Origin of the sequence: Treponema vincentii (assembly GCF_018336815.1) — a bacterium.
GTDB lineage: Bacteria > Spirochaetota > Spirochaetia > Treponematales > Treponemataceae > Treponema.
Genome location: NZ_CP050497.1, coordinates 461,092 through 518,762, shown reverse-complemented (window position 1 = coordinate 518,762; position 57,671 = coordinate 461,092). Strand labels below are relative to the sequence as shown.

Here is a 57,671-nt window from a genome sequence, read left to right as displayed (position 1 = left end):
AGGTACAGCCTCTTTTTCAGGGACGGTCTCCTCACGCATATCGTCTAATGCATCGGCAGGCTGTTTCCCGTTTTTAAACAAGGGCTTAAACTCGATGTGCTCGGCTACTACTTTAATCTTGCTGTAGTGTTTGCCATCGGTACCTACCCAGCGGTCTTGCTTTAAACGTCCGACAACCCGTACTCCGCGGCCTTTTGTGCAATTCTCCCCGCAGAGTTCCGCTAAGCGTGCCCACGTTTCAACATCAAAAAACGAAGTTTCCTGTGTTGTTTGATCTTCCTGCTTAAAAAAGCGGTTCGAAGCGATAGAGAATACACAGAGCGGCGTCCCTTTAGGCGTTGCCTTTACCACGGGATCGCGAACCACATTTCCCTCAATGATCAACGAATTCAAATTGTGCATAATAGCCTCCTAAAATAAGAGAACCGAATTCCCGCTCGCTGCGGTTCCGGTCTCTTTTGATCTTGTAGTACCTGTTATATAAAGCATTCATTTAAAAATGGCTGGAAATTTACGGTATTTTTGCAAAAAAATTTATAATTTTTTTTACATGCGCTGTTATGGGCTATTAAATAGAAAAATCGATACGGTTTGAGCGATAGTCTTGACATTCGGCGTTATTCTAGGCTAATATATAAGCCGATTATGGAGCGGTGGCCGAGTGGTTTAAGGCGGCGGTCTTGAAAACCGTTGTGCTGCGAGGTACCGGGGGTTCGAATCCCCCCTGCTCCGTAAAATAAAGGGCGGCACGTTCCTTTATATGTGCGTATATAAAACCGATAACTTAGACAGGCAATAACTTTGGAGCGGTGCGAGAGTGGCCGAATCGGGCTCCCTGCTAAGGAGTTGTACCCATCCGGGTACCGGGGGTTCGAATCCCCCCTGCTCCGTAAGATAAAACCGGGTATTGTTGTGCATTAAGCGGTAAGAATGCATTAATGGACAAAGCATATCGGGGATATTTGAGATTATAGCTCAGTTGGATCAGAGCGTCAGATTGCGGATCTGAAGGTCGGCGGTTCGAGTCCGCCTAGTCTCATCGGTTATTTATTTTTGAGATTATAGCTCAGTTGGATTAGAGCGTCAGATTGCGGATCTGAAGGTCGGCGGTTCGAGCCCGCCTAGTCTCATCGGTTATTTATTTTTGAGATTATAGCTCAGTTGGATTAGAGCGTCAGATTGCGGATCTGAAGGTCGGCGGTTCGAGCCCGCCTAGTCTCATGCTACTGGAGAGATGCGAGAGCGGTCGAATCGGGCGGTCTCGAAAACCGTTGTACCGCAAGGTACCGGGGGTTCGAATCCCCCTCTCTCCGTTTTTAACGGAGCAACGCAGCCAAGCATCTTCTTTATGCACTTTCCGAAACACCCTGAAAATTTCAATACTTTCAGGTGCTTTCAACACTTTGGAGAGATGTCCGAGTGGTCGAAGGTACACGATTGGAAGTCGTGTGTGCCCGAAAGGGTACCGAGGGTTCGAATCCCTCTCTCTCCGTACCGGGACCTATGCAAAGAAGGTTTTTCAAACCCCGTCAGATCCGGAAGGAAGCAGCGGTAGATTAATTCTTCTTGTGCCGTAGTGCTCCCGGTTTTTTTATGTCCGCTCTAAGTTTCCTCTCTCGGTAGATACAAATCGCACAATCAGGTGGTTGGGCAAGCATTTGAATTGCAGTCAGAACTGCCAAGGATGGCAGTGGTGCTAAACGGAAACCGGTTTTTAAAAAACCGGCAACCAAGGAATTGACACGGATGGCAATTCCTTGGCGTTACTCTGCTTGAACAGCCACCTGATTTTACGGGAAGATATAAACAAGCGTCTGATGCGTTTACCTTCCTTCCCGTAGCTTGTACATTTAGACCGATAACAGTATGATAGCGGCTGCTTCATAACACTTTTAATGATAGGAGTAATAATGAACGAACATAAATTATTTACCTCGGAATCGGTCGGAGAAGGCCATCCCGATAAACTTTGTGATCAAATTTCTGATGCAGTGTTGGATGCCTGTTTGCGCGACGACCCTAAAAGTCATGTTGCATGCGAAACGTTTGCTTCAACCGCGCTCATTCTTATCGGTGGAGAAATTACCACCAGTACCTTTGTTGATATACAGCAAACAGCCCGCAATATTGCACGGGAAATCGGCTATACCGATTCTGCATTCGGACTTGACTGCAATTCTATGGCTGTTTTAAGCATGATTCACGCTCAGTCCCCCGACATTGCACAGGGGGTCAACGGTACCGGCCTCAGCGAGTATCAGAACCAAATGGGCGCAGGGGACCAGGGGATGATGTTCGGCTATGCGTGTAAAGAAACGCCGGAATTGATGCCTGCCCCTATCATGTATGCGCATAAGCTGCTGCGCAAGGCTTCGCAGCTGCGTAAGTCAAAAGAGATCGATTGGCTGCGTCCCGATGCAAAGAGTCAGGTAACGGTAGAATATGAAGGCGATAAACCCGTGCGTATCGATACGGTCGTTATTTCTCATCAGCACGACCCTGCAATTTCTTATGCTTCACTAAAAGAAGCGATTATCGAAAATATCGTCAAACCCGTCCTTGAACCGACCGGTTTACTAGATGCAAAAACTAAATTCTTTATTAACCCTACCGGACGCTTTGTTATCGGTGGTCCGTTCGGCGACACCGGTTTAACGGGGCGGAAGATTATTGTAGATACCTATGGTGGTATGGGTAGGCACGGCGGGGGCGCCTTTTCCGGTAAAGACCCGACCAAGGTAGACCGCTCAGCTGCATATATGGCGCGCTATGTTGCAAAGAATATCGTTGCTGCCGATCTTGCCGAACGGTGCGAATTGCAGCTCGCTTACGCTATCGGTGTACCGTTCCCCGTGTCGATTCGGGTAGATTCATTCGGTACTGCAAAAGTGTCGGAAGGTGCAATCGAACAAGCCGTTCAGCAGGTATTCGACCTCAGTCCTGCCGGTATCATTAAAACACTCGATTTGTGCAAACCCATATATCAAGCGACTGCCGCCTACGGACACTTCGGCCGCCCTGAATTCAACTGGGAAAAAACCGATAAAGTTGACGCTTTAAAAGCTGCTATAAAATAGTAACAACATGCATATCCTGCTGCGGGGCGTTCTTGCTTTTGTTTTCACTTCTTTAATGTGTACTGCTTGCAGCGATACCCTGTCGTCGGTATCGCTTGCCTTGCCGACGGATATGCAGAAAGCTGCAACCTCACCGGTTGCTTCCGAGCAGCTTATCCGCGTTGTACCGCTCAAGGCGTTAAATAAAAATGCCCGTACCGGTATAATACGCAACCCTGAAAAATCCGATGTTATGTATTTCGCCTTTGAAAAAAGCCCCGAAATGCTCGGTTTAACCGGTTCCGGCTTGTATGCGCTTGAGCTGGAGTTTGAACCGCCCCTGCCCGCCGCAAAATTGAGCGGCACAGCGCCTATAAACACAAGCGCTATTCAACCGGATTCTGCCGAATTTGCCGTAGGTTTACTGTATGCAAGCGATTTTTCCGCCTCTGGAAAATTGAAAGGAACCGTCATGCCGCAACATCCCGTTACGGCGCAGATACTGCCGCACGGAACCTTTACCGTCAGCATCGGCTTTGCAGGTACAGCAATAGGAACAGCGAATATTAGGGGATTTATGGTTTCAGCACAATCGGCTTTGAAACTGAAAAGCGCGGCAATCGTCCCCGTTCGGTATGGCTGGTTAAAGAAAAGCAGTACCGGATTATGGTATGGCGCCACCGCTGACGGGGACAATATCCCGACTGAATTATGTACCGGTACGGGCATCCCCTTGCGCACGGAGTTGCCGAAACCGTCAGCCGTTATACATACCGAAAATACCGTTATAGAGGCGGGATATGCCGGAAAAGGCGGTAGGGACTCTATCGTTATCCATTTTGGCGAGGACTTACCGGCTACACCCGCGGCGGAACAAAAACAACCGCGCCTTTCGTTCCAATGCAGCGGCAAACGCATATCCGTATACCGTGCACCGAATATATCTCACTTTACGCTTGACGGCTGCCTCTTTCCCGATGCTGTTTTTAGCATTGAACAAACTGATGAACAACCCCGCGCGGAAAGGTTATCCAATACGGATATGCTTCCTGACACGAGTGGACAGGCAGATATGGATGAAGTCGATAATGAGGCAGACACGACACCGACAGTCTGCGGCATTACCGCCGAATATTACACACCGGCACTGCTCACCCCCATCACAGCCGATCCGGGGCTTATTTTGCATTGGCCGCAGGCACAATGGCGGCAACCGTCTTACGAACTGTTTGCATGGGAACAGTTTCCTTCGGTACTGATTTTCGACTTTACCGACTATGCAGTGCAGGATGCCTATCTTAAACGACTCTCGTTCTTTGCGGAAAAAAAAGGCTTTACGGGGAAACTCCTCTCCGATGAAATGAGTCATTCTCTTCACGGGTTTAATGCCCACGACTATCGGGCCGAAACGCTTGCAGCCTTTTTTCAAAAAGCCGAAGAGGAAACTTTCCCGTTAAATACATCGGAGCTGCATTTACGTAAAATTCTATTCCATAACGGCATTATTGTCCGCACGGAAACCGGCATTGAAGCAGGAAGCGGCGCAATCGTATCCATAAGCCGCCAATCTCCGGCTTATCTCCGCTACCGCTTCATTACCCACGAATGCCTGCATGGTATTTATTTTACGAAAGAAAGCTTCCGTGATACGGTAACGGAAGTTTTCCGGCAGACAGATCCGCGCGCTGTGCTTTTTTTGCGCCGTTATTTTGAAATATATCCGTCGCTGCAATATAACACTGATGATGACTACTTGCTTCAAAACGAATTTATGGCTTACATCCTCCAGCAAGGCAGTGATTCTCTTCAACAATATTTTATACAGCTTTCATGGTTCCATTTAATGAATGCGGCTGAACCGGTACTTTGCAGATACATCCGCAAAACCAAGGCAGCAGGTTTTATGCAGGCTGCTGCGCAAATGGACTCTTTTCTATATACAACATGGGGAATAAAAGGCGGGAGAATTCATTTAGTCAATATAGAATCTTTATAAAAAATAAAATATCAATGAAACGTTTTATACCTTTCATTGTTTATCTGTTTACTTTCATTCCTCTGAGGAGGGTACCATGAACTTTGAAGCGATCCTTAATCAATGGGAAATACAAACTCAGCATCCTTACGGGAAAAAAAGGATGCAAAGCGATGCAAAAAATCCGATAGCCATAGCATATACGGCTGAAAATACCCAAACTTTAAATCCGATGGATTATTGGTTGCGGCGCTACGGTGTCTATGATAAAGATTCTAATGGTTCTGAAGATAGTACTCAGACTGATACTCTTGCCGAAAAACGGCGGTTACGGGCAATGCGCCCGCAAGCAGAAATCGACTTACACGGCATGACACTTGAAGAAGCCTACAGTGCACTGGTTACTTTTTTCGAAGATTCCGTTCGCAGAGAGTATCAAAAAATTCTCATCATCCACGGGAAAGGGAATCATTCTCAAAATGGACCTGTATTAGCGCGGTTCGTACAAAAGTTTTTGGAAACAAATATCCATGCCGGTGAAACGGGACACCCCAAAGGACGCGACGGAGGGACAGGGTCGACGTGGGTAATACTAAAGTATTAACAGGATAAACGCATCAGGGCATTTATTTAACAACCCCGCGGAAAAAATTGATACTGTTCAACCAGAGTTGAACCTCTTCGCGGTTCAAATGGTCTCACAGTCTCAATTTTTCAGCGGTTTTTATCTACTATACCTGATGCGGTTGCCCGTCTGCCCCCAAAAAATGTGCGAAATTTTAAGCAAAATTTCGCACAGAAGGAAGGCAACCGCTGGAAATATTTTTAATGCGTTTGCCTTGAGTAGGCTTATTGCCATAATAGTTAAAAAGAATTACAATCAGCAATTATTATGGATACCCAGTCGGATATTGTAGCTAGGGAAAAGGACAATCCCCTCGCTCGGCATGCTTTAGTAATGCAGATAGCGCTCTATGCCGGAGAGCTTCTTATTCGGAACGGAGCAGAGATGTACCGCGCCGAGGAAACGATTGTGCGGATAAGCGAAGCGGGAGGCATCCACGATATTACTCCGTTTGTTACGCCCACCGTACTGTTTATTGCAAACGGTGACGGCGAAAACGTACTCTATACAAAAAATATAAAAAAACGGAGCAACAATATTGCTAAAATTACATTAGTGAGTGATTTTTCCCGTAATTTTGTGGAAGGTCGTATTGATATATCCGAAGCAATGGATTGCTTACGCAAAATAGATCAATACAAAGGTTATCCATACAGGTTTGTTCTCTTTGCTGCCGGTATCGGATGCGGTCTTTTTGCGGTCTTAGTAGGCGGAAAATTCGGAGATTTTGTCGCAGCATTTTTTGCCTCATATATTGCCGTTTTTATCAGCGATAAAATAATGGCTCGTTCCCGTACCGTTTTTACCGGTAATTTTGTTGCAAGTATGTTTGTGGGAATTATTTCCATTATATCCTTTGAAATTAAATTAGTTGATAATCTTGACAATATCATCGTCGGCGCCGCACTTGCCCTTGTTCCCGGCGTTGCATTTACCGCAGGAATTAGAGACTTTATTTCAGGCGATTTACTCTCCGGAATCGCACGTATCGGAGAGGCGGTTCTTGTTGCAATTGCCATTGCGTTCGGTGTCGGTAGTATTTTAATGCTCTACTCGATTCTAGGAGGACTGTGATGCCGATTTATGCCCATACCATACTCTCCTTTATCAGCTGTCTCGGTTTTGGCGTTCTTTTTAATGTCCAAAAGCGTACATTGTTGCTTGCTGCGGTAAACGGCGCAATCGGTTGGACAATATTATTAGTTCTTGATATCCCGCAAGTCAGCTATATTTTTGCAAATTTGCTTTCTGCGATAGTGGTCGGTCTCCTTGCGGAACTTTTTGCCGTTATTCAAAAAAACTCCTGCAACCTCTTTTATTGTTGTCGGTATTATCCCTTTAGTACCCGGTTTCCGCGTTTACCGCTCAATGCTTTTTTTTGTGCGGGGCGATCTGGACAAGGGGCTTGCGGAGGGTGTCCATTCGTGCTTTATGGCAGTCGCGATAGCAGTTGGCATCATTCTTTCCACTTCTGTTGTTCGCATGATTCGGCGGCCTATCAAAAACTATATAAGGAAGAAAATATAGTAGAAAAACCTCTAAAAACCTTGAGTGTTCGAGAGATGCCCTAGTCTAAATAGTGCAGTACTAAAAAGCCGATTAAACGCAGTACGTGTTTAATCGGCTTTTTGCTTTTGACGGTTACAAGCTTTTTACTTTATCGCTTCCGCAAGGTTATCTGTCTTTAAAAGGCGAATATTGTTTGCCGTATCTTGTACGAGCAAGCCTTTTTCCGTAACGCTTATTGCCGTGTACGGAAGAACGGTTACCGTCGATTTTGCTTGCATTTCGAGATTATCGTTGAAGCGTGCAAGGTAATACTTCCCCGATTGCTCAATGACCGCATAGTAGCTGCCATCAACCTGTATTAAAAGACTCTGCTCTGCAACGGGAACGGTAGCCTGCTTGGTCATTTCAAGCGTGCGGGGGTTAATGCCAATCAGTGTAATCATCTGATTTCCGGATTTTGAACCGGCAATCGCGATAAGCGAATCTGCTCCTTCGATAAGAACACGTCCACGCACGGTATTGAGCGACGAGGTTTTCAGCGGTTTTTCCGTTTTAAGGTCGAGCAATACCACTTCCGAAAGCATCGAGCCGGAGTCAACTACTTTCAACACCGTGCAGGGTAATGCGGAAGCAAAGGCCGCTTCATCCTGAGCCTTTCGTTCAGCTCGTTTTTCTTCAATGATTTTCCGAGTATCTGCGGCAACATCCTTCCGATCGCTTTGTGCTTCCTGCTCTTTTGTATCGGCAAACTGCTTTTCAGAAGAAGCTTCCCGTTCTTTATCTTGGGCTTGCTTTAAGGCTTCATCAGAAGCTTTCTGTTTTGTGTCCGCTTCTTTCTGTTTTGCCGTTGCTTCCTGACCAGCTTTTTTGGCTGCATTTGCTTTTTCGGCGGCAGCTTTATCTTTATTGCTTGCTTCTTGTTTATTCTTTGCGGCTTCCTGCTGTTTTTTTGCGGCTTCTTCAGCAGCTTTGCGGTCATTCGGATTTTTTTGAGCCTGCTTTCGGGCTGCTGCAGCATCTTTTTCGGATTGGGCTGCTTGCTTCTTTGCCGCCTCCGCTTCTTTTCGAGCTTTTTCCGCATCTTGCTTTGATTGAGCCGCAGCTGTTTTTGATTTATCGGCTTCTTTTTGTGCCGCCGCAGCTTCATTCCGTTTTGCATCGGCATCTTTCCGAGCTGCAGAGGCATCCTTCTGTGCAACATCTGCACGATCGCGGGCTGTGCTGCTTTCACGTTCTTTCAAGTCGATCATGTCTTTGCGGGTGGCAATATCTTTATCATCCTTCTCGCGCATCTTGTTAACAACGTTTTTATCGGAGAGCGACTTCGTGTCGATTGCGCTTAACGTACCGCTGTATTTCTGATCGGAAAGCGGAATAACAATCTGTGTTTTTCCCGGCCATTCGTCGTAGCGCAGTGCAAGACCGGCTTTATCAGCAGTTAAATTCTTGACAACAATCGTTTTGTACTTACTTTTGAACATATTCATGTCGCCACGATACACAGCGTTATAGATCGTTACAAAATGAGCAAGGGTCTTTGCATCTTTTTCGGAGTATCCATACGCCTTTCGTAAATAACCTGCGATAATAACTCGTAAATTGTTGATATGATCAACTTTCGCTCCGCTTCCGATAATCATGATATCGGCATCGAGACCGGTTTTTACCGACGGATCAACTGCATGGATAACGGCGTAGCGATTCATCTCGCCGGCGCGTCCGCGTTGAGCTGCTCCGCCAAGAGATTCTCCGATTTCGGAGATTGCCCGCAGCGTATCGATTTCGGCGTGAGGCCCTGTGTAGTTGATAAATTCAATCGGCGTATTTTCGGCCTGCTTCAGTTCACTTTGATCAACCTCTATCGAAAACGCCATACTCATAAAGGCAAATGTACAGAGGCATACAAGCGCTATTCTTTTCATTGAACAACCCCTTTCTATGAAGATGATACAGAGAAATCTCAAAACCTTAGGGCGTAGCCCGAGGGAAGAGTGCTTCTCAGTAAAACAAAGTTCAATCCTATTCTACTATAGTTTTTATTTTTTGTCTTGCATACTGCTTAATATTTTCGGGAAAGGCGCCTGCCGTGATGCTAAACAGTGCTTTAACGGCTGAACCTGCGATTTGTTTATCCCCATATTTCGCAATTTCGGTAAGGGCGTCGCAGGCGGCGTAGGCAGGTTCATAGGCGCGCACTCCGCAGTGTTGCAGCAGCAGTTGAATTGCTTCGATTGAGCTTCCATCAGGGTCGGCAGCAATAAAGCCCAATGCGCGGATGATTGCAACGGCTAAAGTAGGGTCGGAAGTTTTTGACGCCTCGTCGAGTAGAATGGTTCGGTATTCCAACGATTCCAATAGACCGAGCAGTTCCGCAGCCCGTGCCCGTTCATAAACCGTAAAATTATAGGGGAAATACGCTGCCCGCTGATTATTTGCTAAAATAGTTTGCAGGGTGAGTGCGTAGGCTGCTTCATTCGTGCCGATAGTCCCTTTTGTAATAGCTTCATCGATGCTTGCTAACAGTGTTCCCGTATCTCCGTAGGGAACAAAGAAGGGCAGCGTTTGCGTTTTTTCTTGTGTTTTCAAAATGTGATACTGCGGTGGCGCTTCCCGTTGGGGAGAACTTTGCATAATCTTTGTGTCCAGTCGCCAACTGTTGATAACCCAATCATCGACAGCAATAAGGATACCATTCGGCATAATAACCGGCAGAAAAGCTGAGGTGATGATCTTTTGTTCCCGCTTTACGGTTCCCTCGCCGCTGATAATTGCCGCTATACCCTTGCAGGCGATGTAATATTCACCGTCCGTTTTGCTGTAATATAACGGAAGTGTAATGCGGCTGTTCAATTTTGCTGTCCAAGTAATGTTATTAGAGGTAATATTCCGTGCCGAAACGGTACCATCGGCATATATGCATACCAGTTCGTTGCCGGAGTTTTGCATAAAAAGCGGCGCTGTTTCCTGTGTTTGCCAGACTGCAAATCCGTCAGTTTCTCTTTGCGGTACATGTGGGGACGTTTCTTTCTCTTCTGCTGCGGCGCTGCGGTAATAGGTGAGGATGCCGTCACCGGTGCTCATAATATACCCGCCGGGAGCGGAGGCGAGCGTGGCAATTTCTTTTTTTAAGGTTCTTGTATTTGACACCTGTCCGGTAAGCGAAACGGTTAAAAAGTCTTTGTTTGTCAGCGTCAGCAACAATGATGCCGCTCCCGTTTCGCACAGTTGCCGTGCCGGTGAAGCGGATAATGTGAGCTGCCACTTGAGCTTCCCTTTTATGGAAAAACAGTAAAGATTGGATTTTGTAAGTATGCATATTCTGCCGTCAGTGGTGCTGTAGGGAGCAAACAACGCTGGCTCCGGCAGTTGCACCGACCACAAATAAATCCCCTGTCCGGAAACAGCTTGCAGTATCCTCGACGCATCTGCAATAATCAATATTCCCGAATTTGATACGGTTAAAAACGGTTTTATTGTTCGCTCAATATTCCGCCGCCATACAAAGGAGCCGGTGTAATCAATACAGTTAAGCGCCTGATCCGAGCTTAATGTATAAAGATATTCTCCGTGTACAACCGGATCACAGAGCGTTTCACCCGCCATAACCGCCGACCATTGTGCTTGTTCTATTTGCGCAGTCTGTGCGGTGAGAACCATTGTTGGAATCAGCAAAAACATATATGAAAAGAATGCGGTAAATAAGACGGCTAAAAAGCGTTTTGTTTTTTTCATCGTATAAAAATTCCTAAAAGTTCACAGTGATGGGTCTGTGGATAAAAGTCGAACAACCGGTATTCGATAAATCGATACCCCAATGCGATGAGTTTTTTTGCATCACGGACAAAGGTTGCAGGATTGCATGAAACATAATGAATGAGCGGTATTTTGGCTTGCCCCAGATAAGTAAGCGCCTTTTCAGGGATGCCCTGTCGCGGCGGATCGATGATAGCGGCATCATAGACAAGTTGTGCAGCGGGGATGTCTGACCAATCGGTATCGGAAACAGTATGGAAAAAACAGCGGCAAGGGTTGTTCTTTTCTGCAATAATCCGGTCGAGGTTTTTCTGTGCCGTCCGCAGCGCCCGTTCGTTGTGTTCCACCAAGTGAAGTTCGGCTGCTTTGTCCGTTAAAAAAGCGGAAAAGGTGCCGACGCCGGCATAAAAATCGAGTACCCGCTTACATGGGGGGATATCCGATACCGGTTTAATCAGTTTTTCCAACATTGTAATATTCGACTGAAAAAAGCCGAATACGCTAAAGTCCAGAGCTGTACCTTTTACTTGTGCCGAAGCGTCGGGATGAACGGGACTGTATATGTCATCTTGTGCGAAAACATGGTAACGATCTTGAGCGATTTTTGTACTGCGGGGGAAAAGCTTTTGCAATCCATCCTGCTGCAAAACGGTACGCAACGCAGGTACTGCAATAGGGCAATCATGGACGGGAACAACCGTGTTGCTCGCAAAACCGTGCATCCCGATTGTTCCGTTTTTATCCGTATGGAATTGAAACCGGTTTCGATATTCCCATGAAGGACCCGCAATAAAAACCGGCGGACGTTCAGGTGCAATATGCGCTCTGTCGAAAAGCTCTGCGACCATTGCCTGCCGGAGTGTTTGCTGATAGCTGTTAGCCGCCATTTGTAAATTACATCCGCCGCAGCGCCCGAAATACGGGCAGGGCGGTTCAATCCGGTACGGAGAAGGGGTGATGATTTCTTTTATAACGGCTTCGCTGTAATCGCGCTTATTTGCCGTAATGGTAATATCGAGTTCTTCATCGGGGAGCGCAAAGGGGATAAACACTGTTTTCCCGTCTACTCGCGCAAGGGCTTTCCCGCCGAATACGATCTTTTCCGTAGTAACTCGCATGGGATGCAGTATACAGGAAAGCGGAGATTTTATAAAGGCGCGGGCAGTGGGGGCAGGGAAGTTATAATGCTTTGAGCTATCTCCAATACGGGGTGTTCAAAGAAGTATAAAGGTATGGGAGAATCAGGATAAAGTGCCTCAGGGGTAACTATTTCAAATACACAAATGGGATATCATCGATGCGTTGCAGATGGATAGCTCCGCAGCCTTTTTCTGTGTACATGACGTTCAGCATCGCGGTGATATTGCGTTCAAAATCGGGATTGCTTTTTTCTTCGACGGCTGCGATGCCCCCACCGTAAATGCAGTAGACAAGATCGGCGTATTGCAAGGCAAGCGCGGGGTTATGAATAGAAACGAGCACCGTCTTGTGCACTTTTGTACAAAGCTTACGGGTGATCTGCATAATCTTATGCTCGTTGTAAAAGTCGAGATTGGCGGTCGGTTCATCCAAGAGGATGATGGGCGCATCCTGTACCATGCCGCGGGCAAGCATCACGAGCCGCGATTCCCCGGAACTGAGCTGACTGTAATAGCGGTCGGCGAATTGCGTTAAACCGAACACCTCAAGCGCATGGTCGACATATTCCCAATCTTTTTGCGAAGGGGCTTGCAGCGCGGTTTGATGGGGATTACGTCCCATCACGACAAAGTCGCGTACCGTGTAGGTAAATACGCCGGAATGTCCCTGCGGAATGTAGCATACTTTTTGGGCAAATCGCTTTCGTGTAAGCTGCGCCGCATTTTCTCCCAATACGGAGAGTGTACCGGACGCAGGCTTATCCAATCCGGCGAGCAGCCGCAAAAGTGTGGTCTTGCCCGCGCCGTTAGGGCCTATCAGCGCAATAACCTGTTGCTGAGGGATATGCAGCCGGAGGTCTTTCAGAATAGGCTGAGTTCCCCGCACCGCCGTAACGCCGTCAAGCTCAAAAGCCGCGTTCATATTCCAATCCAAATATCGTTGTTCCGGCGGAGCATCAGCTGCGCAAGAGTCGGCGCGCCGATGACAGCCGTGATAATACTGACCGGTATCTCATTGCCGGACAGGGAGCGGGCAACGGTGTCTGCAAACAGCAGCAGGGCGCCGCCGCACATAAAAGACAGCGGGGCAACCTTGTAATTGTTATTGCCGAACAGCAGCCGGATAACATGCGGCGCAATAAGCCCGATCCAACTGATGATGCCGGCGGCGGACACGACGCTTGCAACCAACAATGTCGAGGTGATAATAAACAGCAGCCGCATCTTTTTAACCGGCGTACCGAGCGACGCCGCTTCTTCATCACCGAGCGAGAGAATATTGAGCTGTCTGCGGAACAGGATAATAAAGCTGCATCCCGCAACGGCAATCGGTAAAAAGGCGGCGAGCTTTTTCCACGTGATAACGTTAAAACAGCCCATCAGCCAAAACTCAAGAGCAGGCAGCTCATTGAGCGGATCCGCCATGTATTTGATAAGGGATACGCCTGCTCCGGCAAGCGCATTGATAATGACGCCTGCAAGCACGAGGCGTATCAGGCTGTGTTCTCCGCCGATATTCGAAAGCTGCAACACAAGCAATGTCGCACCGATGCCGCCTGCAAAAGCGCAGAGCTGGATGCCTGCCGCACTTGTATGGAGCAGCACAATACCGATTGCCGCGCCGAGGGAAGCGCCGGTAGAAACACCGATGATATCGGGCGCTACCAGCGGATTACGGAATAGACTTTGCAGACTTACCCCGCTTAACCCGATTGCACCTCCTGAAAGAAAGACAAAGAGGGTGCGCGGCAGCCGGATGTTCATAAAGATATTGTAATCGGCTGTAGTTACCGCCGCAAATGCATCGGTGCGGAACAGGATCGAAAGTATCTTAATGAAAGAGAGCGGATAACGCCCCCAGCTCAGCGAGAATATCAGCGCCGCCAGAGGCATTATACAAGCTGCACATATCAGTTTAGTCCGGTACCGCATCTGCATTGAAGGGTTTTATCTTTTTATTTTACATTAAGAGAGGCGAGGTCTTTTTCTTTACCGAAGATGTCCCGATAAAAGGCCTTGGTTTTTTCCGCTAAATAACCGGCAGGAACTTTTCCCGGATGCAGTTTATCGGCAAGCCAGATAACATCGAGACATGAGCACGGAATGGGGGAATCCCACTCATCAACATTTGACGGGAATACATAGACTTTGCCGTTATCCACTGCGGGAATGCCCTTCCATTCAGCCTTTCCGGTGAGTTCTGTCGGAGTTACCTTCGATCCCGTTGCGGCAACGATAACCTGCGGGGCATATTTTTGCACCTGTTCCAGCGATACTTTTGTCCAATAGACATCGGTAATATCATCGCTTACTAATTTCCCGCCGGCGGCCGCAACGAGTTCCGCTTGGAACATCTTGGGGCTGAGCGCGTTCAGAGGATCGGAGCGGCTGCTGACATAAACGGATACCGCCGGTTCGCCTTTTACGAAACCTGCGACATCATTTAAGATTGTCTTATAAAAAGTGAGGAGTTTTTGCGCTTGTTCGCGATTACCGGAAGCAGCGCCGAGCATTTCAATATAGCTGAAAAAATTCTTCATCGTTTCGGGTTCGATCACCAATGCGGGGACACCGAGCGCTTCGATTTGAGGAAGCTGCTGTGCGGCCTTAAACGGCACTAAAACGAGATCGGGCGACAGAGATGCAACCGCTTCGAGGTTCAAGTTCTTTGCGCCGCCGCATGCGGGTTTATCCGCCAATTCGGGAGCGAATTCTTTAATAAACGGCCGAGCGCTTTTTCCGCCGTCGCCCGACACGATATATTCCCGACAGCCGATTGCCAATGCCGTGTTGCTCAAAATATAAAACGGCGCGACAATCCGCTCCGGCTTTTTTGGGATAACAACGGTTCTGCCTTGATGATCGGTTACGGTTGCAAAACCTTCCGATGCTTTTTTGTCCTGCTTCCCGCCTGCCCATACCGGCAAAGCTGCGAGCATCACAACCAAGATTGCTAATGAACAGAGTTTTTTACACATAGAATCCTCCTTTATAGACTTAGATAGACGTTAGCATAATCTTCTGAATAAACGCAACCCCGTCTGCAAGCTCTTTATCGTCAGGGTGTCCTTTGCCTAAGCCGCCGAACAGCTTGAATGGACCGAAAGTATCAAATCCCTTGCATTCAAATTCACCCAATACGGTAAATCCGTTTGACTGTAAATAACCGGCAAATTTTTTCGCATACCGACCTTTTCCCATTCCGCTTGTACATACGACAAAGGCAGGGTTCGGAAGTTTATGCCGGTGATGTTTCAAAAATGCATATATCGATTTATGAAATCTTCCCGCATATATTCCCGAAGCAAAGCCTACACAATCATATTCCGAAAAATCGATATTTTGAGCTTGCTCTACTTTAAACAGCGTTACCGGCATATCTTGTGCCATTGCCGTAACTACTTTTTCCGTATTTCCATGATGAACCGATGCATAGATAATAGCCGCTTTTTTCATAAAATCTCCCGATAAAAATGTTAAAACTCCATGTCGAGCAATGTGTTCTCATTATCCGGCACTCGTGTGTTTTTAATGGAACGATTGTACTACTTTTCAGATACCGATGCAAATGATAAATCAGGGTAAACGCATCAGGTCGTTTTTTTAACATTCCCGCGGAAAAATCGATACTATTCGACCAGAACTGCCAAGGATGGCAGTGGTTCCATATAGTAGCGATGTTTTGTGCGTGCACAAAACTCGCCTTCAACTGATGTACATGGATGTACAACAGTTGAAGATGGTTCAAATGGTCTCACAGTCTCAATTTTTCCGCGGTTTTTATTTACTCTACCTGATGCGTTTACCCGCCTGTTGAAAAAAATGTGCGAAATTTTATTTCCTTAAAATGCAACAGTTGAACAAAATATGAATTTTGGAAACTGTTGCATTCGTGCGCGAAAAGCGCACACATCAATACGCAAGTTTTCGAAAGAAAACTTGACGGTTAAGGTGAGCGGCGTCATTGTAGACGCTCACCTTATACCTATGAAATTTCGCACAGAAGGAAGGCAACCGCTAAAAATATTTTTAATGCGGTTGCCCTGCCGATAAATATTCCGGTATGGAAAATAAGCTCTTGGCGTGATAAAATCAGCATAAGGAGAATTATGACACCAGAAGAAATAAAGAAACTCATTCAAAACGGTGAAAAAATAGATGTTGAATTTAAAGAATCAAAGAATGCTTTATCGAAAGACGTATATGATTCCGTTTGTTCTTTTAACAATAGAAACGGCGGTCATATAGTATTAGGAGTTAACGACAAAAGGGAAATTACCGGCGTTAATCCTGACAAGGTTGATAAAATAATAAAGGAATTTACAACAGCTATTAATAATTCGCAAAAAATATATCCGCCTTTATACTTAACACCTGTTTCAATAGATATGGAAGGCAAGAAGCTTATTTATATCAGAGTACCAAAAGGCTGTCAGGTGTGCAGGCACAATGGACGCATTTGGGATAGGTCTTACGAGGGTGATATAAATATTACCGATAATGCGGAACTGGTATATAAGCTTTATGCGCGGAAACAAAGCACCTATTTTGTAAATAAGGTCTATCCTAATTTGGGAATAGATTGTTTAAACTCAGCGGTAATTGAAAAAGCACGAAAAATGGCTATTGCAAGGAATCAAAATCATTTATGGAAGGGTATGAATGATGAAGAACTTCTGAGAACAGCTAATTTAATTTTAATTGATCCGGAAACAAACAAAGAAGGTATTACCTTAGCTGCAATTTTATTATTTGGAAAAGACAACGCCATTATGTCCGTTTTATCACAGCATAAAACGGATGCACTATTTAGAGTAGAGAACAAAGACCGATATGATGACAGAGATGTCGTCATTACCAATCTGATTGACAGTTATGATAGGCTTATCAACTTTGGCAGAAAGCATTTGAATGACTTGTTTGTTTTAGAGGGCATTGTTAATGTCAATGCAAGAGATAGGATACTCCGAGAAGTAGTTTCCAACACATTAGCCCACAGGGATTATTCAAGCGGCTTTCCTGCGAAAATGATTATTGATGATGAAAAAATTACTATCGAAAATAGCAATGTAGCACATAGAATAGGCGTATTGGATTTGCAAAAATTCGAACCGTTTCCTAAAAATCCGTCGATATCTAAAGTCTTTAGGGAAATTGGAATTGCCGATGAGCTTGGTTCCGGTATGCGTAACACCTATAAGTACACACAACTGTATTCGGGAAAAAATCCTATTTTTGAAGAAGGAGATATATTCAGAACGATTATTCCACTCAAGAAGATTGCAACAGAAAAAGTCGGCGAAAAAAATGTCCCTCAGAATGTCCCTCAGAATGTCCCTCAGAATGTCCCTCACAATAAGAAGGAGCTGATTGAATTTATAAAGGCAAAGGTGAGGTCAAATAATAAGATTACAAGACAAGCTATTGCAGATAGTGCCGGCGTAAGTGTAAAAACTATCCAGAGAACCATAAAAGAGATAGAGAATTTACGATATATCGGTACCGGAAATAACGGATATTGGGAATTGAATGAATAGTTGTGAATTACAAAAGCGAGAATTTGAAAAGGAATCAACAACCCCGACGCAAGCGTCGGGGCACAGTGCTCAATGTTTCGCACTGTGTGTTCTATAAGGTGGTTGCAGTCGGGTTTAATACCCTTTGTTACGACGCAGAGCGTCGGGGTATTAACCCCTCCGCACGAATAAAACGATCGGCGTATGGAATTAGATTTTAAGCATGCTTCATTACAGGAAATAATTGACTATGCACCCGATCTCCGTAGGGAGGCATATATAGATGCGACGCTGCGGATGCAGGCGGATGATAATATCGTTGGGCTGTTCGGCTCTGCGTATTCGGAAGCTCAGTCTCCCGTCATCGACGAGGCGCTCATCTACGGCTGCGGTCTTGTGCCGGTGCCGATTGTCGGAGTGGACGCCTTTATTTTTAAATATGGTGATTATCCTGCCTGCGATGCAATCAAGAGTACGGTGATATATTTAACGACGCAAAAGTGTCCGCTGCTGTATTCTTCCAAGATGTATGTACTTGACGGCTGTTGCCCTGCCGTCGAAACCGCATTCCGGCAGTGTACGCAAAAAACTGTGCATATATACAACGATGCGGAAACACTCAAGACAGTGCTGCAACAGGTGTACGGCTGCAAGTATTCCGCTGCCCGCTATCAAGAAGCGAAGTCTGCCTTTCTAATATTGAGCGGCTTGTTGCAGCAGCTTGAGCAAAGTGCACTTTCCGGCAATGACTTTGGGGTGCTCGCTTTTTATTCCCGTTTTATCTTTGAGCTTGAAGAACGAATCGCTTTCTTGACGCGGGTGTGCGAATTGCTTTCTTCCGCAGCAATCGGCGAACATTCATCTCATTCACCGGAAAAACGAGTGCCTGTTTCAATTCATTGTCCCGACGGCATCATACAAAAAATCAAACCGGCTTCCGGAAATTATTTTAAGCCGGTATGGGTGCAGGCAGGGTGTTCCGCCGATATTGCATGCGCAGGATGTATCTATCCGGCCGGTCAGTATGTGGGGTATTAAAGCCGATAACGTGAGGATATGGACTCTACAGAATCAACCCAACTCGAATCAGCTTCGATGAATACACTTGACGGGGACGTCCCAAGAGTTTGTTACTTTTTCGCTATTCCCGTCGAGCGTGTTCAAAATCGCACAGATAGCACGATTTTGAACATCGCATTTCAGGGTAACCTGCTCTGAAATGCGATGTTTTCGAACAGGTTAATTACCAATACAACGAATTTTGAGCGAAATACTCTCAAATCGTCGCTTCTACTGACAAGATGCCAACCTTTTCCGCCAGTCTTGCGATTACATTTACTTAATCGCCTGTGCGCCGAAGCCTTTGACTGCACCGAACAGTTTTACAGCATCATCTTGCGGATATCTGTTTGCAAACATCGACACATCAGTTTGAACTTTCATCGTTTGGTTCATTCCCATTGCGCGTCTGAACTCGTTAGCGGGGGAATTCGGATCATAGTCGGTTTTTTCTTTATAGGTAGCGTTTAAGAAACCTGCCAAATATGCTTGGTTTAAAACTTTTTTAAGCGGAGCTACGTCTTTCAGCTCCTCGTTGCCTTCGGCGCTGTTAAAGCGTTCAACGTCTTCAAAGTCTTTTACCCATACGTATTCAAATGTACCTAAGCCCGGCAGGGTTACATCCGCTTGTTTGTTCATAAAAAATCGATTGTTATCTACAAGTACCTTTCGTCCGTTTTCCATAGAAGCAGGGCTGTCGATACGGCAGCGATCGATTGCAGACAGTGTAGAAAGCCCGATAATGTTGTGGTGTATATTCACCTCAACCTTCGTCATAACGCGGAATCCGTACCCCATATCCTCAAAGGCATGCGTGCGTGGCCATGTAAACAAAACAGTATTATATGCGAACTCCAGCGTTATGGCGGTCGGTTTATTTTCTTTTCCCCAAATTTCGCAAGCAGACATCGCATTTGCAGTAAAAACATTATTCAAAATTTTAACATCGCCTGAACCGCCGAACTGGATGGCAAAATTGGAAGCGTTATTAAATACGCAGTTTTGAATAAGCACATCGCATTTCATAATGCTGCCGCCGAATATCGCCTTTTCTGTTGTAATGGATTTTTCACCGCCATTAACGCCTTCTCCCGGCGGCAGGATGAGCATACCGGTTTCCACACCGGCAGGTTTGCCTTTTGTCGGATGGTAACCGTTGGAAGCTCCTTTATCGAAGATGATACCGTCGATGACAAGTTTTTTTCCCTGACCGTCTTTAATATCAAACTCCATCGCCTTATTTGCGCGGCCTGTTCCGTTTGATGAGGCCGGCGGCATAACGAGCGTGCGGTATTTTAAAACGTCCCGTTTTGAAAAGTCTTTGGAATATCCTCCGTAGATTTCTACAGGGTTTTTTATCATGATAAAACCTTTGTCCCGTACGCCGTAATAATTGCCTTCCGCAACATATAACTTATCACCGGGTTGCACTTTTTCGGCAGCCTTTTCGATGTTTTTAAACGGAGCATCTTTTGTACCCGCGTTTCCATTCTTACCGGTCTCTTTTGAAACGTAGTACTCTGCAGCCATTACGTTTGCTAAAACGAGACAAACCGCTAAACACGTTGTAATTGCTTTTTTCATATACACCTCTCAATTTAAGGGAGAATGCTTGTGTGCTTCCCTTTATGTTTAATGTAGCATAATTACCATAGTTTTGTAAATTATTTTAAAGGCTGACAGATTATTGCCTTATAACATTTCTGCGATAAAAATGTTATCGTTATTTGCAGAATAGGGAGATGGAGCCGTGCAGCTGTGGAAATTTTACAAAAGAACGGATTTAAGAAACTGCTCAATGTGGATTGGGGCGGTAAGTATTTTCATGTCCCGCTTCATAATCCTTAAAATCCGCATTCAGCAAGGCTCTCATAGGCTATAATGCAATGACTTTTTATACTTAATCCAATCTTTTTATTTTGATAAACCGTACTTCTTGTCTGTAAGCGCTTACTATCGTAATAATTGAGGCCAGTATTAAAATTCCACCGTTTACCAATAAATCTCTTTTAACCAGCTTTGCGATGTCCGGTTCGGTGATTATAAGCTCCGGCGTTTCTTTTAAAACATCGAAAAAGCCGATATGCTCAATATCCGGACCCTCATTTACAGCATCGTATATACGCCAGCCGTATTCCAATACGGTTGCCGCTGCGAGCGCTATGCCCAGTACAATCAAAATCATAACGATGGCTTTTACGGTTAATTTTTTTCCCAGTCGTTTGTATACAGTATAGGATATTGCGCTGAGTAAGACTGGAATCGCCCAAACATAGAGGTTCATTTTTCCGACGATAACATACAGTAAGATTCCCGCTAATGCAACGCCGATAACGCCCAATGTACCGAGTAAAAAATTTTCTTGCGTGTTTTTGTCTTTTTCTTTTTGAGCGGTAAGATCGGCTTCTTTTTCCGCCCGCTCAGCTTCGGTTAGATACAGGTATTGTAGTCCTATTTGAAACAACCGTATCGTTCCATCATTTTTACCATAGATAAATCCGCCGGATTTATACTTATTTTCTATCAGGAATGGGATAACGGTATCATTCAGCAAATCAAATGTTTTCTTATAGTTCCCTAATGCCGGCGTAGGATATTCAAAGATTAATGTTGCGTTATCGATACGCGTTTTTACCTTTTTTATTTCACAAAGCCGCGACTGCAAGAGGGCGAACAAGTCTTCTCCATTTTCTGCCTTAGAAGCGCCGATGGTAAGGATACATTTCTTCGCATTGGCATCTACGTGAAAAATCGTATAAAACCCTTGCAGCATTCCTGCATATACATTCTTATATTTTTTAAATTGATAATCTTTAGATAAAAAGTCTAAACTTCCCATGAGTGTTCCTCTTTGAGTAAATGAGTTGCGCCGCAAATAATTCGACAGCTGTCGAGTTTATTCTTTTTTTATATAAAGATAAAGAGGCCGACTCAGAGTAAACGCATCAGGCTATTTATTCGTGCGGAGGGTTTAATACCCCGACGCTTGCGTCGTAACAAAGGGTATTAAAGCCGACTGCAACCACCTTATGAGAACAACAACCCCGCGGAAAAATTGGGGTTGCTACGTAGCCCCTCTTTTTTTGAAAATAACTTTTCCGTCAGCCTTTTGAAAATAGCCTGTCCGGAAGTGTACGTCCGTGTACACTTCCGGACGCGAGTTTTTGCATCGCAAAAACATCGCTTCTGTTTTGAACCACGGACATCCTTGTCCGTTCTGAAACTACAAGGCGCGAGCAAAAAACACCCGCAGGCATGTTGAAAAGTGTACATCCGTGTACACTTTTCAACGTCGAGTTTTGCTGCGCAAAAACGTCGCTGTTGCTTATAACCCCGGACATCCCTGTCCGTCCTGATACGTTGAGGCTTTTTCAGTAGCGGCACGGATGCCGCTGGTTATATCAGAAGCGATGGGGATGTCTCAAAAGTTGGTTACTTTTTCGACATCCCCGCGAGTTTAAAATCAAGTCTTTACACAGTAATGACTTAATTTTAAACATCGCATCTAAATCTAAGGAAACTGTCCAAAAACTGAAGTTTTTGGACAGCCCTTCGCTGCCAAAAGTGTACAAGGATGTACACTTTTGGCAAGGCAACGCCGTAGACGGTATGCATATTTTCAAAAGGAAATATTACGCGATAATGCCCATCTCTTTTCCGACTTTTTCGAAGATAGCGATAGCGCGGTCAAGCTGTTCGGTGGTGTGCCCTGCCGTTACCATACAGCGGACACGTCCGGTGCCTTTGGGTACGGTGGGAAATACAATCGGTCCGATGAATAAGCCGTTATCGAACAGCTTTTTGGAGAACTCGAGTGTTTTTGCCTCTTCTCCGATGATGACCGGCGTAATGGGTGTTTCGCTGTGTCCGGTGTTAAAGCCGAGGTGGGAGAGTTTCTCTTTGAAATAGCGGGCGTTTTTCCACAGCCGGTCGGTGTATTCGGTTGATTCCATCAGCATTTTGATAGCTTCGATACAAGCGCCGATAGCGGCGGGCGGGAGTCCGGTGGAGAACAGGAAGGGGCGTCCGCGGTTTTTCAGCCAGTCGATGGTAACCTGCTTACCGGCAACATAGCCGCCGACAACGCCGATTGCTTTGGACAGGGTACCGATTGCAAAGTCTACTCTGCCGTGCAGGTGGAAGTGGTCAACGGAGCCGCGTCCGCTTTCGCCTAATACACCGCTGGCATGGGCGTCATCCACGTAGGTTAAGCATTCGTACTTTTCCGCAAGTGCAACGATTTCCGGCAGCTTGGCAATGTCGCCGTCCATGGAGAACACGCCGTCAGTGATGATGAGGATGTTGCGGTAGTTGGGGCGCTTCTCTTTTAAAACCCGCTCCAAATCCGCCATATCGGAGTGTTTAAACACTGCCTTATCCGCTTTTGAAAGGCGCGAGCCGTCGATGATGGACGCATGGTTTAGTTCATCGGATAGGATGAGGTCTCCCTTATCGGTAACCGCTTGGATAACACCGGCGTTGCAGTTAAAGCCCGACTGGAAGGTGAGTACTGCTTCTTCCCGCTTGAATGTAGCAAGCAGGGTTTCAAGTTCATCGTGAATCTTCATGTTTCCGATGATGGGTCGGACAGCTCCGGCTCCCGCGCCGTAGGTTTCAATCGCTGCGATTGCCGCCTTCTTTAAGCGGGGATGGTTTGCAAAGCCCAGATAGTTATTTGATGAAAGGTTGATAACTTTCTTTCCATTAATAACGCATTCTGCTTCGTTCGGCCCGTCAAGAGTTACCGGTACCTTATACAAGCCTTGATCTTTTAATTCCTGTACTTTTTCTTGTAAAAAAGCCATTTCGTGAATATTGCTCATCGTTTTCTCCTCTTCAATGAAATTTAATACTCATTGCAACGTTTCTTTATTTTTGTGCCGAATGATAGGCAACGCCGAGCCGCTTGCTCAGTTTTTCCAGCATATCGACGGTCATGGTTTCCAGATCGTATTCGGGTTTCCAGTTCCATTCTTGCCGTGCGCAGGTGTCATCGATGGAGTTCGGCCATGAATCGGCGATTGCCTGCCGCATGGGGTCAACCTTGTAGGTCATCTGAAATTTAGGGATGTGCTTTTTAATTTCCGCTGCGATAATTTCCGGTGTAAAGCTCATGGAAGCGATGTTGAAGGCATTGCGGTGGACTAAGTTCGCCTCATCTGTTTCCAGAAGCTGCTGCACTGCTTTGAGGGCATCGGGCATATACATCATGTCCATATAGGTGCCTTCCTTAATAAAGCACTCGTATTTTTTGTTCTTGAGCGCTTCGTAATAAATGTCAACGGCATAGTCGGTAGTGCCGCCGCCCGGAGGAGTTGTATACGAAATAAGACCGGGGAACCGTACGCCGCGGGTATCGACGCCGAAGCGTTTGTGGTAGTAGTCGCAGAGCAGCTCGCCTGAAACCTTTGTTACGCCGTACATCGAGGTCGGCCGCTGGATGGTGTCCTGAGGCGTTTTGTCTTTCGGAGTTCCCGGCCCGAATGCCGCGATGGAGCTGGGAACAAAGAACCGGTACTTATTTTCCCGTGCGATTTCCAGCATATTGTATAATCCGTGGATGTTGATATTGAACGCCATTTGCGGATCGCGCTCTGCAACGGCGGAAAGGAGCGCTGCTAAGTGTATAACGGTATCGACCTTATATTTTTTACATACATCCGCAACCTTTTGCGGCTCCAATACGTTTAATTGCTCAAAAGGCCCGGACTCAAGCACTTCCGGCATGTCTTTTTTTACTACATCACTTGCAATAACATTACTGCCGCCATAGGTCTTGCGCAGGTGCATAACCAGCTCACTGCCGATTTGACCGAGGGCTCCTGTTACCAATATTGTTTTCATATTACCTCCTATAAAAACTTTTGCAGGAAATATCAATTTCCGAAAAAAGTTTTTAGCCGTGCGCAGTACGCGCACACATACAATAATCGAGTTTGCAACGCAAACTTGAGATAAAAAGTACCGGCGCAATTTTAGACGGTACTTTTTATCGTGCCTCCTCAGATAATACACTTTTACCTTCGCACGAAATTTTAAATAAAATTTCGTGCATTTTATTTTAAGGAAGGACAAATGCATCAGACAAATATGTAAAAACTCAGAATAAGAGTTTACCGCATAGAACCGACGCTTTTGAAAAGAGACTTTTCGTTAGCCTTTTGAAAAGGGAGCGGTAGATACAAGAAGATAGGCAAAAAAGCACCGTAGGCGTATTTTTAATACGTTGAGGATACTTTTTTTGCCGTACGACACAGTAGATACCCCTCTATTTTCAAAAGAACAGGTTGAACAGCCCCAATTATTTTGCGGGGATATTAGGTAACTGTCTGATGCGGTTGCCCTAATATATTTAGTATATCACCGCTGTTCCGATTTTGCTATAATAAAATAATGAATGACACTATTTTGACGGATGAAGCCAAGGGCTTCATGAAGAAAAAGAATTTCTTGCCGGTTCTTTCCGGACTCTTTATCGGTGTATTGGTGCTGTCGAATATTTTGGCAGTAAAAATGGTGCAGATTGGTCCCTTCGTATTTGACGGCGGTACGCTGCTTTTTCCGTTTTCGTATATCTTCGGCGATGTGCTGACTGAGGTATACGGCTATCGGGATACGCGGAAAGTCATTTGGACAGGCTTTGTCGTCCTTATTTTTATGGCGTTCAATGTCTGGTTGGTGAGTATTCTGCCGGCAGAGGGCGGCTGGAATCTGCAAAGCGATTTTAATAATATTTTGCTGCAAATGCCCCGCATCACTGCAGGCAGTATCTGCGGTTACTTTATCGGCGAGTACAGCAATTCTACCGTTCTTTCTAAAATGAAGATACTTACCGACGGCAAACACCTGTGGATGCGCACCATCGGCTCAACTTTGGTTGGAGAGCTGCTGGACAGTATCATTTTTGTAGCGATTGCCTTTTCGGGAATGTACGCATCTTCCGTTTTAATTGTGATGGCTTTTTCAAATTATCTTTTTAAGACGATGATAGAGGTTGTCTGTACGCCCTTTACCTATTTGGTTGTCAACTTCTTTAAAAAATACGAACAGCTTGATACCTATGACTATGGAGAGCGGTATAGTCCGCTGCCGTAGTCCTTTTGGAAATATACGACGCATCTGCGTTGTCGCTTCATAAAAAACAGTCCTCAACGTACATCAAGTACGCCTGCGGGTGTTTTTTATACGCTCCTAGCATCTGCACCGTCTATTTCCAAAAGGCATTTCAGAACCGCCACGGACGGCGGTGGTTCCTCGCAGTAGCGACGTTTTTGCACAGCAAAAACTCGCCGTCAGCAAATGTACACGGATGTACGTTTGCTGACGATGTATCTACGCCGTCTCTTTGCAAAAGCGCTGGAGGTGTGTGCATCTGAGTTGTCGCTGATACAGTATCGAGTTTTGCCAAGGGCAAAACTCGAAGCTAACAAATAACTCTATATCAGAAAAAACGCTAAAAGACAGGATAAAACGCTCATTTTATGGCGTTTGTAGTACATATTTTTAATCAATTATCTTACACTTTATCTTTCAAAAGAACTGTGTATCTCTAACTATGTTTATACTAAGCTATGGACATATTTTTGTCAGTATCTCCCGCGTGTAAAAGCTCTTCCGCCTTTGAAGGTCGCGCCCTTTGCGTATTTTGCAATGTCCGAACCGCTCCGTCCAAGACCGCTTCCGCCTGATGTACAGAGTGTAACAAGTTTCTTTCCGCTCCAGTTTTGGCTTTCGACAAAGGTATACATGATCTTCGGCACATATCCCCACCAGATAGGATAGCACAAAACAACGGTGTCGTAACCGGATATGTCAATCTTGTTCGCGATTGACGGACGGGATTTCGGATCGTTACACTCGATTGTAGTGAGTGATTTTTTGTCATTCCAGTTCAGATCGGCAGCGGTGTATTTGTGGACAGGATCTATTTCAAAAAGATCCGCCCCCATCGCGCTTGCAGCATTTTTCGTCATTTCTTCCGTCGTACCGGTTGCGCTAAAATACACCAGTGCCGTTTTTGCTGAAAGTCATGCTGCCATACCTGCGCTCATTAAAACTGAAAGAATAAGTTTTTCCATCTCTTGTCTCCTATAAGTAAAAAATCTGAGGAAAATCTCCCTTCGTCAATCTTATCTATATCCTACTTATGAAGTAATCGCGCTTGCACGATTTTGACATCCTTGTTTTTCTTTGCAATATTCAAAACCGCTTCTTCAAGTTTACGTTTTTTCGCCGCTTTTTCCGATGCAAAAAGTTCAAGTTGGCTGTTGTCGCTGCCGACATCTACTCCAATCCCGATAAGCCGGACGGATAGCGCGGTGTCGAAACGGGAAAAAAATAGCCGTTGCGCCCGCTCGTATAAATCCGCAGAATCGTTAATCAAAGAGCCGCTCTGCTGCGCTGATACGGTAGTAAAATCAGCATACCGTATTTTAATATGTACGGTGCGGCTTTGAATGCGCTCATCAAGAATGCGGCACATCAACTCAGCGCTCAGCTGAAATAACACATCGGAAATTTCATCCTTTTCATGCAGATCGGTTTCAAACGTGCGTTCCGTACTGATAGAATGGCTTTTCCGCTCTTCATTAAAAACATGCGCCATATCTCCGCGGACGGCTTGATATAAAAACGTACCGGCGGCATTCCCGATAATCAGTTGTAAAACGGATTCCTGCTGTTTGAGAATTTCGGCAATAGTCGTCAGACCTGCCTCCGCAAGTCTCGCACGAGTTTTGCCGCCGATTCCCCATACATCGCTTAAACGCAGCGACTGCATAAACGCCGCTTCTTTGCCCGCCGGAATAACAAGCAAACCGTCCGGCTTCGATTGCCCCGACGCAATTTTTGCAATGTACTTATTGGAAGCTGCCCCTACGGAAACGCGCAAACCGGTTTGTTCAAAAATGGTAGTTTTCAGCCGCCGGGCAGCTGTTGTAGTATCGCCGAATATTTTTTCCGTACCGCTCATATCAAGAAAAGCTTCATCGATGGAAAGCTGCTGTATATCGGGACTGAAGTTTTTAAAAATATTCATAATCTCTTTCGATTTTTCATAGTAACGCTGCATTCGTGTTTTGATAAATATCCCCTGCGGACACAAGGCTCGTGCACGGGCTATCGGCATCGCAGAATGGACACCGAATTTTCGCGCTTCATACGACGCAGTTGAGACAACACCCCGCTTACCAAGCCCGCCGACAATAACCGGCTTCCCGCGATATGCCGGATTATCGAGCTGCTCTACCGAGGCAAAAAAAGCATCTAAATCAACATGAAAAAATACCGGATTATGAATCATTTTGAGCTAACCTTAACATCGCATAACTATTATATCATAACTTTGATAAAATCCAGCTGCCGGCATTCAGAATATTGAAGAACACCAAGATAGAATGATGCATGGTTTTATGCTATAATGATAGAGATGAAACGAAATAATGCTCCGCAGCAAACGCATTTTATCGGCGTTCTCCTCCCAGAGGATATAACCCTTACTCTGGAAGATTGCCGTCGTTATATGAACGAGGCTTACGGTTGCAAATCCGGACATGGAACTCCAATTCACGTTACACTTGTCCCACCGTTCAGACTGCCGGAAGATTATACAACCGATGATTTAATCAGCGCGATTGAAAAAGAAGTCTTGCCCAAAGGCTTAGGTTTTACTGCTCATATTGATAACTTTGATGCGTTTGGAGATAGAACGCTGTTTGCAAATGTCATTACAGATGAAAATTGGACAAAGCTCCGTGATAAAACAGTACAAGCAATTATCAACGCCTGTCCGGGCTGCACTAAAAAAGACAAAAAGCCTTTCCAGCCTCACGCAACTGTTGCAAATCGGGATATTCCTACCGGAGTAATGACCAAGGCGATTCAGGTAATGAACGAGCTGAACCTTGAGGAAGACTTTCCGGTTGATAACATCACGATTTTTGAACGGAAAGGCAACAGGTGGGAAGCGGGGGTTACTTTAGAATTCAGAGTAAACGCATCAGGTCGTTTTTTTTAATCTCCCCGCGGAAAAATTGATACTATTCGACCAGAACTGCCAAGGATGGCAGTACCGTGAAATCTTATTAATCGGCGCTTATGCGAAAGGAGAATGAAAATGACAGCTGAGAAGATTTTTGAAATTCCACAAATGTCTGCGGATTGGATCAGGAATGAACTGAATAAGAAATTCCCACCGGATGAGGCGGAAAAGAAGTATCGGGAGATTATTGAAATCTACGAAAAGTTTGCACATGATGCACCGAGTATCGGAGGCAAAGACAATCCGATGTCGAAAAACTTTTACGGTGCGCTGTCGGCTTTTGCGTATTATGAATGTATGAACCGCAGTATGTCACCCGATGAAATTACGAATATGTGTTATGGTATGATGATCGGCGATAAAAAAGGCGGTCAGCTTTCTCGGTTCAATCTTAACAACAGGCTGGTGCAAGCGCTTTTCCACGGGCTTTTCTCACTCAGGGCAAAGAAGCTGAACAAGCACAAAGAAGACGGCTCATGGAACAATACATGGGGAATGAAAATAAATCCGCTGCATCACAAACAAGGAATCAGTATTCACCTGGTTGGGTGTCCCATCGCCGATTTTGCAAAAAAGAATGGATACGGTGAATTGATGCCGTATTTTTGCGAAACGGACAAGGCGGTGATGGAACATTTCGGCGGCACTCTTTACAGGGAACATACCGTTGCCGAAGGATATGAAGACTGCGACTATTGGATAAAGAACAAAGGAGAATAACCAAACAGCAATCCTATGATACTATTTGTGTCTGCCAAAATCATATCAAGCTTACCTCGCGTAGTTCGCTAACTACGTTCTGATCGAGGTACAGTTTTCCGGCTCATGCAAAAAAAGCTTGTTTGTTTTTAGGCTTTGCGTGACCGGCGAGGTTTTCAGTAAAATTGCATTGCGCAGCCTCAAGCAGTTTGATGAATGCCGAGACAGATGTTTAGGAGCGGGTCCGGTAGCATTTTTACTTGTTTGATAATTGTTTCGTAGGACATTGAGGGGATACTGTGTGTTAATATTGATATATAAACTTTTCCAGTTGTATATCTTTACTTTTCAGGCTTTTGTTTTTTATAAAACTACTCTTTTTTCGCATAACACTGACTTTTCTTAATCGATTCAAGATCGCAGTGGAACTGTTGTACAATTTATTTTAAGTATGCATCAGATTTCTTTTGCACATCACAATCAGTTTTCAGGATTAATTTTCTTATTGGAGTGCTCGCGTACTTTATTTTTACATCCCTAGTTTTTTACATTGCTCGACCCAGCGGATAACCGTACAGATATATACTTTAAACACCGGTGTCGCTTGCCCCACATTATATCCTTCCTTTACGTGCTGATTGCGCCCAGTTTTAAGTCTCTACTATATGCAATATTAGCCAGTATGATTGATTTTTATTGTTATTTCAAACCAATTAGCTATATATCATTAAATAAAGTTAATTGCATTTTATTGGTTTGTTCCTTTTCTGTTTTTTTCTTTTGTCTTGCAGATCTTTCCGTTATCATATCTCCAAGATGTTGCTCGATAACTTCATGAATTTTATCTTGTGAACTATCAACTTCTATTTTATCATCTTTATCATCGCCTTGAATAGGATTTTTGATTTCATCAGTTAAGTTTATCCTATCATGATCTTTTATTCCGTCATCACATTTATTTAAGATATACTCAGGTATGAGCTCATATTCAATTGGATTTATTTGAAATAAATAATCATTTTCTATATGAAATGTTTCATTTATGAATTTTTTAAACACATTATCAATTTCTTTGATCTGCTTATCTTCAAAATTACCATCTTCAGGATTTTCTAAATTTAACAAACGATAACATTGAAGTTTTTCATATCCTACAGAGGTATTATGATAAGCTTCAAGTAATTTAACATTACTCCTAATAATTCCTATTACACTCTTGTATGTAAAATCAGGTATGTAGCATTGAATTTCTTTCTCCCCTTTAGTTATTTCTCCTTCGGTCATTGGGATAAATAATTCGCCTTTGTTTATAATAGGTATATTTCTTTTGTGAAATAGGTTAGACAATAATTGATATCCCATATTTTTTTCATTTTCAAATTCAAATAACCGTCTTAAATATATAAGTGAAGTTAAAATCGATTTAGAAGAAATATTTTTCAAAGCTATTTGCTTATAAGATAGAATATCAGACTTTGTTATATCTTTCTCAAGAATACGTCCATTTTTATTTTCTAAAAAAAATGCTTTTGCGCCTATTTTATCATTAAGATTATAAATTGAATCAATAACTACACTGAAATCATGTGATAGCAAAAGTACTGTTTTATCATGAAAGTTCTTTTTGCCTATAAATAATTTGTTCAGTATTGCAAATTTTTTATTCCCATCAAATGAAGAAATAGGATCATCAAGAATTATTAAATCAGGCTTTTGTTTTATTGCATCATACATGAATAAAATTAACGCAAAAGCATTTCTTTCGCCATAACTCAAAGTCTCTGAACCTGAAGTAATAATTTCATTAAACTCATTATGGTACAATACCAGTCTAGATTCTTCATCTTTTTCTATCATGTCAACTTTATAGTTATAACCGGCGTATTCAAGAAAATCATTTATATCTTTTTTATAGAAATTCACTTTTTTTACTATGAGATTCTTTTGTTTTATTATCTTACCTTTTAAATTTCCAGCTTTCTTGATTAGTTCATCAATAGCAGCATTTATAGAACTTACTGATTCAGCCATTTTCGCAGAATTTAGATTTTTTAAAAGAGGAAGATCAATCTTCAATGAAGATATTGTCGCAACTATATCATCAATATCTTTAAAAGATTGATATCCTATATTTTGCATACTTAATATTTTACTATATAGTGTTTCTATTTCTCCATTTACTGCTATCAAATAATTCTTTTGCTCAGGTGAAATGCCATCAATATTTATCTTTATTTTATTGATTTGTGTTTTTGCATCATCAGACAAGAAGATGGATAGTTTTTCTAATAACTCAATCATTTTCAGTAAATGTTCAATATATTTTGGTTCATATTCTTTTTTTATTTTTTGAATTATTTCCTTTTTAGCTTCTATATTATCAGAAGAACAAAACGGACAACACTTACCAATAGATAAATAATCATTTCCAGTTATATGCCACTGTAACCATTTTACAGTATTTTCACTCTTTAAAAACGGCTCATATACCTCTAATCCCGTAGGTATGTTCTCTAATTTATTACCCTTTGCTAATCCCTTACCCATGGTTCCATTTGCAGCCCATCCAGTTTTTGTAGCTTTAAAATCATCTATAAAATTTTGCAATAGTTTACCAATTTCCTTTATTGTTTCATTCTGTGTAAATAAATTTTTAACTTCATTAACAAGTTCTTCTATTTTCTCTTGATTCTTTATATAGTTTTCGTCTTTTATAAAAATTTCGAAACTGTTTTTAATTAATTCTATTTTCTGAAAAAAGAATTGTATTTACGTATTCCTCATTAAATATTAAAACTTTCGACAATTTATCAATACCGCTTATGGAAGGAGTTATATTTTGATTATCCTTATACTTAAATGGTCTTAAAATATCTAAAGTAGCACCTTTGATAGCCAAAGAAATCGCTTTTGCAATGGTAGATTTTCCTGTACCATTTAATGCATATTTTATATTCAAACGATTTTCAGCTATCTCTATTGAAGCTTCATTTATATTATTGCAATGTTTTATATTAATTTGCATATAAGATAACCTCTATAATTATATATAATAACTTTGATACACACAGAAAGTATATCATCCTATTGGTTATTGTATAGGCACAGATTATTTTATCCTCTATAAAATATGCTACCATGTTAAATTAAAATTTTAGTAATCACCTACTCCCCCTCCACAACCTTCACTTCATCAGCCGTCAACCCATACAGCCCATATACAACAGTATTTATCTGCTTATCTAAAATGTCAACCCGCTGCTGCAAGAATTTTTTATCAGAATCGGATATTGCACTGTTCAGTTGTTCCTGTGCATCAAGCATAGATTTTGCAAGCCGTGTAAGCATTTCGATGTGTTCTGTATTCAATTCCGGTAGAGGGAAAGGTTCAAGATATTTTGTTTTAAATCGGAAATAACCGCCACGTAGTGAAGCACCTGTCTTTTGTAGAAAATACCATGTTACCTTTGAGTTCAATATCGCAAGATAAGCATAATATCTATCATCATTGCTATCATTAAGAATTAAGCCATACGAAGTATCGTTGTAGTAATATTTACCTTCTGAATCAAAACACATTGAAGTTCCAAAGCAAATATCGGGTGTCAGTATTTTTTTACTGGACAATATATGCATATTTCTTGCATTCCATAAAGCGTACCATATCGGATACTTCATAGAGGCAGTTCCTCGTTTTGAAAGACGTGCTTTTATTGATTTGAAATATTCATAGCATTTTGGAAAATTCGTTTTCATTTCATTTTCTGTATAGAAAATAGTTTTCCCATTCGCACTATGATAAGGATAAATCATATACTCCTTTTTATTTATAAAGCTATATCTATTAATAGTTTTACCCGTAAGAATAGGCATGCAAACACTTTTCTCGATTTGAATATATGTTTCAGTTATAGAATTATAACCAGTAATATATTGCTCGTCTAATCTACAATCGGAGAGATAAAATGCTTTATTATCACCGCTTACAATTCCTTGAAATATACCATGAAAAATATCCTTAACGGTGAACTTTTGCAATCTCAGTTTATCGATAAGGGCATTATCAACTGAAGATGCTAACTGCCAAGGGGCACTGTCTTTCAAGACATCCAACGGTAAAACATCAAAATGTAATTCTTCAGCTATCTTTTCAGGTTTAGTCTTAATAAACCTAAATGTATCATTATTATGTGAAAGCGCAATAATACAGGTATACACAGAAGCGGCATTAAACACGAGATGCGATTCAAAGTGAACAATGCTCTTTAGAGCACGATTATCATAAATAAATTGTCTTATACCGGTTCCAAAATCACTATTGATAAATTTATGAGGAAGAATAAAAGACTGTATACCATCTTTATTCAACAAATTAAATCCTTTTTCAATGAAAAGAATGTAAAAATCAAATCGCCCCGTTGCTGCCTTATATTCCTTTTCGTAGAATTTTGCTTCCTCTTCATAATTTTCACGAAGTCCCTGCACTCTCAAATACGGCGGATTCCCAATCACGCAATCAAAACCACCGTCTGCAAATATGCCCGGGAACTGAGCATCCCAGTCAAAGGCGTTCACCTTGCGTTGTTCCTCGATGCCGAACAGTGTTAAATCCTTGCCCGTGTAGTAATCCGTTCCGATAAGGCTGTTCCCGCATTTAATATTGTGTGACATATCCGGTAAAATTTTTTTGTGTTTCTGTATTTCGCTCGGTTTGAATAGTGTAGACTGCCCCCCTGGAGAAAGAGCCTTGCCTTCATTTTCCAAAAGCTTCAAAAAGAGCGAAAGCTTTGTTACCTCCACCGCCTGTGCGTCGATATCCACACCGTAGATATTGTTCAGCAAGATGCGTTTTTTCTCTTCGACACTCAGCTTATACTCCTTTGTTGCTGCATCCTTGTAAATAAGCCCCTTCTTCTCCGCCTGCTCCCGCCGCGCTTCCGCATAATACCAATCCAAGTGCCAGTCCAGCAAATACTGATACGCCCCAACAAGAAAACTCCCCGAACCGCATGCAGGATCAACAAAACGCAAACGGCTTACCTCATCAGGTGTTTTGCCTGCAAGCTTTTTACCGATTGTGTTTTCAACAATGTATTTAACGATATAAGGCGGCGTATAATACACACCCCCTGCTTTTTGTACTTCCGGCTTTTCAAGAATTTCTATGCTGTGCCCGTTCTTTGTTTTGCGCGTAAAGCGGATAATCTTTCCCAAAAAGCGTTCATAAATGGAACCGAGTATTTCAACCGGCAGCACGCTGAACTCATACTGACATTCAGGATAATAGAGCGCATTGATAATACTGATAAGCGTTCTATCCGCAACAGCAAGTTCGTCAAGCCATTGGTCGGAAGCAAACAACCCTGCATTGAATTTAGCATTCGCATTTTCAAAAAGCCGCTGTACATTTTTATAAATAGCCGTTTTTTGCTCCGCGATTTTTTTAAGCTGATTACCTTCTTCAATTTCTTTATCTTCACAAATCCGTAAGAAAAGCAGCCGGTCAATAATTTTCTGCACAGCACCTGTCAAATTGAATGCATCGATTCCGTCATTATGCAGCGCAATATCTTCGGCAAGCACCATCCGCCATTTTTCGATCATATTCAAAATATCATCATCGACGGTCGCCGTTCCCCGCTTATCCTTCGTCCCTTCGTAATAGGTATCGAACTTACCAAGATCGACGGCATCCCAACTGATTTTATCATACAGCGATTCAAATTTTTCAGAGAGCTGATCGTAAGTCAGATAGTCAATGCGGGCAGTGGCAGCCGTGTCTTTTTCCGACGGCTTAATTCGCGTATCATAAATCGCCAATTCCTGAAAGTCCGTCAGCACCGCAATCGGCATCTTTGAGGTATAGGCATACCGCCGCACCTGCAGCGCCGGTTCGGGATTTGTTCTAAGGTCAACACTCGGCTGCTTTGCTTCCACATACATCTTCCGCTCGCCGCCGTAACAAAGCGTATAGTCAGGATGCTTCACCTGCCCGTCCATCACTACGCGGTCTTCGGTAATAACCTCTTGCCGGTCATGCCGCGCTCCTTTCTCGTTTTTGACATCCTTATCAATTCGGCAACGAAGAAATTTTCAAATTTCGAGGCTGCTGAATTGTTATGCTTTTACAACGCAGTGAAAAAGCATAATTAATTTTGCGATGTTTTACGTAAGTAAAACTCGACGTTTAACTTCGGATGCGCTATATTAGCAGCCGAAGTTAAACATCCCATTTCAGACATTCAAGCAGCGGATCGATAAACTTATTGCGTACTTCGCTTTCAACAAAATTCTTGGAAAGATAAAACGCCTCATTCGCCTTAAATTGATTTACCAGCTGCGCCACACGTTCCTTGCGTTCCGCCATCGTCATGTCTTTTGCCTTAATAGACATCGTTTACCCATCCTTCGCTTTCGTATTTGAATATGCCACACATTATAACACACTCGGACGAGTTTGTAAAAACGATACAGTAAAACTTGATTAATAAACCTGTTCGGAATCTTCCGTTTCATAAACAGGTTACCTTGAAATGCGATGTTCTAAATCGTACTATTTGTGCGATTTAGAACTCGTCGACCTATTCGAAAACGCAGTTATCGAATAGGTCTAATATACTCAAAAAGAATGAATCTAAAAAAGGATGCCATTAAAATTTCTTTTCTGAAACTTGACAATCTTCCAGCAAACCCCGAGTTTTCCGGATTCTGTTTCCGACGGTTCAAGCGCCCCCGCTCCTCCTTGAAACATCAGTCTAAATATGGCAATATAAAAAGACTGGAGGCTTGTATGAGCACAAATGTTCAGGAATGTATAAAACCGATTTCATACATAAAGACAAATGCCGCTGATATGATGAATTTTGTGAATGACAGAAAAGAACCGCTTATCATTACACAAAATGGGGAATCACGGGCAGTTTTGATTGATGTTGAATCGTATCAGGAAATGAAGAATGCATTTACTTTGGTGAAAATAATGCAACTTTCTGAAAAGGATGTAAAAGCCGGAAAAACTAAACCGGCTTCGGAAGTTTTTGCAAATTTGAGAAGGCAGTACAAGCTTGGAAATTAAAGAAGTTATTGTTTCTCAATTTGCAGAAGATGATTTGAGTGAAATTGTCGAGTATTATTTTTCTTTAAATCCAAATTATGTAGAGAATATCGTTTCAGAATTTGAAACAAATGTATTGTCTTTACAGCAGTATCCGAAGCGAGGAAGAATAGTTCCTGAATTGGATCGGCAGGGCATTTCACAATATAGAGAATTAATTCAAGGGTACTATAGAATTGTGTATGAAATTTCGGAAGACAAAGTAATAGTTCATACAATTATTGATGGTCGAAGAAATTTTGAAGATATAATCATTTCAAAATTGTCTCGTTATTATGGAAACAACAGCTAACCGCCGCTTAACATCCTTATGGTACCGCAGTTTCGTACACGAATCAAAAAAAAGCATAACGGGGACGTTACAATTCAGCTTGCAGGTGAATATTCTATCGGTATGGAACCATTAGCCTTGTTCCAAACGTTCGTCCTTGACAAACTTTTCCGTTTAATATATACCACTGATATATATCAGTGATATAAAATACTAAAAACAGGAAAGGGGGCGGCAATGGAACAAAAAAAATTACAAACAAAAGACTTTATTTCGATAGGAATTTTTTCGCTGATTTATTCGGTTGTCGCTTTTGTTGTCGGCGGCATAGCGCAGATGACGCCGCTCACGTTTCCTTTAATGCCTGCATGTATTGCGCTGTTTACGGGTACCGTCTTTATGCTCTATGTTGCAAAAATTCCGAAGCGCGGCGCATTAACCTGCCTCGGTGTTATCGGCGGCATTTTGCTTTTTATCACCGGTATGTTTTGGATGATGAGCCTTTTTTTTGTGCTGTTCGGTATTGCGGCCGACTGTATTTGCGCGTCGGGGCATTTTCAGTCGTTTAAAAAAAATCTTACCGCATATTGCATAATGGCGCTTGCTCCCTTCGGCGCATACGTTCCCATGGCGCTGCTTCCCGCACAATTTGACGCTTTTATGAAAAAAAAGAGGGAACACAGCCGCCTTTGAGCAAATCATTCACACAATCGGTACGAGCGTATGGGTGCTTCCGGCAATGATTGCAATTACACTGCTGTGCGCCATCCTCGGCGGTTTAATCGGCAAACGCATTTTGCGCAAGCATTTTGAAAAAGCGGGTATTGTGTAGTTGTATGAAACTCGATCCGAGAACAAAATTGTTTATTTTGGCGATTACCGGCATAACGGTATTTTTGAACGACAATCTGTTCATTGAATGTTTGTTTGCGGTTTTTCCGTTTGTTTTGCTGTGTACGGCAAAACGGCTGAAAATTGCATTTTCCTACGGACTTTTGTTCAGTGCTCTTGTTGCGCTGCAGTACATGTTGGTGCCGCTTATGTCGGCGACGGCGGGAAGTATTGTCTATGTGTTTTCGGTATACATCAGAAAACTCATTCCCTGCCTTATGCTTGGGAATTTTTTGATTGCAACAACGCAGGTAAGCCGCTTTATGGCGGCTCTGTATAAAATGCATATTCCCAAAGGTTTTGCCGTTGCCTTGAGCATTACGCTCAGATACTTTCCGACGATGAAGGAAGAGTGGACGTTTATAAAAGAAGCGATGGCGCTTCGCGGATTGTCGACGTCTTTTCCGGCCGTACTGCGCCGGCCGATAAAGACGATGGAATACATTTACGTACCGATGTTGGTTTCCGCTTCAAAAATTTCCGATGAAATTACACAAGCTGCTGTCACGAGGGGTATCGATCACGTGCAGCGCAGAACGTGTATCGAAACCGTGCGGTTTTCCGTTTTCGATGTGCTTGTGCTGGCGGTTTACGCCGGTATTGTGCTGTTGTTTTTACGCTCAAATGGGGTACTGCCGGTATGATGGTGGAATTCAATTCGGTTTCATTTTCATATACCGAAAACGGAACGGGCGCCGTGCACGATATTTCGTTTGCAATACCGGAAGGACAATTCGTCCTTGTGTGCGGTGCAAGCGGGTGCGGCAAAACGACAATAACAAGGCTTATAAACGGACTTATACCGCATTTTTTTTCAGGCAATCTTTCGGGAAGCGTCCGCGTTGCCGGCAGGGAAACGTCCGCCACACCCATAGCGGATATATCGGATACGGTCGGATCGGTGTTCCAAAATCCGCGCACGCAGTTTTTTAATGCGGACACCGACAGCGAAATCGTATTCGGTATGGAAAATCGAGGGATGCCCGTAAACGACATTTTGGAACGCTTGGAAGCCGTAACCGCCGAGTTGAATTTGCAGCGCTTGCGCTGTAAAAATATTTTTGAACTGTCCGGCGGCGAAAAACAAAAAATCGCTTTTGCATCTGCGTATGCCGCTTTTCCGAAAGTACTGGTGTTAGACGAGCCGTCATCCAATTTGGATTATCACTCCATATTGGAGTTGGCGCGTCTTTTAAAAAAAGCAAAAAATGGGGGATTGACGGTTATCGTATCCGAGCACCGGCTGTGGTATGTAACGGATATTATCGACAGGGTGCTTTTTATGAAAAACGGCAGGATTGAAAAAGATTTGAGCGCACGCGAATTTAACGATCTTGCAGAGAAGCCGTACAGCGAGTTCGGTTTGCGGACACGCACATGCATTGTACCGGAATCCAGCCAAGAGTGTAATATGCGTTGCGAAATGGCTGGCGGAACGGACGGCTCAACCGTTTTAACAGCGGAAAACCTGTCGGTGCAAATCGGAAAACACACAATCCTTAACGGCGTTTCGTTTGAAGTTCGTGCAGGAGAAATCCTTGCAATTACCGGTAAAAACGGGTCGGGGAAAACGACGCTGGCACGAGTGCTGTGCGGACTTCAAAAATCTTGCGGTACGGTAAGGTTAAACGCTCGCCGTTTGAACAACCGGGAGCGAAAGAATATTTCGTATATGGTTATGCAGGATGTCGGACATCAACTTTTTACCGACAGCGTACAAGCCGAATGCTCGCTCGGAATCAAAGAAGCGAATGCAGCACAAATAGAACATGCACTGCGCGCTATGGGGTTAAATGAATACAAAGACAGACACCCGCTTGCTTTATCAGGCGGACAGCGCCAACGGCTTGCGGTGGCGGTCAGTATGATTTGCGGCAAACAATTACTTGTCTTTGACGAGCCTACCAGCGGTTTGGATTTACACAGTATGCACCAAGTTGCCCGTTTGCTTAAAGAACTTGCACGGCAAAATAAATTAGTAATCGTTATTACCCACGATTATGAACTCATAGAAACAGCCTGCACGCGCGTGATGAATATTGATTATATCAATAAAACCGGACAAGGAGCGAAAATGCAAAAACAAAAATTATTGCTGTACGGCACCCAAATGAAAAGTCTGGTTGATACGCTGTCGAACAAATCGGCGGAGAAAAACGCAGCGCTTGTACTGCGTATGGAAAGCGAATATAAACACCTTTTAAGCGAACAATCTTTTGCAAACGCAATGCTGGCGCGCCACTTAAAAAAATCAATACTGCCTGCCGTCGCCGCATACAAAATGCTCCTTGCAGCCGGAAAAACAAAAGAGCAAGCGTTTGAAGCCGTGCGCGCTTCCGTGCTGTCGGATTCGGAAAAACAAAAAAGAGCGTTTCAAAAAATCGGTACACTGCCGTTCGGGTTTTCGCTTATGCGTCTTATGACTCCCCTATCGTTAAAAACGACTTTCGGTCCGAGCGGCTGGGATTTTACATGGAAACAAAACGACCGCCGCGCGCTCAAATGGGATTGCAGTCGCTGCTTTTATGCCGATATTTTTACGCAGCACAAAGTAAGCGAACTGACCGCGATTTTTTGCGAAAGCGACGATGTCGTATACGGAAGCATTCCGACAATACGCTGGGCGCGCACGCGCACTATCGGCAACGGCGATGATATTTGCGATTTTGTTTTTTACAATAAACGTACCAAAAATGCACACATCGAAAACAAACGCGGCAAAGACAAGGGCAAAAAGGCGGGAAATCATGTATAAAACGTTACGGTCGCTTAGTGATGTTTTCCGCCGTTTATGTCGTGCAGCAGTATTTTTTCTTTGCCTCTGTGCCGCCGCGCAAGATGTACAACCGGTAAAAAGCGGATACGAAAGCATCGTCGACGGCGTAGCTGCATCCTATGTTGGAAAGAGCGTTCCGGGAGCATGCATTATTATCGCCGAACACGGTACTGCCGTTTTTTCAAAATGCTACGGATACGCAAACCTCGACACACAACAGCGCATACGGCCCGATACCGATTTTTTTGAGTGGGGTTCCATTACCAAAACGCTCGTATGGGTAAGCGCACTGCAACTTGAAGAAAAAGGCTTGCTTGACCTTAACGCGGACATACAGCGCTATCTTCCCGAGAACTTTTTGCGCAACATACGATACGATGCGTCCATTACCATACTCGACTTAATGAACCATACGGCAGGTTTTGAAGAATATTTAATCGATTTTCGTTATTTGAACGAACAGCCGGTAAAGCCGCTCGCCGACATATTGTCCGCACATCAGCCGGCGCAAGTGTTTGAGCCGGGAAGCGTGTCGGCGTACTCAAACTGGGGCGCGGCACTTGCGGGTTTTATCGTAGAACGGGTAAGCGGTCAAAGTTTTGACGAGTACGTTTCCGAACACATCTTTACGCCGCTCGGCATACAAGACGCAGAGTTAAAACCGCAGTGGAGCGCCGAAACGCTCAAAAGAAAAATAAACGGGTACTCGTATTCGAAAAAAGGATTTCGCAAAGAAGATTTTATGCGCTTGCGGCTGTACCCCGCAGGTTCATTAAACGGAACGCCGAACGCGCTCATAAAATACGCATCCGAATTGGCAAAAAAAAGCGGCGAGCCTTCGCTTTTATTTTCGGATCCTGCGACGAAGGACAAGCTGTTCGGCGAAACATACCGTTCTTTCGGAGCCGCTTCGGGGCTTGCGCACGGCTTTTGGGAGCATGCGGCAGACAACGGCATATTCGGGCACGAGGGCGGAACTTACGGTTTTCAAACCCAGCTGTGGGTTCAGCCGGAGCGGGAGCGCGCAATCCTCATTGCAACGAATGTTATGGAATCCGATTTTTGCCGCAGTCTTATGAATGAACTTATTCAAAGCGATCGGACGCAAGCCGGCAAGGAAACGAGCGCAAATACAAATGGAAATGCCGGCACAAATGCCGCTGCCGGTACCGATACGGCGGACTTTGCACGGTTTTCGGGCGAATATTTTCCGGCGCGTTCCATATGGACTCACGCGGGAAAACTGAACGGTTATATGCAAATGATTTCCATACAACAAAATACGGACGGTATTGTACTGAAAAAAAGAAGCGACGGTAAAAGCCTCGCGTATCGGTCAATCGGAAACAACCGCTTTTATTGCAAAGAAGCGCTGCCGGAAGAACAATACGTCGCTTTTAAAACCGAAAACGGAAATGTCCTTTCCATGACTTTTTTTCTTGCGCACGATTATGTTCCGGCAAAAGGAATGTATACCACCGGTTTTTTGCTGTCGTGTGTAACAACTTTTGTACTAGCCTTTGTATTTTGGCTTGGATCCGGTATAGCTCTTGCAGTGTCGGGCATTCGCTCGCTGCGCCAGACGATTAAAGCCGCACCTACTATACGTGCCGGCTTCGACCGGCTGCCAAAAGTTCTATGCACCGCATGCGGCTTAATTGCGGATGTGAGCATAATTGCGGGAATGCGCAATTGGTTTGCAATTTATACGATAGATTCGGTTCAGATGAATCTCATAGTTGCGATAAATGCCGCATGCGCACTGTGCACAGTGTGCAGCTGCGTGTATTTGTTTTATAAAAAGCGTTTCGCTGCGGCAGTGATGTTTTCCGCCGTCTGTGCGGTACAGCTGTACTCGTCGGTTTGTTTGGGCTTTTTTCATGCCGTGTAATTTTTATCTACAAAGGGGTATGTATGAGTGAGGTAAGAGAAGAATTATTAAACAAAAATCCGTGGAGCTTAATGATTAAGTTAAGTCTTCCGGCAATTTTGGGACAGTTTGTAGTCGGCTTATATGCCTTTGTCGATTCGATTTACGTCGGACAAATGGTGGGAACGGATGCAATGAGCGCGGTTTCTGCAGCGTCCCCCTTTGTGCTGATTAACAACGGCATTGCGGTGTTGCTCGGTATCGGATCGGGTTCCATACTGTCGCGTGCAATCGGCGCTAAAGATTGGCAAACGGTCGATAAAATTATGGGCAACTTAAGCGTTTTAGTACTTTTAATGTCCGCCTGTGTTATGGTAGCCGGCTTTCCGCTTGCCCCCGTATTTTTGCGTTTGTCCGGAGCGCAAGGTGCCGTCCTTGATATGGGCGTTTCGTATTTACGTACGGTGTATATCGGTTCCGTGTTTGTCAATTTTATGCAAGGCGCCAATATGGTGCTGCGTGCCGAAGGACGCATGGGAATTGCTATGGGCATTATGGCAGGCGGTGCCGTTTTGAATATCATACTCGATCCGGTTTTTATCATCTTGCTGCCCGGATTCGGACCGCAAGCGGTTGCAATCGCTACGGTTGTGTCGCAACTGCTGCAAGCCGCCGTTACCCTGTGGTACTTTTTTGCGCAAAAGTCCGGTCGTTAAATTTCACGCCCTCCGCCTTGAAAAAAAGCTCACCGGAGAAACCTTTGCCGTCGGTGTAAGCGCCATGCTCATGCAAGTGATGATGCTCATTCAAATGACTGTCGTATACAACACGGCGGTTAAATACGGCGGCGCCGATCAAATCGCTTTAATGGGAGCCGCTTTGCGCGTTATGCAGCTTGCCTTTGTGCCCGTGTGGGGTATGAGCCAAGGTTTACAGCCCGCCGTCGGAACGAACTACGGGGCAAAAAATTATGACCGCGTAAAAAAACTGACAAACGTTTTTATTGCAGGCTCTACGTGTTTATCGCTTGTATTTTGGCTTGTTATAGAATGCTTTGCGCGCGGGATTTTGTCGGCATTTATTACGCAAGCCGATATCGTCGCTAAAGGAATAACGAACTTCCGTCTTATGTTTGCCGTTTTTCCTACCTACGGTCTTCTTATTATGACCCTCACGTATTTGCAATCGTTGGGAAAAGCAAAGCAGGCGGGCTTACTCGTCGTGTTCAGACAGCTTGCACTTATCGTTCCCTTGGTACTTTTAGTTCCCGTATTGCTGGGCGGAAACGTCGTCGGCGTGTGGGCAGCGCTCCCCTTAAACGACATCGTCATTTTGGTATTTTCGCTCGTTTTGCTTATAAAGGAATACAAAGTACTGGAAAGGATTTGATCCGGAATGGAGCAATTTTACCAAATTCTTTGCACAGAACTTTGCAGCATTCGGATTAAAAAAACTCATCAGCACCAGCTACGCCGTCGAAAGTAAAACGTATAAGCACTATCAGCCGAGCTTATTCGAGACGGAGAGTCCGCCTCCCATTAGAAAATCAAACAAATTAATCGTAACAATTCCTTTTTCATCGGTTGAAGAATTCAAATTATTTTTGGTTATTACAAATTTCTTAAATGAATCGTCAATATTATAAAGAGATTTTTTTTCCTGCATTTCTTTTTCACTTGTGTCCATATTCAACACCGACTGAATGTAAAATTTTTGACTTCCTGAACTTGCAACAAAATCAACTTCAAGCTGTTTTTGTGCGTAAATATTTTTTCCATTTACATCACGTTTTTCTGTCTTCTCGTTTACATGCACCTCTCCAACATCGACTAAAAATCCACGGTAGCGAAGTTCATTGTACAAAATATTTTCCATAATATGACTTTCTTCAATCTGACGGAAGTTAAGACGAGCATTACGAACGCCAATGTCTTCAAAATAAATTTTGAATGGCGAAGATATGTACTTTTTCCCCTTGATGTTAAATTTTTTTATCTTCGAAATTAAAAATGCGTCTTCAAAATAATCAATAAAGGTCGTAATTGTACAGTCGGTAATATCTTTTTTTGTGAGTGTCTTAAAAGTGTTTGCAAGTTTTAAGGAATTTACAGGAGAGCCAATCATAGAAGCAATTATATCAAAAGTTTCAGCAAGCTCTGACTGCTTTCTGATTCTATTGTGTTCGATGATGTCTTTTAAGTAGGTTTCTTCGCAAAGATTTTTTAGATACGAAAAACGCTCCTCATCAGTCTTCATCAATGCCACAAGAGGAATTCCGCCTGTTACAATATATGATTTCCACGCTTCTTCGGGCTTTAATTTTAAACCTTCGCAATATTCAGAAAAGCTTAAGGGCAAAATATGAACTTCACTTCCACGTCCTTTAAATTCCGTAACAATATCAGAGGAAAGAAATTTCGAATTTGAACCGGTTACATACACATCAAAATTGGAATGTCTCAAGAGGCTGTTTAAAGTTCCTACAAAATTTTCAAGCAGCTGCACTTCATCAAGAAGAAGATAAAAATCTGCTTCATCGCTTGTTTTATCTTTTATGAAAGCTCTAAACTTTTTTGCGTTTACAAGATACGTTCCATTTTTCTGCAAAATACGTGACGATTCTTCCGGAAAATATGAATCGAGGAAATCAAGATATTCATCCGAATCAAAGGCAAATTTTATAATCTGATTTTCTCGTATTCCTTTATCTCTAAGATACGAATAAAAAATCTCGTTCAGTAAATAGGATTTTCCGGCACGGCGGCTTCCTGTGATGATTTTTATAAGCCCATTTTTCTCTCTCGCTTTGAGACGATCTAGATACACATTCCGCTTAAAAGCCATTTTTCTTATTCCTATTACGAATTTTTCAAAGTCTATGAATAATTTCTAATAGAAATATACCCATTATTTTGTTTTTTTGCAAGCTCCTTCATTTTTTGGTAATAGATGAGGATGCCCCCCTTCCCTCTAAAAACTAAACTCTTTCAAAAAGAATTCGGGATTTACCGCTTCCATATTTAAGCGTATCTCCCAGTGCAGATGCGGCCCTGTTGCAAGTCCCGTTGCACCGGAAAGCCCGATCCGTTCCCCCTGTTTGACGTATTGACCTTCATGTACACCGAGCGAATCCAGATGGTAATAGAGACTGTACAGTCCGGGCAAATGCTCTACCACAACACTCCAGCCGGTAGAAATACGGTCATCCGCCAGTACAACCTTTCCCTCGGCACAGGAATGAACGGGAGTTCCCGTCGGCACACCATAATCTATTCCGTAATGCATCGAAGTGCTTGTCTTTTTGTCAGTGTATTCAAAGACACGACGATCCCCAAAACCGGACGTTATCCGTTTTGAATCTACCGGAATCGTAAACGGCTTCAGGGTGTACACATCCTGAGGTGTAATCGTTGCAAGAATCGCATTAAGTTTTTCAATTTGTGCACGGCGCTCCGGACTCGCATCTTTTCTAATCCCCGTATTTCTTGCATCAAGCACAATACGCTCGGAAACAAATTGTTTTTTCTGAATACTGAAGGGTAGCATTATTTCTTTTTTCTGTGCATTCTCAGTTGAAATAATCACTTTAAGTGAATACGTCTCCTCACCGGAAAGCCATGTCGAAAGCGGAATACCCGCAAGCATATCCGCCGTTTTCGCACTGCGATTTTGGGGATTTGTAAAGAAGAACTGCGCGGAAGCAGCCTGCTCTTTTCCCTTAAAGAGCTGCAAAACAGCAGCAGGATTTTTCAAAGTTTCCTTGCGCACAGCACCGGTAAACTTCAGCGAAAGCCGTACAAATACTGCGTCTCCCGGCTGAGCCGTTTCATTATAGGTTACGGAGCCGCTATACGTTTGTTCCTGAAAATGTATCATCTCAACCGCAAATACCTGTGCAGCAGCGTACAAAATAATACAAACGAAGCAAATAATAAAACGCAAAAAAAATCTTCTATTCATGTTTATGTTCCTATTCACTTTCTGATGGTATCGCAGTTTTATATATCAAGCAATATCGCGCATAGTTCCTTACTATAAGCGTATTTTTTCGGTATAATAAAAGTACTATGAACGAACATGATTTTTTGAAACTGCAAAATGGCAGCGATATCCGCGGCGTTGCGCTGGAAGGCGTTGACGGCGAACAGGTTAACCTGACAAATGAAGTCTGCCGGAACATCGGCGCGGCGTTTGCGCTCTGGCTTTCTGCCAAAACGGGACGCAGCACGGATACGCTGGTAATCGGTATCGGCAGGGACTCCCGGCTGTCCGGCGAAGCGCTTGAAAATGCGCTCGTCGAAGGGCTTGCGGCGCAGCGGGTTAGTATCGTGTGCTGCTCGCTTGCTACCACACCGGCAATGTTTATGGGAACGGTCTTTGAAGAAACAAACTTTGACGGCTCAATTATGATTACCGCAAGCCACCTGCCGTTTAACCGGAATGGTTTTAAGTTCTTCGATAAATCCGGCGGGCTTGAACGCGCCGACATCACGGAAATTTTACGCAGCGCTGCCGCACAGCATGATGCTACAGCACAGCACAATAATGCCATTCCGCCTGATACCGCCGCACAGCAGCGTGCCGACAAACAAGATACCAATGTAGGTATGCGACCTACTCATATCGGAGACACCGATGCAGCGAGATGCCGGTCATTCGATTTAATTGCACGATACTCAAAACACCTGCAAGATGCCATCCGGAAAGGCTTGAACTTCCATGCCGAAAAGCCGCTTGCAAACTTAAAAATCGCGGTCGATGCCGGGAACGGAGCCGGCGGCTTTTTCGCGGAGCAGGTATTAAAAGCGCTTGGCGCCGATACCAGCGGCAGCCGCTTCCTTGAACCGGACGGCACATTCCCCAATCATATTCCCAATCCCGAAAACAAGGCGGCGATGGAAGCGGCTAAAACCGCTACCGTGCAAAGCCATTCCGATTTAGGTCTGATTTTCGACACGGATGTTGACCGTATGTCGGCAGTGCTGTCCGACGGAACGGAAGTCAATCGCGATGCAATTATCGCAATGACGGCGGTAATCCTTGCACCCGACTATCCGCACAGTACCATCGTTACCGATTCGGTAACTTCCGACCGGCTCACCTTCTTCCTTGAGCAGGAGCTGGGGCTTACCCATCTGCGATATATGCGCGGCTACAAAAACGTAATCAACAAATGCCGCGAATTGAACGAGCAGGGCATTATCAGCCCGCTGGCGATGGAAACGTCCGGACACGGCGCGCTGAAAGACAATTACTACCTCGATGACGGCGCGTTTCTTGCCGTAAAGCTGGTAACGGCGCTTGCGAACGCAAAGCACGCAGGGAAAAATATCGAAAGCCTGATTGAAAAGCTCCCGCCGATGGTAGAAGAAACGGAATTGCGCTTTAAGATACGCGGCGAGGATTTTAAAGAATACGGCACGTCAATCCTACAAGCATTTAAAGAGCGCACCGAAAAAGCAGGCTTTGAACTGCCGCAGTCGTATGAAGGGGTGCGTATTTCATTTAAAAACGCCGAAGCACAAGGCTGGATGCTGCTCCGTTTATCCCTGCACGACCCCGTTATGCCGCTGAACATCGAAAGCACCCGAAAAGGTGATCTTGCAAAGTTGAAAGCTATCGCCCGCACATTACTGGAAGGTTTTGACCGGCTTGATATAAGCGCCCTGGAGTAAGTAAAGGACAGCGAAGGATAAATGCACAGGGAAACGAAACGGTAGATGCGTCAACCATGATGGTGTCCATGGCAATTTCGACCTAATTGTTTCTCTCCGCTTTTATGGTATCTCTACCAAAAGCGCATGCGTTTTTTTATCCCGCTGATGAAGCCTCACCGACTCTTCCGGCAGGATAAGCAGCGTTCCCGATACGGCAGTGTTTAACACAGATTCTTTGTACGCATGACCGGTAATAAACATAAAGCCTTTTTCCGAACAGACATATCTGCCGATAGTCTGCGGATCCGGCTTGATGATATCCGAACATATACGCACCGGTATACCGGTTGTATCCGCGGCAGCCGCTGTGCTCCTTGCCGTATCTGCGCTTTTGCTGTCAGTATGGTGCGTTTCTTTCCGTGTGCCGTATAAAAAGCTTAAACTCGCCCGCTCTTTTCCCAAATGTGAAGCGTCTGAAAGACGGAGAAGATTTTCAGGTGAATCGTGCGTTTCAAAAGTAAAATGACACCATTTATGAAAAGCTATCGGAGTTTTTGCTGTTCCGGTTTGCAGAACTCGATTTGGAAAACAGCATGTCCCCTGATGAGGACACGGTGCAGATAGAGAAAAACCGGACTCTAAAAACTGCGTCCGTAACAGGCTCAAAAATTCACCGGCAAGCGGTATCCCCGGTTCAATAAAAAGAACCGAACCGAAGGGCTTGAGATAATGCATAACAGTACGGTGCGTTTTTTCGGCTTGCTCATCAAGGGAAAGCGGGGTATTCCAAAATATCTCATTGAACATATTTGCTTCCGTTACCAGCGATACTTTTTCGGATAATACCGTACCGAATGCTCCGCACACTTTTTTAATCGTCCACGGACTTTCTCCGTTGCCGTTTGTTTTACCGGTGTATGCACAGAGCGCTAAAAAAAGCTCTTCACCGAAGCTGAGCGCTTTATTGGAAATATCCACGCAATACCATGTCAGCCGTTTTTTTCCGCAGCTCCGGTTTTGCAATCCATAAAGCACAGACAAAAGTAAGCGGCCCCGAACCAAAGTCTGCCACATAATCGCGATCATCAAGCCGGATATCAAGATTCTGCAGAAGCTTCGTAAGCCGCACTAAATTCCACCAGACATAATAGTGCGCGTATGCCGACAGCTTTACCGGATCATTTAAATAGTGCGTCTTTCTACTGCTTCGTTCGTCCGTCAGCTCATGGAAGAGCGTATGAATGTGCTGCGGTAACAGTTGTTTCTTTTTTGCATCAAGCGACAAAACCTGATCCAACAACATAGGAAAATGCTCTAAGATATTTTTTGCTTCTGATGTCAGTTCGGAAAAAACCGGCTTTCCGAAGATATAAGGCGTACCGCTTTGCTTTTTGCGATGTTGCTCATTTTTTCGGTTAGAATTCCGTCTGGAAGGTTGCTGATATTGTGTTTTTTCTTTTGATTGCTGATTCCGGCGATTTTCTTCTGTCTGAATCTGATTGGCTTTATCTTGTGTACGAGATGAAGATTGCTTTTTAACGAATTTTTCGTAGAACGGTTTTTGCATACTCATTGTTGTTATAGTATAGAAGAAATAAGCTTGTTTTGCAAACGGCGGCACTTTTATACTGGAATCAACAATCCTGATACAGAGCGTTGCCGGAATGGCGGGTATTAAACCCTCGCTAAACCTCTTTTAAAATAGAAAATGCAGCGCCAAAGGCGCTGCATTTTCTTTAGAACACATCAAGGCGGAGACCGACCGATATACGCGGAAGCACACTCTTTATTACTGAGGCTGAACCGCTGACATCAGTTGGGATAAACCAAAGCTGACCTTCCGTATACACAGCAAAGCTTCTAAAATACTTGACTTTCTTTTTAGGCAATTTAACACGGGGGAACTCTATCTGCGCAAGCATAGCTGCAAGAACTTGCGCTGTCCCTTTCTGTGTTTTAGTAAACACTGAAAAGTCTGCCCCTAAAGCGCCGGTCATATATAACCACGCCCAATCAGGTCCTGCAAAAGATTCAAAAGGCAGTTCAAATACGTTTGCAAGAATCTTCATACTGACGACATGGCCACCGTACCGCATCTTTTTGCCCTTAAAGAATAGATCCCATTGCGATGGCAAGAATTGCCCGTAATGAAGTTGTAATTTCACATTGCTGCCGAAGAAGCTTAACCCAACTCCGGTGTTCCACAATGTAGCGCCCCAGAACCCGACATCAAAATGCAATCCTTGTACGACCTTTGGTATGCCATAAAGGTACTTATCACCCTTTCGTAAAGATAAAGCAACGTTAGTAACTGCAACATTATCGGTTGCTAATCCTGCATACGTCAAAGATTGATTATACGTTCCGCCTTCATCCGGAGTAAGCAAGGTAACAACAGGAGCAGTCTTATCAATACTTACAACCATACGGCAAACAGCAGTTTCATTATTCGCCATTCGGGCACGCACGAGCAAGAAATGTTCACCTTCTGCCATATCTCCGGTTTCAAGCCGATATTTCCAGTTAGCTTTCGAACCGAGGGGGATAAATGTTCTACCATTATTAAAACTAAGCTCTACTGCAACTAATTTTTTTGCAGCAAGCGCTTCGCGAACACCGACTGCCGTAGATTTATCCTTGAGTAACAGCTCCTCTTCTTCGGAAAGAGTGTATCCTGCCTTGCCTTTCAAATACGGCCGATCAACGGCAAAATCACCCATCGCAAAATTATCAATCGTAATCCACGGACCGGTAGCCTTATAAACTATCGAATGTACGGCAGAAGTTTCCGGTTTATTTTTTACGATTTCCGCTTTAACTGATATTTTATGCTCTCCTTCGGTCATACCTTCAGGCGTTATTCTAAAATTAAAATAACCGGTCGGAGAAATAGTGGCAGTATCGCGTTCCGCACCATCGATATATAAAGTAGCGGATTCAGGGAAAATCGTACTGGAGATCTTTCCATATATATTAAACTCGCCTACCAATGTTTCTCCCATAAGCGGAGCGAGAAGTTCGATCTTTCCTTTATCATTACTGCGATCAATAACAAAGTTGCGGGCAATATTGGTGACATTTCCTGCTTCATCCGAACCGACAATTTCGAGGTTATAAGATCCTTCAGGAAGATCTGCAACATTGATATTTTGGGAGACGACAAGCTTCGGCTCCAGTACCGTATTTGCAAGCTTTGCCGGTACCGATTGCCCTTGTAATCCTTTGATATGAACAACGACTTCTTTTAAAGCGATTTCGTCATATACCTGCCCTGACACAAAAAGGTCATTATCGTACTTTCCGCCCGGGATTGGGTATTCAAACTTGAGTTCCGGCGCCGTATTATCAATGTTTACCAAAGTAGAGGTTCGAGATTCTTCGCCGTACTGGTCTATAGCTTTTATGAACACTACATGAGTACCATCGGCAATCACAGCGGTATTAAAATCGTAGTGCCAGTTTTCGCCTCCTTCTGCCTTAGAATACGTATTCCCATTGTCAAGCGACACCTCAATTGACTTGATGCCGTTTTTATCGGCTGCAGTTCCTTTGATAGAAATAATATCTTTTACTACGGATGTACTTGCAGGTGATTGAACCGCAAGTGACGGAGGCTCAAGAGAAAACCGAACCTTCCGCTTAAATACATTGCTCTTAACGCCGTAAATATCTTCGGCATAGATCGAAATAGTGTGTTCATTATCCGTGAAATCGGTTAAAGCAAGCGGAACCGTAAAGGTATTCTTTACTTCAAGAGATTTTATTGCACCGTTGTCAATCTGATAAAAGACTTTTGAAACGCCGTCATCATCATTTATAATGCCGGAAAGAACAAAATCTTTTACCACAACAGCATCTTCTTCCGGCAAGTGGACTTCAATAATCGGCTTATCCGCCTCAGTGTCTATTTCAAAAGGATAGTCATTATATGTCGAGACATTCCCCGCTTTATCTGTAAATCGGAATAGCATTCCTTTACCGATCGGTGCGGATGCCGTACCGATGATTCTATGGGGAAGCGGAGAAATTTCCATCGGCTCCCATGGCTGGTTGGAACCTTCCGGTTTATACTCGACTTTTTCAAGCACAGCATAATTATCCGGTTTAAAGGCCACCAAAATAGAACCGTTCACCTTATCTCCTTCACGAGGGAGGATAAGCGACACCTTCGGTCCCTGTGCGTTTTTATAGAAGGTTCGATACGCAGAGCTTTTCTGTCCAAGCACATCGACTGCATGTACGCCCACGACGATAACTCCGTCAGGATAATTTCCCAGCGCAATTTGCTGAGAGAACTTAGCGGAAGGAAGCGGTTGGGCTTCGGAATCGCCGACCGTGTATGTTATCGACTGTAATGTGGAAATATCGGAAATTGTACCGGCTAATTCCAGCGATTCCTTTATAAATCGCGGTTCTTCGGCAAGCGCAAGGTTAATAACCGGAGCAGTTTTGTCAATCAGAACATTAATACCTGAAGAGGTAAAGGTACGACCTTCCGTATCGGTAACAGTAATTCGTACATTTTTATATAGTCCTTCTTCAGTGATTGCGAGAGTAATGATATGACCTGAAAAAGATAACTCGCAAGGTATCGTAGAACCGGCTAATTCGACGGAAGCAATTTCCGCCCCACCTGCGGGGCGATACACACCCGTTAGAATATTGTTATCAGATAAAATAAAAGTTCCATCAGAAGATTTATTCCCTTCCGCCCATGTAAAAGCTTCTTCTTCCGCCGTTGCTTGAGAGTCTATTAAAATAGTTTGAGCAATCGCTCTGCCATATACATCGGAAGCTTGTACCGCAACAGGTACCACCTTGCCGGTGAATGAAGAATCAATCGGAATACGGATAAGCGTATTTGCAGCCCCTTTCTTAATAGAAACGGAACTTTCAGCATTATCCGCGATAGCATACGAAACAGAATCGAGTCCCGCCCCTGCACTGACATTTATTGTAACAGAAGTCCGGCTATTAGGCGCTACCGACTGTACAACACCGGAGGAACCCTCAAGTCCGATAATGGGCTTGGTACCTAGTACCGAGAAAGATACGGTTTCGGTATTACCTTTTACACCTTGCGGATTAACGGCATAAGCCGAAACCGTATGCGTCCCGCTCGTTATATCGGTAATAGGCACACCGAAAGCGCTCATGTTGACAGGCACGGTGATTTCCTCACCTCGATCAATTCTATAGCGTATCTCGGAAACACCGGAAGCGCTTTCAATTGAACCTGCAAGATACATACTATTATCGATAACGGCATTGGCAACCGGCTGTACTATTGTAAGACGCGGAGCATCCGCCGATTTATCAATAGTAATTGTCCGCATTACCTTCGTAATATTACCGGCAATATCTTCGGCGGTAATTTCAATTGTCTCGGTTTTATTTGAAAGACCGCTCACATCAAATTCTTTGACCCAATAAGGATTCCCTTTAACCAGTTCAAAATCCCCTGTTTGGTTTCCCATTCGCCATGACAAAGACTTGAGATTTACCGAATCGTTTGCAAATCCTGCTATTCCAAAAACGCTGCTCACTATTTCTGAGGGGGCAGGATAAAAGAAATCAACCACGGGAGGCGTATTATCGATAAAGAATAAGAACGTAGAAATCCCTTCGGCTCCTAATTTATCAATAGCCTTAAACCAACATACGGTCGGACCCTCAGGCATTTTCTGTGTATCAATGTCAAGTTTAAAGGAAAAGCCGTCCGCTTTTTTATCATATTTAAGAGAAAGCGGTGTATAGGTCTGCCCTGCGTCAAACGAATAAAACAGCTTACTCACGCCGTTTCCATCTCGTACGATTCCTCCTAATACCTGTTTACCGGAAATTAAAGCGCCGTCATCCATACTTGTTATGAGAGTTTCAGGCGTATGCAAATTCAAGTTAAACGCAACCGAAACACCATCGCTCTTTAATCCGTTAATGTCGGTACCCCATGCAGTAATACGGTGTACACCTTCTTGCAAATCGGCTGTATTAAAAGTTTGAGTCCAAAACTGCTTGCCTTTTGCACGAATAGGCTCATTGTCATCCAACGCTACTTCGATAAAATCAATACCGTCATCATCAAAACATGTCCCGGAGGCACTAAAAGTACCCGTGATATTCATATTTTTGAAGGGGTTTGTAATAGACACAACCGGCTGATCGGAGCGGGGATCAATATATATATTAAAGGGTCCTGACTCTCCGATATTACCCGCCGAATCTTCAGCCGTAACAAGTACATTATACTTACCCGGCTTTTTTTCAGTGAGATCAAAAGATTCGTCCCAGCTTTCGGGATTTTCAACAGTACGGGTTTCTACTTTACCGCCTGCAGACAAAAATGCGGCCATAGAGAGACACATACAGAGACACAGTAGTAGCTTTTTCATAGAAGCTCCTTATTATAAAATTATAAAATAAATAGGCTCTCGCATAATACGGAAGCTTTTTCCGGCAAACCTGTAGAAAGTACCGGCACGCTACAACTTTATAGTATTTTAGATTAAGAAGAAGGGCAGTATGATAAGAACACCCTCCTAGGGTATCGATACAATATACCGAAAACTTGAGTATATCAAGACCGGGACAATGCAAAAATATTTGAGCATCTCTAAAAACTCGGTTAGTTTCTTAGAGGTTCCCATTAAATGGAGACAACTTTTTTTACATCAGGATAGGATTCTTTTAATTGAGCTTCGATTCCGGATTTTAATGTCATCAAAGCCATCGGGCAGGAACCACATGCTCCCTTTAACCGGACGGAAACAATGCCGTCATCAGATAATGAGACGAACTCAACATCACCGCCGTCCGCCTGCAAATGGGGGCGAATAACGCCTAAAGCTTCCTGAATTTGTTCGACTGTAGTCATATTTTCTCCTTTGTTGCGCTCGCAGAATGCGCTTATCATATTATATATTAGCATATTATATACTAGAAATCTTTATAGAGTAAACATCTTTAAAACATCCGATTGTTAAAAGAACTCTGATACGCTATCAACCGTATCTAGCAGCAATAGTTACAGATTAAGCGGATTTTATACTATAGACAAGATAGAAGTATAGGGCATCAACACCATGACATTTTATTCTATCGCCGTAATTATCAACAGTGCAGTTAATATGAGAAGCACCCTGTCGTAAAAGCTGCGCGGGCGATCCTTAAGAAATAGCTATGGCAGCCTTCACCCTTATCCTATAATCACAAGCCATTTCACTCAGCAGCTCATCATGGGTGATAATGACAACGGTTTTCCCCGCCTGTGCAAGAGCATCAACCCACTGTGCCATACTCAAAAGCCCTTCGCCGCCCATGCCGCTGGTCGGCTCATCGAACACAAAGAGCTGTGCTTCCGAGCAATACGCCGCGGCAATTACCACCCGCTGCTTTTCTCCGCCGGATAGCGATGCAGGATGCCGGTTCCGTACCGCCTGCAAGCGGAATAGCTCAAGCGCTTCTTCCGCGCGCTCTTTCACATCTTGCGAAGCTCCCCTCCCCAGTAGCAGCTCATTGATGACGCTGTCGGAGTACAGCTGATAATCGGCATCCTGCATCACAAAATAACTCATACGCCGCCGCTGTGCACACGAGAGCTTCTGTCCATGCAGGGTAATACTGCCGCTCTGCTGCCGCAACAGTCCGCACAGTACCTTGCACAAGGTAGTTTTACCGGCGCCGTTTTCTCCGGTTAGAGCAGTAACGCTGCCTTGCGGAAACGTAAGGCTGATATTCCGTATACCGCATTCCATTGCCCGTCCGGAACCGTCTTCGCCGTGACATTCCGTATACCGTCCATTCCGGTATAAATACGTTACATTCGACACACATAAAGCAGCTCGCGATACATCCGGCTCTATTTTTGCCGCTTCCGGTAATTTTACAGCCGGATCCGGTGTTGACGTTTCTACTGCTGCGGCTCTTTTCGGTGTTTCTTTTAGTGCGGCGCTTTCAGGTTGTCCTATCGCTTCCGTTGTACGAATGTGATTTGTTCGCAAAGATAACTCCGCCATACCGGGATAGCGAAATCCGAATTGCCGTAGCTCACCTTCCTGCAAACGGCAAAACTCATCTGCTGTCCACCGGTGTGCAGCCCTGCCGTTTTCGATATGCAAAAATGAGTCTGCAATTCCTAAAAATGTGTGCAGCCGGTGCTCACTGATGATAATCGTTGTTCCCCGCTTTTTAATCTCCGCCAAAAGACCGGTAAGAATTTCAATACCATCCGAATCCAAATTGGAAATAGGCTCATCCAAAATCAGGATTTGAGGCGATAAAATGAGCGCTGCTGCAATCGCTACCCGTTGTTTTTGCCCTGCCGATAGGGTATCAACGGTTCGGCATAACAGCGGCTCTATGTTAAGAAGTACAGCCGCTTCTCGTACCTTTTCTTCCACGTACATCGGCTCCATGCCGATATTTTCTGCGGAAAACGCAATTTCATCCTGCACACTGTTCATAAAAAATTGACTGCGCGGGTCTTGAAACACAACCCCGAATGTTTGCACTCGCTGCTCAGGCGGCATAGACGCAGGTTCTCTCCCGGCAACCAGCACCGAACCATGCAGTGTTCCCTCGTAAAATGCCGGAGCTAAACCGTTGATCAGCCTCAACACAGTACTTTTCCCCGCCCCTGATCTTCCGCACAAAATAACGCATTCCCCGTCCCGTATATCAAAGGACATTCCCTCAATGCAAGCATCCTGCCGATTCCCTGCCGCAAGCTCCGCTTCCCCATAACAAAACGATACATCACAAAACGTAATCATAGACATCGCAACCGTATTTTACACAATGACAATGAGAACCATTGCGGTACCGTATAGTCCAACCGTAAGGTAGTTGTAGACAGACAGCGGAGCGGCATACATGCTGCTTCGTTTTTGAGGAGCGTCCAAACCGCGCAGTTCCGCCGTTGCACCCAATTCTGCCGACAGCTTTAAACAGCGAACGGTAAACGGAACAAAAAAACTTTCATACACAACAACCGGATGACGGACATAATCATGCCAATGCGGAAACAAGCTCCGTGCTTTGATTCCCTCTCGAATCGATGCCATCTCTTTTCGCAGTACCGGAAAAAAGCGCATCATCATGCAGAGCATAATCGTCACGGACTTAGGAATATGCAGGCTTTGCCAGCTTGCCATCAGCCTGCTCGGATTGCTTTTTACAATGGCGGCAGCGAACATCACGAGCGGAATTGATCGGGCAAGGGTATGCAGGATCACATAGAGCAGCGCTGTATGCGGCGCACAGATCCGGGCAAGTACTTGGAGAATAGTATAGAAAAAGCACAAACGCCCTGCCGTCCGCCCCTCCTTCACCTGCAGCAGATAACAGCCTGCCAGCAGGCACAGGCAATGCATTTGTCCAATCCGCTCGTAGAAAAACCAAACAGACGTGGCGCACAGCATAACAACAAGGTGTGTTCGAGGGTCGAGATTCCGCACTGACTTTACGCTAACTTTGCTTTTTTAATATGTTTTTTGAAAAACAGCATACCGATCCAAAATCCTGCGGCCGCAAGCGCCGCCGAAATCAAACCGATAAGCAGCATCATATCGAGCGAACCGTAAAAACGAATCAACACCTGTTTCCCTTCTTCGGTATATGAATCTCCTAAGCTCTTCAAATACCGCTCCTTAAAAAAGAACAGCGGAATTGAACTGCCCCATGCGTACAGCGTCCAATATACCACATAGCCGATACCGTTCCGC

47 protein-coding genes, 7 tRNA genes and 1 other RNA gene (2 of these 55 only partly in view) are annotated in these 57,671 nt (G+C 44.1%); 28 read left to right on the top strand and 27 right to left on the bottom strand.

Features of this window, described 5'->3' with window-relative positions; translation table 11 throughout:
- Positions 1-402, bottom strand: the 5' portion of a protein-coding gene (locus tag GWP40_RS02430; protein ID WP_212565901.1) for a single-stranded DNA-binding protein. 9 nt of this gene lie to the left of the window's left edge; only the first 402 of its 411 coding nucleotides appear in the window; its start codon is at positions 400-402; its stop codon lies beyond the left edge, outside the window.
- A gap of 245 nt (positions 403-647) precedes the next feature.
- Between GWP40_RS02430 and GWP40_RS02425 the strand changes: the two genes are divergently transcribed.
- From GWP40_RS02425 to GWP40_RS13660, 13 genes are all read left to right on the top strand, one after another.
- Positions 648-732: transfer RNA gene (locus GWP40_RS02425), tRNA-Ser, on the top strand.
- Positions 733-803: 71 nt separating this feature from the next.
- Positions 804-890 (top strand) — tRNA-Ser (locus GWP40_RS02420).
- A gap of 74 nt (positions 891-964) precedes the next feature.
- Positions 965-1,039: transfer RNA gene (locus GWP40_RS02415), tRNA-Arg, on the top strand.
- Between the two features lie 16 nt (positions 1,040-1,055).
- Positions 1,056-1,130: transfer RNA gene (locus GWP40_RS02410), tRNA-Arg, on the top strand.
- 16 nt (positions 1,131-1,146) lie between these two features.
- Positions 1,147-1,221 (top strand) — tRNA-Arg (locus GWP40_RS02405).
- A gap of 7 nt (positions 1,222-1,228) precedes the next feature.
- Positions 1,229-1,313, top strand: a tRNA-Ser gene (locus GWP40_RS02400).
- 92 nt (positions 1,314-1,405) lie between these two features.
- Positions 1,406-1,492: transfer RNA gene (locus tag GWP40_RS02395), tRNA-Ser, on the top strand.
- Positions 1,493-1,591, top strand: an RNA gene (ffs, locus tag GWP40_RS02390) — signal recognition particle sRNA small type.
- Positions 1,592-1,910: 319 nt separating this feature from the next.
- A complete protein-coding gene (gene metK / locus GWP40_RS02385) occupies positions 1,911-3,077 on the top strand; it encodes a methionine adenosyltransferase (RefSeq protein WP_212565900.1) in 1,167 nt (388 codons plus the stop codon).
- 7 nt (positions 3,078-3,084) lie between these two features.
- The gene (locus tag GWP40_RS02380; RefSeq protein ID WP_212565899.1) at positions 3,085-5,052 is read left to right on the top strand and encodes a hypothetical protein; all 1,968 of its coding nucleotides are present in this window, start codon (positions 3,085-3,087) and stop codon (positions 5,050-5,052) included.
- A gap of 76 nt (positions 5,053-5,128) precedes the next feature.
- Positions 5,129-5,635 (top strand): Smr/MutS family protein, encoded by a 507-nt coding sequence (locus tag GWP40_RS02375; protein ID WP_212565898.1) that lies wholly within the window; start codon positions 5,129-5,131, stop codon positions 5,633-5,635.
- Between the two features lie 288 nt (positions 5,636-5,923).
- Positions 5,924-6,730 carry a threonine/serine exporter family protein gene (locus GWP40_RS02370; protein WP_212565897.1) on the top strand — a complete coding sequence of 269 codons (807 nt, stop codon included), beginning with the start codon at positions 5,924-5,926 and terminating at the stop codon, positions 6,728-6,730.
- The gene (locus tag GWP40_RS13660) at positions 6,730-7,227 is read left to right on the top strand and encodes a threonine/serine exporter family protein (RefSeq protein WP_462218614.1); all 498 of its coding nucleotides are present in this window, start codon (positions 6,730-6,732) and stop codon (positions 7,225-7,227) included. Before GWP40_RS02370 ends, GWP40_RS13660 begins: the two co-directional genes overlap by 1 nt.
- 81 nt (positions 7,228-7,308) lie before the next feature.
- Here the strand turns inward: GWP40_RS13660 and GWP40_RS02360 are convergent, their stop codons facing one another.
- The 7 genes from GWP40_RS02360 to GWP40_RS02330 form a co-directional block, all read right to left on the bottom strand.
- Positions 7,309-9,087: a P83/100 family protein gene (locus tag GWP40_RS02360; protein WP_212565896.1), complete on the bottom strand. Its 1,779-nt coding sequence runs from the start codon at positions 9,085-9,087 to the stop codon at positions 7,309-7,311.
- A gap of 97 nt (positions 9,088-9,184) precedes the next feature.
- On the bottom strand, positions 9,185-10,897 hold the full coding sequence (locus GWP40_RS02355) for an outer membrane protein assembly factor BamB family protein (RefSeq protein ID WP_212565895.1): 1,713 nt from the start codon (positions 10,895-10,897) through the stop codon (positions 9,185-9,187).
- Positions 10,894-12,036, bottom strand: coding sequence for a class I SAM-dependent RNA methyltransferase (locus tag GWP40_RS02350; RefSeq protein WP_016522833.1), 1,143 nt, complete (start codon positions 12,034-12,036; stop codon positions 10,894-10,896). The genes GWP40_RS02355 and GWP40_RS02350 overlap by 4 nt, the downstream gene beginning before the upstream one ends.
- A 148-nt stretch (positions 12,037-12,184) precedes the next feature.
- On the bottom strand, positions 12,185-12,979 hold the full coding sequence (locus GWP40_RS02345; RefSeq protein WP_212565894.1) for an ABC transporter ATP-binding protein: 795 nt from the start codon (positions 12,977-12,979) through the stop codon (positions 12,185-12,187).
- On the bottom strand, positions 12,976-13,950 hold the full coding sequence (locus GWP40_RS02340) for a FecCD family ABC transporter permease (RefSeq protein ID WP_230974547.1): 975 nt from the start codon (positions 13,948-13,950) through the stop codon (positions 12,976-12,978). Before GWP40_RS02340 ends, GWP40_RS02345 begins: the two co-directional genes overlap by 4 nt.
- A gap of 62 nt (positions 13,951-14,012) precedes the next feature.
- A complete protein-coding gene (locus GWP40_RS02335) occupies positions 14,013-15,035 on the bottom strand; it encodes an ABC transporter substrate-binding protein (protein WP_212565893.1) in 1,023 nt (340 codons plus the stop codon).
- A 19-nt stretch (positions 15,036-15,054) separates the two neighbouring features.
- Entirely contained in the window at positions 15,055-15,513 is a 459-nt protein-coding gene (locus tag GWP40_RS02330; protein ID WP_212565892.1) for a flavodoxin domain-containing protein, read from the bottom strand.
- 653 nt (positions 15,514-16,166) lie between these two features.
- On the opposite strand from GWP40_RS02330, the gene GWP40_RS02325 reads away from it, so the two are divergent.
- Both GWP40_RS02325 and GWP40_RS02320 read left to right on the top strand, forming a co-directional pair.
- Positions 16,167-17,594: an AlbA family DNA-binding domain-containing protein gene (locus GWP40_RS02325; RefSeq protein ID WP_212565891.1), complete on the top strand. Its 1,428-nt coding sequence runs from the start codon at positions 16,167-16,169 to the stop codon at positions 17,592-17,594.
- 183 nt (positions 17,595-17,777) lie between these two features.
- On the top strand, positions 17,778-18,611 hold the full coding sequence (locus GWP40_RS02320; protein ID WP_212565890.1) for a hypothetical protein: 834 nt from the start codon (positions 17,778-17,780) through the stop codon (positions 18,609-18,611).
- Between the two features lie 297 nt (positions 18,612-18,908).
- On the opposite strand, the gene GWP40_RS02315 is transcribed toward GWP40_RS02320, so the two are convergent.
- The 4 genes from GWP40_RS02315 to GWP40_RS02295 all read right to left on the bottom strand — a co-directional run bounded on the left by GWP40_RS02315 (position 18,909) and on the right by GWP40_RS02295 (position 24,476).
- The gene (locus GWP40_RS02315; protein WP_016522840.1) at positions 18,909-20,216 is read right to left on the bottom strand and encodes a right-handed parallel beta-helix repeat-containing protein; all 1,308 of its coding nucleotides are present in this window, start codon (positions 20,214-20,216) and stop codon (positions 18,909-18,911) included.
- Positions 20,217-20,532: 316 nt separating this feature from the next.
- On the bottom strand, positions 20,533-21,471 hold the full coding sequence (locus tag GWP40_RS02305; protein ID WP_016522841.1) for a hypothetical protein: 939 nt from the start codon (positions 21,469-21,471) through the stop codon (positions 20,533-20,535).
- Positions 21,472-22,264: 793 nt separating this feature from the next.
- On the bottom strand, positions 22,265-23,455 hold the full coding sequence (locus tag GWP40_RS02300; protein ID WP_212565889.1) for a glycine C-acetyltransferase: 1,191 nt from the start codon (positions 23,453-23,455) through the stop codon (positions 22,265-22,267).
- Positions 23,456-23,501: 46 nt separating this feature from the next.
- Positions 23,502-24,476 (bottom strand): L-threonine 3-dehydrogenase, encoded by a 975-nt coding sequence (locus tag GWP40_RS02295; RefSeq protein ID WP_212565888.1) that lies wholly within the window; start codon positions 24,474-24,476, stop codon positions 23,502-23,504.
- Positions 24,477-25,025: 549 nt separating this feature from the next.
- On the opposite strand from GWP40_RS02295, the gene GWP40_RS02290 reads away from it, so the two are divergent.
- Positions 25,026-25,727 carry a queuosine precursor transporter gene (locus GWP40_RS02290; RefSeq protein WP_212565887.1) on the top strand — a complete coding sequence of 234 codons (702 nt, stop codon included), beginning with the start codon at positions 25,026-25,028 and terminating at the stop codon, positions 25,725-25,727.
- Between the two features lie 491 nt (positions 25,728-26,218).
- On the opposite strand, the gene GWP40_RS02285 is transcribed toward GWP40_RS02290, so the two are convergent.
- Entirely contained in the window at positions 26,219-26,638 is a 420-nt protein-coding gene (locus tag GWP40_RS02285; protein WP_414162756.1) for a flavodoxin, read from the bottom strand.
- Positions 26,639-26,772: 134 nt separating this feature from the next.
- On the bottom strand, positions 26,773-27,933 hold the full coding sequence (gene dinB, locus GWP40_RS02280) for a DNA polymerase IV (protein WP_212565886.1): 1,161 nt from the start codon (positions 27,931-27,933) through the stop codon (positions 26,773-26,775).
- Between the two features lie 126 nt (positions 27,934-28,059).
- On the opposite strand from dinB, the gene GWP40_RS02275 reads away from it, so the two are divergent.
- On the top strand, positions 28,060-28,647 hold the full coding sequence (locus tag GWP40_RS02275; RefSeq protein WP_212565885.1) for a 2'-5' RNA ligase family protein: 588 nt from the start codon (positions 28,060-28,062) through the stop codon (positions 28,645-28,647).
- Between the two features lie 99 nt (positions 28,648-28,746).
- Complete coding sequence (locus GWP40_RS02270) at positions 28,747-29,391, top strand: L-2-amino-thiazoline-4-carboxylic acid hydrolase (protein ID WP_212565884.1); 645 nt, start codon at positions 28,747-28,749, stop codon at positions 29,389-29,391.
- Between the two features lie 696 nt (positions 29,392-30,087).
- Here the strand turns inward: GWP40_RS02270 and GWP40_RS02265 are convergent.
- The 4 genes from GWP40_RS02265 to GWP40_RS02250 form a co-directional block, all read right to left on the bottom strand.
- Complete coding sequence (locus GWP40_RS02265) at positions 30,088-31,977, bottom strand: hypothetical protein (RefSeq protein WP_212565883.1); 1,890 nt, start codon at positions 31,975-31,977, stop codon at positions 30,088-30,090.
- Between the two features lie 127 nt (positions 31,978-32,104).
- A complete protein-coding gene (locus tag GWP40_RS02260; RefSeq protein ID WP_212565882.1) occupies positions 32,105-32,395 on the bottom strand; it encodes a hypothetical protein in 291 nt (96 codons plus the stop codon).
- A 140-nt stretch (positions 32,396-32,535) separates the two neighbouring features.
- The gene (locus GWP40_RS02255; protein ID WP_212565881.1) at positions 32,536-35,370 is read right to left on the bottom strand and encodes an Eco57I restriction-modification methylase domain-containing protein; all 2,835 of its coding nucleotides are present in this window, start codon (positions 35,368-35,370) and stop codon (positions 32,536-32,538) included.
- 220 nt (positions 35,371-35,590) lie between these two features.
- Positions 35,591-35,764, bottom strand: a complete 174-nt coding sequence (locus GWP40_RS02250) for a hypothetical protein (RefSeq protein WP_212565880.1) — start codon at positions 35,762-35,764, stop codon at positions 35,591-35,593.
- Positions 35,765-36,160: 396 nt separating this feature from the next.
- On the opposite strand from GWP40_RS02250, the gene GWP40_RS02245 reads away from it, so the two are divergent.
- The 9 genes from GWP40_RS02245 (at position 36,161) to GWP40_RS13650 (ending at position 43,681) form a co-directional block, all read left to right on the top strand.
- A complete protein-coding gene (locus GWP40_RS02245) occupies positions 36,161-36,445 on the top strand; it encodes a type II toxin-antitoxin system Phd/YefM family antitoxin (protein ID WP_212565879.1) in 285 nt (94 codons plus the stop codon).
- Positions 36,435-36,776: a type II toxin-antitoxin system RelE/ParE family toxin gene (locus tag GWP40_RS02240; RefSeq protein ID WP_212565878.1), complete on the top strand. Its 342-nt coding sequence runs from the start codon at positions 36,435-36,437 to the stop codon at positions 36,774-36,776. Before GWP40_RS02245 ends, GWP40_RS02240 begins: the two co-directional genes overlap by 11 nt.
- Positions 36,777-36,992: 216 nt before the next feature.
- Positions 36,993-37,448 (top strand): MptD family putative ECF transporter S component, encoded by a 456-nt coding sequence (locus GWP40_RS02235; protein WP_269140252.1) that lies wholly within the window; start codon positions 36,993-36,995, stop codon positions 37,446-37,448.
- A 34-nt stretch (positions 37,449-37,482) separates the two neighbouring features.
- Positions 37,483-37,587, top strand: coding sequence for an MptD family putative ECF transporter S component (locus GWP40_RS13230; protein WP_414162755.1), 105 nt, complete (start codon positions 37,483-37,485; stop codon positions 37,585-37,587).
- A gap of 4 nt (positions 37,588-37,591) precedes the next feature.
- A complete protein-coding gene (locus tag GWP40_RS02230; RefSeq protein WP_212565877.1) occupies positions 37,592-38,290 on the top strand; it encodes an energy-coupling factor transporter transmembrane component T in 699 nt (232 codons plus the stop codon).
- Entirely contained in the window at positions 38,287-40,401 is a 2,115-nt protein-coding gene (locus GWP40_RS02225) for an ATP-binding cassette domain-containing protein (RefSeq protein ID WP_212565876.1), read from the top strand. The genes GWP40_RS02230 and GWP40_RS02225 overlap by 4 nt, the downstream gene beginning before the upstream one ends.
- Entirely contained in the window at positions 40,394-42,313 is a 1,920-nt protein-coding gene (locus tag GWP40_RS02220; RefSeq protein WP_212565875.1) for a serine hydrolase domain-containing protein, read from the top strand. The genes GWP40_RS02225 and GWP40_RS02220 overlap by 8 nt, the downstream gene beginning before the upstream one ends.
- 23 nt (positions 42,314-42,336) lie before the next feature.
- Positions 42,337-43,008 (top strand): MATE family efflux transporter, encoded by a 672-nt coding sequence (locus tag GWP40_RS13655; protein ID WP_230974545.1) that lies wholly within the window; start codon positions 42,337-42,339, stop codon positions 43,006-43,008.
- Positions 42,986-43,681 (top strand): MATE family efflux transporter, encoded by a 696-nt coding sequence (locus tag GWP40_RS13650; RefSeq protein WP_230974544.1) that lies wholly within the window; start codon positions 42,986-42,988, stop codon positions 43,679-43,681. Before GWP40_RS13655 ends, GWP40_RS13650 begins: the two co-directional genes overlap by 23 nt.
- Positions 43,682-43,792: 111 nt before the next feature.
- On the opposite strand, the gene GWP40_RS02205 is transcribed toward GWP40_RS13650, so the two are convergent.
- Both GWP40_RS02205 and GWP40_RS02200 read right to left on the bottom strand, forming a co-directional pair.
- On the bottom strand, positions 43,793-45,136 hold the full coding sequence (locus tag GWP40_RS02205; RefSeq protein WP_212565874.1) for an ATP-binding protein: 1,344 nt from the start codon (positions 45,134-45,136) through the stop codon (positions 43,793-43,795).
- Positions 45,137-45,262: 126 nt separating this feature from the next.
- Positions 45,263-46,252 carry a M23 family metallopeptidase gene (locus GWP40_RS02200; RefSeq protein ID WP_212565873.1) on the bottom strand — a complete coding sequence of 330 codons (990 nt, stop codon included), beginning with the start codon at positions 46,250-46,252 and terminating at the stop codon, positions 45,263-45,265.
- A 107-nt stretch (positions 46,253-46,359) separates the two neighbouring features.
- On the opposite strand from GWP40_RS02200, the gene GWP40_RS02195 reads away from it, so the two are divergent.
- On the top strand, positions 46,360-47,967 hold the full coding sequence (locus GWP40_RS02195) for a phosphohexomutase domain-containing protein (RefSeq protein WP_212565872.1): 1,608 nt from the start codon (positions 46,360-46,362) through the stop codon (positions 47,965-47,967).
- 102 nt (positions 47,968-48,069) lie between these two features.
- Here GWP40_RS02195 and GWP40_RS12570 read toward each other — a convergent pair whose 3' ends face one another.
- From GWP40_RS12570 to GWP40_RS02165, 7 genes are all read right to left on the bottom strand, one after another.
- Positions 48,070-48,984: a small ribosomal subunit Rsm22 family protein gene (locus GWP40_RS12570; protein WP_230974654.1), complete on the bottom strand. Its 915-nt coding sequence runs from the start codon at positions 48,982-48,984 to the stop codon at positions 48,070-48,072.
- Positions 48,911-49,516: a small ribosomal subunit Rsm22 family protein gene (locus GWP40_RS12565; RefSeq protein ID WP_230974543.1), complete on the bottom strand. Its 606-nt coding sequence runs from the start codon at positions 49,514-49,516 to the stop codon at positions 48,911-48,913. Before GWP40_RS12565 ends, GWP40_RS12570 begins: the two co-directional genes overlap by 74 nt.
- Before the next feature lie 169 nt (positions 49,517-49,685).
- Complete coding sequence (locus tag GWP40_RS02185) at positions 49,686-54,341, bottom strand: Ig-like domain-containing protein (protein ID WP_212565871.1); 4,656 nt, start codon at positions 54,339-54,341, stop codon at positions 49,686-49,688.
- A 254-nt stretch (positions 54,342-54,595) separates the two neighbouring features.
- Positions 54,596-54,823 carry a NifU family protein gene (locus GWP40_RS02180; RefSeq protein ID WP_212565870.1) on the bottom strand — a complete coding sequence of 76 codons (228 nt, stop codon included), beginning with the start codon at positions 54,821-54,823 and terminating at the stop codon, positions 54,596-54,598.
- A 292-nt stretch (positions 54,824-55,115) separates the two neighbouring features.
- Positions 55,116-56,720 (bottom strand): ABC transporter ATP-binding protein, encoded by a 1,605-nt coding sequence (locus GWP40_RS02175; protein WP_212565869.1) that lies wholly within the window; start codon positions 56,718-56,720, stop codon positions 55,116-55,118.
- Positions 56,721-56,738: 18 nt separating this feature from the next.
- Positions 56,739-57,404 (bottom strand): energy-coupling factor transporter transmembrane component T family protein, encoded by a 666-nt coding sequence (locus GWP40_RS02170; RefSeq protein WP_212565868.1) that lies wholly within the window; start codon positions 57,402-57,404, stop codon positions 56,739-56,741.
- Between the two features lie 5 nt (positions 57,405-57,409).
- Positions 57,410-57,671: the 3' portion of an MptD family putative ECF transporter S component gene (locus GWP40_RS02165; protein ID WP_212565867.1), read on the bottom strand. The gene runs 356 nt beyond the window's last position; the window shows 262 of its 618 coding nt (coding positions 357-618); its start codon lies beyond the right edge, outside the window; its stop codon occupies positions 57,410-57,412.

Coding starts and splice junctions, on each gene's coding strand:
- metK (WP_212565900.1), top strand. CDS start 1,911: ATGAACGAACATAAATTATTTACCTCGGAATCGGTCGGAGAAGGCCAT.
- GWP40_RS02380 (WP_212565899.1), top strand. CDS start 3,085: ATGCATATCCTGCTGCGGGGCGTTCTTGCTTTTGTTTTCACTTCTTTA.
- GWP40_RS02375 (WP_212565898.1), top strand. CDS start 5,129: ATGAACTTTGAAGCGATCCTTAATCAATGGGAAATACAAACTCAGCAT.
- GWP40_RS02370 (WP_212565897.1), top strand. CDS start 5,924: ATGGATACCCAGTCGGATATTGTAGCTAGGGAAAAGGACAATCCCCTC.
- GWP40_RS13660 (WP_462218614.1), top strand. CDS start 6,730: ATGCCGATTTATGCCCATACCATACTCTCCTTTATCAGCTGTCTCGGT.
- GWP40_RS02360 (WP_212565896.1), bottom strand. CDS start 9,087: ATGAAAAGAATAGCGCTTGTATGCCTCTGTACATTTGCCTTTATGAGT.
- GWP40_RS02355 (WP_212565895.1), bottom strand. CDS start 10,897: ATGAAAAAAACAAAACGCTTTTTAGCCGTCTTATTTACCGCATTCTTT.
- GWP40_RS02350 (WP_016522833.1), bottom strand. CDS start 12,036: ATGCGAGTTACTACGGAAAAGATCGTATTCGGCGGGAAAGCCCTTGCG.
- GWP40_RS02345 (WP_212565894.1), bottom strand. CDS start 12,979: ATGAACGCGGCTTTTGAGCTTGACGGCGTTACGGCGGTGCGGGGAACT.
- GWP40_RS02340 (WP_230974547.1), bottom strand. CDS start 13,950: ATGCCTCTGGCGGCGCTGATATTCTCGCTGAGCTGGGGGCGTTATCCG.
- GWP40_RS02335 (WP_212565893.1), bottom strand. CDS start 15,035: ATGTGTAAAAAACTCTGTTCATTAGCAATCTTGGTTGTGATGCTCGCA.
- GWP40_RS02330 (WP_212565892.1), bottom strand. CDS start 15,513: ATGAAAAAAGCGGCTATTATCTATGCATCGGTTCATCATGGAAATACG.
- GWP40_RS02325 (WP_212565891.1), top strand. CDS start 16,167: ATGACACCAGAAGAAATAAAGAAACTCATTCAAAACGGTGAAAAAATA.
- GWP40_RS02320 (WP_212565890.1), top strand. CDS start 17,778: ATGGAATTAGATTTTAAGCATGCTTCATTACAGGAAATAATTGACTAT.
- GWP40_RS02315 (WP_016522840.1), bottom strand. CDS start 20,216: ATGAAAAAAGCAATTACAACGTGTTTAGCGGTTTGTCTCGTTTTAGCA.
- GWP40_RS02305 (WP_016522841.1), bottom strand. CDS start 21,471: ATGGGAAGTTTAGACTTTTTATCTAAAGATTATCAATTTAAAAAATAT.
- GWP40_RS02300 (WP_212565889.1), bottom strand. CDS start 23,455: ATGAGCAATATTCACGAAATGGCTTTTTTACAAGAAAAAGTACAGGAA.
- GWP40_RS02295 (WP_212565888.1), bottom strand. CDS start 24,476: ATGAAAACAATATTGGTAACAGGAGCCCTCGGTCAAATCGGCAGTGAG.
- GWP40_RS02290 (WP_212565887.1), top strand. CDS start 25,026: ATGAATGACACTATTTTGACGGATGAAGCCAAGGGCTTCATGAAGAAA.
- dinB (WP_212565886.1), bottom strand. CDS start 27,933: ATGATTCATAATCCGGTATTTTTTCATGTTGATTTAGATGCTTTTTTT.
- GWP40_RS02275 (WP_212565885.1), top strand. CDS start 28,060: ATGAAACGAAATAATGCTCCGCAGCAAACGCATTTTATCGGCGTTCTC.
- GWP40_RS02270 (WP_212565884.1), top strand. CDS start 28,747: ATGACAGCTGAGAAGATTTTTGAAATTCCACAAATGTCTGCGGATTGG.
- GWP40_RS02260 (WP_212565882.1), bottom strand. CDS start 32,395: ATGCAAATTAATATAAAACATTGCAATAATATAAATGAAGCTTCAATA.
- GWP40_RS02255 (WP_212565881.1), bottom strand. CDS start 35,370: ATGGACGGGCAGGTGAAGCATCCTGACTATACGCTTTGTTACGGCGGC.
- GWP40_RS02250 (WP_212565880.1), bottom strand. CDS start 35,764: ATGTCTATTAAGGCAAAAGACATGACGATGGCGGAACGCAAGGAACGT.
- GWP40_RS02245 (WP_212565879.1), top strand. CDS start 36,161: ATGAGCACAAATGTTCAGGAATGTATAAAACCGATTTCATACATAAAG.
- GWP40_RS02235 (WP_269140252.1), top strand. CDS start 36,993: ATGGAACAAAAAAAATTACAAACAAAAGACTTTATTTCGATAGGAATT.
- GWP40_RS02230 (WP_212565877.1), top strand. CDS start 37,592: ATGAAACTCGATCCGAGAACAAAATTGTTTATTTTGGCGATTACCGGC.
- GWP40_RS02225 (WP_212565876.1), top strand. CDS start 38,287: ATGATGGTGGAATTCAATTCGGTTTCATTTTCATATACCGAAAACGGA.
- GWP40_RS02220 (WP_212565875.1), top strand. CDS start 40,394: ATGTATAAAACGTTACGGTCGCTTAGTGATGTTTTCCGCCGTTTATGT.
- GWP40_RS13655 (WP_230974545.1), top strand. CDS start 42,337: ATGAGTGAGGTAAGAGAAGAATTATTAAACAAAAATCCGTGGAGCTTA.
- GWP40_RS02205 (WP_212565874.1), bottom strand. CDS start 45,136: ATGGCTTTTAAGCGGAATGTGTATCTAGATCGTCTCAAAGCGAGAGAG.
- GWP40_RS02200 (WP_212565873.1), bottom strand. CDS start 46,252: ATGAATAGAAGATTTTTTTTGCGTTTTATTATTTGCTTCGTTTGTATT.
- GWP40_RS02195 (WP_212565872.1), top strand. CDS start 46,360: ATGAACGAACATGATTTTTTGAAACTGCAAAATGGCAGCGATATCCGC.
- GWP40_RS12565 (WP_230974543.1), bottom strand. CDS start 49,516: ATGCAAAAACCGTTCTACGAAAAATTCGTTAAAAAGCAATCTTCATCT.
- GWP40_RS02185 (WP_212565871.1), bottom strand. CDS start 54,341: ATGAAAAAGCTACTACTGTGTCTCTGTATGTGTCTCTCTATGGCCGCA.
- GWP40_RS02180 (WP_212565870.1), bottom strand. CDS start 54,823: ATGACTACAGTCGAACAAATTCAGGAAGCTTTAGGCGTTATTCGCCCC.
- GWP40_RS02175 (WP_212565869.1), bottom strand. CDS start 56,720: ATGATTACGTTTTGTGATGTATCGTTTTGTTATGGGGAAGCGGAGCTT.